A 57671-nucleotide genomic window follows, 5' to 3' on the forward strand; every position below is an offset into this window, starting at 1 on the left:
CATCTGACTCTCCGTGGGTTCGAGTGTGGAAACCCAAACCTATCGGAGAGGCCACGCTCACCGCCCATGGAATCTACAGATCCCCGTCTGCTTCACCGTCATGCCCGGGCTTGTCCCGGGCATCCACGTCTTTACAGTCCCGCGACAACAAGAACGTGGATGGCCGGGACAAGTCCGGCCGTGACGAGGAAATGCACATGACTGACCTCCCCGACGTCCCGCTCCCCGCCTCCATCCGCTCGCGCTATGTCGACGGCATCAACGGCCTCTCCATGCATGTCCTCGAAGCGGGCTTCGAGACTTCGGGGCGGCCTTGTCTCCTGTTGTTGCATGGCTTTCCCGAACTCGCCTTCTCCTGGCGCAAGGTGATGCCGACGCTGGCTGCCGCCGGCTATCACGTGATCGCGCCGGATCAGCGTGGCTATGGGCGCACGACAGGATGGACTGCGGATTACGACGGCGATCTCGCGCCGTTCCGGCTGCCGAACCTGGTGCGCGATGCGCTCGGGTTGGTGGCGGCATTCGGGTACAAAAGCGTCGATGCAGTGATCGGGCACGATTTCGGTTCGTCGGTCGCGGCCTGGTGCGCGCTGATCCGGCCCGACGTGTTCCGCGCGGTCGTGATGATGAGCGCGCCGTTCGCAGGACCGCCGGCGCTGCCGTTCAACACCGCGAACGGGCCGGCGAAGCCCGCGACCGAGGATCCCGTGCATCGCGAACTCGCGGCGCTGCCGCGGCCGCGCAAGCATTACCAATGGTACTATTCGACGCGCCCGGCCAATGCCGACATGCATCGCGCGCCGCAGGGCGTGCATGACTTCCTGCGCGCCTACTATCATCACAAGAGCGCGGACTGGACCGACAACACGCCGTATCCGCTGCAATCATGGTCGGCAGGCGAGCTCGCAAAACTGCCGACCTATTATGTGATGGATCTCGCGGAGGATATGGCGGCGACGGTGGCCAGGGAGATGCCGTCGCGGGAGGCGATCGCTGCCAACACATGGCTGCCGGACGATGAGCTCGCCTATTACAGCGCCGAATACACGCGCACCGGATTCCAGGGCGGGCTGCAATGGTATCGCTGCGGCACCTCTGTAGCCTTCGTGCCGGAGCTGCAGATCTGGTCGGGTCGCAGCATCGATCAGCCCTCCGCCTTCATCTCAGGCAAGCAGGATTGGGGCACCTATCAACGGCCCGGCGTGTTCGAGGCGATGCAGACCAAAGCCTGCACGAAGATGATCGGCTGTCACCTCATCGACGGCGCCGGGCACTGGGTGCAACAGGAGCAGCCGACCGAGGTCAGCCGGCTGCTGCTGAGATTCCTGCGCGACGCACACGAGGTTTGACGCGGCGGGCTGCTTCGAATACAGTTTAGAATAATTCTAAACTAGGAAAGCAGGCGTCTGCCGTGAAGAATTTCGCCGATCTGAGTGAGCGCGAGGTGCTGGCCGTCGCGATCGCCTCCGAGGAGGAGGACAGCCGCATCTACATGACCTTCGCGGAGGACCTCGTCGGCCGCTATCCCGACACGGCGAAGATTTTTGAGGAAATGGCGGAAGAAGAACGCGGCCACCGTCATCGCCTGCTCGAAATGTACGAGCAACGCTTCGGCCAGCACCTGCCGCCGATCCGCCGCGAGGACGTGAAGGGCTTTCTGAAGCGCCGCCCGATCTGGCTGACCAAGAATTTGCCGCTCGACACCATCCGCAAGGAGGTCGAGACCATGGAAACGGAGGCCGAGGCGTTTTACGCCAAGGCCGCCGGGCTTGCCGAGGACGTCGGCGTGCGCCGCCTGCTCGGCGATCTCGCCGAGGAGGAAAAGGGCCACGAGAAACTCGCCGCGAGCCTCACCGACACGATCCTGAAACCCGAGGTGCGCGAAGCCGAGGACGCAACGCGCCGCCGGACCTTCGTGCTGCAATATGTCCAGCCCGGCCTTGCCGGGCTGATGGACGGCTCGGTCTCGACGCTGGCGCCGCTGTTCGCCGCGGCGTTTGCCACGCATCAGAATTGGCAGACTTTTGTGGTCGGCCTTGCCGCATCGATCGGCGCCGGCATCAGCATGGCCTTCGCCGAAGCGCTGTCGGATGACGGATCATTGACGGGTCGCGGCTCGCCGTGGCTGCGCGGTGCGGCCAGCGGCACCATGACTGCGGCCGGCGGGCTTGGCCACTCGCTGCCCTACCTCGTGCCGGACAGCTGGCCGAACGCATTCTGGATCGCGACGTCGATCGCCGGCGTCGTCGTGTTCTTCGAATTGTGGGCGATTGCCTTCATTCGCGCGCGCTACATGGACACGCCGTTCCTGAAGGCGGCGTTCCAGATCGTGCTCGGCGGCGCGATCGTGCTCGGCGTCGGGATTTTGATTGGCGCGTCGTAGTTTCCCTTCTCCCCGCGTGCGGGGAGGAGGTCAGGATGAGGGGGAGTCTCCGCAAAACCGGTGAGAGACGGACTCGCAGAGACTCCCCCTCACCCGGATCGCATCTGCGATGCGATCCGACCTCTCCCCGCAAGCGGGGCGAGGTGAAGAGGAGCTCGTTCCGCCCGCCGCAAGATCGGTCAAGCAGCCCCGCAGCATTGCCGATAGAAGCATGCCGGTCCGCATGATGCGTTGATCGCGCAGCGCTTGCGGGCCGCAGGCAAACTGCGCCATCATCGCCGACAACAACAGACCGGGAGCAAGCCGTGGCCAAATCGCAATGGAGTTTCAAGACTGCCGTCGAACTGTCGGCGGCGCTCAGGGCAAAGCAGGTGTCGGCGGTGGAGCTGGCGCAGGATGCGATCGGCCGGATCGAGCGCCATGACGGCAAGGTCAATGCGATCTGCGTGCGCGATTTCGAGCGTGGCCTTGCCGCAGCACGCGCCGCCGATGAGGCGATTGCGCGCGACGAGCACAGGCCGCTGCTCGGCATCCCCGTGACGGTGAAGGAATCCTACAACATCGCCGGGCTGCCGACGACCTGGGGCCATGTCGTGCACAAGGACTTCACGCCGACGGAAGACTCGCTGCCGGTCACGCGGGTGAAGGACGCCGGCGGCGTCATTCTCGGCAAGACCAACGTGCCCGTCAGCCTCGCCGACTGGCAGAGCTACAACGACTTCTACGGCACCACCAACAACCCCTACGATCTCGGCCGCACGCCGGGCGGTTCCTCCGGCGGATCGTCGGCCGCGCTCGCCGCAGGCTACGGCGCGCTGTCGCTCGGCTCCGACATCGGCGGTTCGCTGCGGGTGCCGGCGTTCCATTGCGGCGTCTATGCGCACAAGCCAACCTTCGACCTGCTGGCCTCGCGCGGCCACACCGCGCCGCCATTGCCGGCGCTGCCGTTCGAGCGCGATCTTGCCGTGATCGGCCCGATGGCCCGCGGCGCCGCCGACCTGTCCCTGTTGCTCGACGTGATGGCCGGCCCGGACCCGCTCGAAAACGGCAAGGCCTACAAGCTCGAGCTGCCGGCGGCGCGTCACACCTCGCTGAAGGATTTCCGCATCCTCGTGATCGATACCGATCCGGTGCTGCCGACCGACAAGGCGATCCGCGGCACCATCGACAAGCTCGCCAGCCATCTCGACAAGGCCGGCGCCAAGGTGTCGCGCGCGAGCCCGCTGCTGCCGGATTTCGCGGCCTCCTCGCGGCTCTATATGCGGATGCTGCTGTCGTTCCTCGGCGCGAACATGCCGCCCGAGGTCTATGCGGGCGCGGTGGCGATGGCCAAGACGCTGCCGGCCGACAATGTCAGCCTGCAGGCCGAGCGGCTGCGCGGCATCGCACTCAGCCATCGCGACTGGGTGCACGCGACCGGCGCGCGCGTTCGCCTGCGCGCGCAGTGGCGCGAACTGTTCAAGTCGTTCGATGCGGTGATCTGCCCGATCATGCCGACGCCGGCCTATCCGCACGATCACGCGCCCGACCAGGAGCAGCGCCGCATCCTGATCGACGGCACGCCGCATGTGTACACCGACCAGCTCGCCTGGCCCGGCATCGCCACCCTGCCCGGCCTGCCGGCAACGGCAATCCCGACCGGCTTCGCGCCGGATGGATTGCCGGTCGGCGTGCAGATCGTGGGGCCAGCGCTGGAGGATCGGACGCCGCTGAAGCTCGCCGAGCTGATCGAGCGTGAATTCGGCGGATTCGTGCCGCCGAAGATGTTTGACGATTAAAGAGAAGCCTCATCCTGAGGAGCGCGCAACGCGCGCGTCTCGAAGGAGGAGACAATAACGGCCTCATGGTTCGAGACGGCGCTAGCGCGCCTCCTCACCATGAGGGTTTGCAGGGAGGAATCAACAATGAGCAACGATCTCGAAGAACTCACAAAGCTCAACAAGGACTATGTCGACTCCGTCCAGAACTGCGACGTCAAGCGCTTCGACGAAATCCTGGCCGCCGACTTCTTTTGCTCGAACCCCGACAAATCGCTGGTCGACCGCGCCGCGTTCCTGCAGCAGACGGCGAAACCGATCGCGATCAAGAACCTGCGCGCGCATGACGTGAAGATCCGCGTGCTTGGCGACTTCGCGATTATTCACGCGGCGACGAGCTACACCATGCCGGACGGGAAGCAGGCCGAGGGCCGCTACACCGACTGCTGGGCGCGGCAGAACGGGACGTGGCTCGCGGTATCAGCCCACGTGTCGCGCTGACGCTTCACCTCTCCCCGCGCTTTTGCGGGGAGAGGTCGACGCCGGAGCGCAGCGGAGGCGGCGGGTGAGGGGCGAGGCAGGTGCCTAACGCGAACTCGCAATTGGCCGACAGGTTATTCGAAGAGTCGGAGGGACTGTCCGTATCGCACGGTCGTGCATGGCCCCTCACCCGGATCGCCCTTTGGGCGATCCGACCTTTCCCCGCTGAAGAGCGGGGAGAGGTGAAGAGAAGCACGGTCAGCTGTCGAACATGATCACGCTGCGCAGCGTCTTGCCGGCTTTCATATTGGCAAAGCCGTCGTTGATCTCGCGGAGCTTCAGCTTGGCGGAGATCCAGTCCTCCAGGTGCAGCTTGCCACGCATGTAGAAGTCGACCAGGCGGGGCATGTCGACGCGGAAATGGTTGGAACCCATCGAGGAGCCCTGGATGCGGCGTTCGCGCAGGAAATCGAAGCCGTGCAGCTCGATCTTCTGGCCGAACGGGATCATGCCGACGATCGTGGCGGTGCCGCCGGGGGCGAGCATGCCGAACGCCTGCTCTGCGGTGTCCTTGCGGCCGAGCACCTCGAAGGAGTGCTGCACGCCGCCGCCGGTGATCTCGCGCACCTGCTGGACGACGTCGCCGCGCGCGGGATCGACGATATCGGTGGCGCCGAGTTTTGTCGCAAGCTGCAGCTTGGCCGGGTTGGTGTCGATCGCGATGATGCGGCCGGCGCCGGCGATCTGCGCGCCGTTGATCGCGGCCATGCCGACGCCGCCGCAGCCGATCACGGCGACGGTCTCGCCGGCGGTGACCTTCGCCGTATTCACGACCGCGCCATATCCGGTGATGACGCCGCAGCCGATCAGGGCGGCGAGATCGAGCGGCATCTCCTTCTTGATCTTCACGATCGCGTTCTCGTGCACCAGCATCTGCTCGGCAAAGGACGAGAGGTTGAGGAACTGGTGCAGTTTCTCCGACCTGGCCCACGACAACCGGTTGGACGCGCCCGGCAGCATCTTCACCGTCGTGTCGGTGCACAGCACGGTGCGGCCGGTGGTGCAATTGTCGCAGGTGCCGCAGAACACCGAGAGACAGGTCACGACATGATCGCCGGGCTTCACATAGTTGACGTCGGAGCCGACCTTCTCGACCACACCGGCCGATTCATGGCCGAGCACGGCCGGCAGCGGATGCGGATACAGCCCTTCCATGAAGTGCAGGTCGGAATGGCAGAGGCCTGCGACCGCGGTGCGGATCAGGACTTCGCGCGGCCCGGGATTGGGCACGCTGACGTCCTCGATCACCAGCGGCTTGTTGACTTCATGCAGGACGGCGGCCTTCATCGGGGTCTCCCTTGGCGTTCTTGATTGTTGTGACGTTGTCTCGATCGGCAGCCTACGCTGCGCCAAGCAATTCGCCAACCTCGGCTAGGCCTACGGCGCGATCGCCGAGCAGATGCGACGTGATGGTACGCTGTGCGGAATTTTCCGTCAGTCGGAACGGATCAGCCGGCATGATGCGATGGTCGACCACCATGCGCGACAGCAAGAGTCGGCGCGCATCGCCGCGCATCTCGTGGATGCGGCCGCCCTCCCAGGCGAGCGCGACGGCGCTTGCGACGTGATAGAGCAGGCTGGTGGCGCGACGCGCATCGGCCTCGTTGTCGGTGCTGCTTGCAACCTCACGCGCGAAGGCAACGGCGCGGTCGCCGAGATCGCGCAGGCGGTTGCGCCAGGCCACGGGCACATTGGGGCTGTCATCGAGACGCGCATGCAGATCGGCCGCGAGCGCGGCGTCCGCACCGTGGCGGCCGATTGCGCGCTTCAGCGCATCGATCGCGACGATGTTGCCGGTGCCTTCCCAGATCGAGCCGAGATGCGCATCGCGCAGCAGCCGCGCGGTGGCGAATTCCTCGATATAGCCGATGCCGCCGCGCATCTCGAGCGCATCGCCGCAGACCTTTCGTGCGTCGCGGGTGGCGCGGTATTTCAACGTCGGCGTCAGGATGCGCAGCAGCGCGGCGGCATTCTGGCTGCCGGCCTCGGCGCGGTCGAGCGCGTCGGCGGTGAGGAAACTCATCGACAGCGCCTGCTCGGTCGCCAGCATGATCTTCATCAATTGCCGCCGCGCCAGCGGCAGGTCGATGATGCGCTGGCCGAACACGACGCGCCCCTTCGCCACCGCCATCGCATCGTGATGCGCGCGGCGCATCAGCGCGGTCGATTTGACGCCGTTGGACAGCCGCGACGAATTCACCATCTCGGCCATCTGGACGAAGCCGCGATCGAGCTTGCCGACCGCATAGGCAATCGCGCCCTCCAGCTTGATCTCGCCGGAGGCCATCGAGCGGGTGCCGAGCTTGTCCTTCAGGCGCACGATCCGGTAGTTGTTCTGCGCGCCGTCATCGAGGAACCGCGGCATCAGGAACAGGCCGACGCCGCGCGTGCCCGGCCCTGCACCTTCAGGACGCGCCAAGAGCATCACCACCTTGGCATCGGCGTTCGAGCAGAACCACTTCTCGCCATAAAGCCGCCAGTGGTCGCCCTCCTGCACGGCGCGCGTGGTGAGCGTGCCGACGTCGGAGCCGCCTTCCTTCTCGGTCATGAACTGGCCGCCCTGGGTCAGCCTGCTCATGTCGGTCGAGGTCAGGCCGTCCAGATATTTTGCCTTCAGCGCCTCGCTGCCGAAATTCGCGAGCAGCTTGGCGCAGCCATCGGTGACGTTGATCGGGCAGCCCATGCCGAATTCGGTCTGGTTGAACAGGAAGGTGAAGGCATGTTTTGCGACCACCGGATATTTGTCCGGCCAGCCCATGATGCCCTTGCGGATCGACAGCGCATGGATGCCGAACTCGCCGAATGCATATGTCTCGAGCTCGCGATAGGCCGGGTGATATTCGATATGCTGGACGTCGCGGCCGAACTTGTCGCGCTGGTGCAGCACAGGCGTATGCCGGTCGGCGAGCCGCGCGCATTCGTCGAGACGGCCGCCGGCAAGTTCGCCAAGGCGATCAAGATGCGGCTCGATGTGGCGGAACAGATTGTCCGGCAGATGCAGCTTCAGCAGATCCGTCAGCGCCGGATCGGCGCGATAGAAGTTCATTCCGGTCGTATCGGGCGCGAGCAGGCCGGGCTGGCTGGTGGCTTGAATCTCGTGATCTTGTTTGAGCGGCTGCATGCTGGCCTCGTTCGTTCCACCCGAGTTGGGCTTACCGATAACGCAGGCAGACCCGACGTCAACAATCATGATGTCGCCCGCCTAATTCCGCGGCAAGGAAACCGCCATTGCACATCTGCATTAATTGTCATATACTTGCATATTGCAATTAATTGCGGTGCGACCATGGAACGTGCCAGGACGGCCTCCCCCGATGCGCTTCGGCTGAGCGCATGGCTGCCCTATCGCCTGTTCATCGTCGCCGCTAGAATCGCGCGGCCGCTGGAGACGTTCTACGGTGAGCGCTTCGGCCTCAGCCAGGCCGCCTGGCGGATCCTCGCGATCATCGCCGAGCGCACCGGCGCGAGCGCGTCCGAGATCGGCCAGGCCTGTGCGCTGGATCCGTTCGCGGTCAGCCGCGGGATCGGCCAGCTCGTCGAACGCGGCTTTGCCCGACGTGCGACCGCAAGGTCCGACCGCCGGTTTGCCGCGGTGTCGATCACCGCGCGCGGTCGCGCGGCGTTCGACGAGATTGCAAGCCTCGGCCGTGTCATCGAGGCCGATCTGCTGGCGTCGCTGTCGAGCGCCGAGCGCGAAGTGATCGATGGTATGCTGCGCAAGCTCGAAGGCGAGAGCGCCCGGATCGAATCCGCCGGCTGGCGCGCGCTGCAGGAACGAGCGGGCCGATGACATCAGTGCTGTTCGGCTTGACCGCGCTGCTGTGGGGCGGCGGCGCGCTCGCCACCGCACTGCAGGCGGGCGTGACGCCCGCACCATGGTCGGTCGCGATCCGCATGGCCGTGGCCGCCATGTGTCTGTTCGGCTACGGCGCCTCGCGTGGGCAATCGCTCGTGATCCCCGGTCGAGACAGGCTGTTCGTCGCGTTGCAAGGCGTGCTGTTCTTTTCGCTGGCCTTCATCAGCTTCTACGAGGCGGCGCATCGGATTCCGAGCGGGCTGGCAGCGCTGGTACTGTCCACCTCGTCGCTGTTCGCGGCCGTGATCGGCTGGGCGCTGCTCGACACGCCGCTGTCGGCGTCGCTGCTTTGGGGCGCGCTGTGCGGCATGGCCGGCGTGGCAATCATCTTCGCACCCGGCATTGCCGGATTGGGACCCGGTGCGGGCGCCGGTGTTGCGTGGGCGCTGCTTGCTGCGGTCGCAACCGGCGGAGGAACGGTCGTCGGCGCGCGCAACCAGCGCGCCGGTTTGCCGACCGTGACCATCCTCGGCTGGAGCGCCGTGGTCGGATCGGCCGGCAGCGCGATCTGGGCCATCGCCACCGGCGCGACCTTCGTGCCGGATCTGTCGGTCCGCTACATCTCGAGCCTGCTTTATCTTGCGATCGCAGCCTCCTGCATCACCTTCGCGCTGTATTTCGAGCTGGTCCGCCGGCTCGGACCGGGCAAGGCGGCCTATACGCTCACCATCGTTCCGGTCGTCGCGCTGCTGCTCTCCGCCGCATTCGAGGACCTGCATCTCGGTGCCAACATCCTGATCGGCGCGGCCATCATCCTCGTCGGCAATTTGATCGTGCTCCGGCGATAGCAAACGTGATCTCCGGCGGGTTTGCCAGGCCGGATCGCGCACCTAGATAGGGTGTTCCACTCACTCCGAGGAGCACGCGCATGGATGTGCCGACCTACAAGACTGCTCTGATCGTTGGCGCCGGCGAAGGCCTCAGCGCGTCGCTGGCAAGGCTATTTTCGCGGGAAGGAATTCGCGTGGCGCTGGCCGCGCGCTCAATCGAAAAACTCGGCGCGCTCTGCACCGAAACGGGTGCCCGCGCCTATGCCTGCAACGCCACCCAGGCCGAGGACGTCGAGCGGCTGTTCGGCCTCGTCGAGCGCGAGATCGCGACGCCCGATCTCGTGGTCTACAATGCCAGCGGCCGTGCGCGCGGCGCCTTTGTCGAGCTGGTGCCTGCTGATGTCGAGCAGGCGATCGCGGTCAGCGCGTTCGGCGGCTTCCTGGTGGCGCAGCAGGCGGCCAGGCGCATGCTGCCGAACAAGCATGGCGCGATCCTGTTCACCGGCGCCTCCGCCAGCGTGAAAGGCTATGTGCAATCGGCGCCGTTCGCGATGGGCAAATTCGCGCTGCGTGGGCTGGCGCAGAGCATGGCGCGTGAATTATCACCGCAGGGAATCCATGTCGCGCATTTCGTGATCGACGGCGGCATCCGCAGCAAGACCCGCACCGAGCCCGCCGACCGCCCGGATTCGATGCTCGATCCCGATGCGATTGCGGCAAGCTACTGGAACGTGCTGCAGCAGCCGCGCAGTGCCTGGACATGGGAGCTGGAATTGCGGCCATGGGTGGAGAAGTTTTGACGAGATGCGGTAGGGTGGGCAAAGCGAAGCGTGCCCACCTTCACGAGCACGGCGGAAATGGTGGGCACGGCGCTTTGCGCCTTTGCCCACCCTACAAAACAACGGGGAGGCGACATGGCCAGCGAGATCAAGATCGAGACCGGCACCGACGAACTGCTCTGCGCGATCCGCGACCGTGTCGCCATCATCACGCTGAACCGGCCCGAGGTGCGCAACGCGCTGTCGGACAATCTGACGCCGGCGCTGCGCACGATGATCCGCACCTGCGGCGAGAACCCGGAGGTCGGCGTGCTCTTGCTCACCGGTGCCGGCAAGGCGTTCTGCGCCGGGGGCAACGTCAAGGGGATGGGCGCGCATCGCGACAAGAAGAAGCTCGAGATGAGCTACGAGGAAAAGGTCGCCGATCTGCAGGAGCGCCAGCGCCTGCTGACCGGCGCGCTGGCCTCGCTGCGCAAGCCGACGATAGCCGCCCTGCCCGGCCCCGCGGTCGGCGCCGGCCTTGCGCTCGCGATGGCCTGCGACATCCGCATCGCCGCGCAATCGGCCTTCGTCTCGACCGGCTATCTGCGGGTGGCGCTGAGCGGCGATTACGGCATCGCCTGGCTGCTGACGCGGCTCGTCGGCAGCGCCCGGGCGCGTGAGTTGATGTTCACGGCTGACAAGGTCGATGCCGCAAGATGCGAGCAGATCGGGCTGGTCAACCGCGTGGTGCCGGATGAGGAGCTGCAGGATGCGGCTTTCGCGCTCGCCAAATCGATGGCCGACGGCCCGACGCTGGCGCTGCGCTACATGAAGGACAATCTCGACGAGGCCCTGCAGTTCGACTTCGCGACCGCACGCGATCATGAGGCCGAGCGGCTGATCCGGCTGACCACGACCGCCGATCACAAGGAGGCCGTGCAGGCGTTCATCGAGAAGCGGAAGCCGGTGTTTCGGGGCGGGTAATGCTCCTTCCCCGCCTTAGCGCAAGTGGGGCGAGGCGAAAACGGCACCTCCTTCACCTCTCCCCGCTCTTTCGCGGGGGGAGGTCGGATCGCCCTCGGGCGATCCGGGTGAGGGGCCGTGCGCGGCGACGCCATGCGATCGGCCGCTCCGACTCCTCAATTGACCAGTCGGCACACTGTGAGCTTGTGGCGACCATCTGCCATGCCCCTCACCCGCCGCCTACGCTGCGCTCCGGCGTCGACCTCTCCCCGCAAAAGCGCGGGGAGAGGTGAAACGTCACCTTGACTCTCCCTGCAAGCGGAGCGAGGCGAAGCAAGAAAAAAGCCCGGTTCTGGAGGGGCCAGAACCGGGCGCAGTCTGTCAAATCGCAAGCGAGGACATCGCGGCCGAGCGGAGGGCGGCAAGCCGCCAGCTGGCACAGGGAATGTCTTGCGGTTCGACGTGGATCTCTTTCTCGAAGCGGACCAGTTTCCAGTCGCCCGGGCTGTGCGTGAAAACGTACTCGGCCTTACAGGCGAGGCCGAGCATGGACTCGTTGGAACGCAGCGTATCGCCGAAGATGCGCGAAGCTCCAAAGGACGCCGCGCGGCATTCGAGATTCCCAAGCAGCGCCCTGCCGATGCCATGGCCCTGCCACCGATCGTCGATCGACAGGCCGAACTCGATTGCATTGGTATCGCCATGGAAGGCGTAGCGAGCCTCGCCGACGATGGTCTCGAAACCATCGACCAGCATCGTCGCGACCACCGTGAACCGGTCGGCCTCGCCGATATGGATGAAGCGCTCGAGCTCCGACTTCGGCAGCTCGCTGATCGCCCCGAGGAAACGGTTGTAGCGGGAGCGCGACGACAGCGAACGGATGTAGTTCTGCAACTCCTCGCGATCGCGCGGCTCGACGAAGCGCACCGTGACCGGCTTGCCACCCCTGGTGCGCAGCTGGTCGGAATATTGCTGGAGATCGTCGAGTTGCAGCGCGGTCATGGCACGCTCCTCAGGATGGAAACTTGCCGGCGCCCCATTCAGGCGGCGCCGGCTGAGGCTGCCTCTTCAGGCCCGCCAGAACGGCTTGTCGGTCTCGTAGACGATGTCGCTGCGGGACACGCCGATGTCGTGGAGGTCGCGGTCCGACCACTGGGCCAGCTCGCGGCGGCGCTCATAGCGATCCCACCAGAGGTGCAGGGTCTCGGTGACCTGGCTCAAAACGCTCTGGGCATGATGATTTGTCATCGATTCATGGGTGAAAACAGACATTTTCGGCTCCTATCGGTCACCTGTTGGCGCTAATATCTGCGCGAGACGGGCGTTCGACAAACGACACTTTGTACCGTTTCGCATGAATTAAAGTCATGAATTGGGAGGGCTGAGGAGATGACCAGCCGACTGCCTTCGCTGAACGGCTTGCGGGCCTTCGAGGCCGCGGCGCGGCATATGAGCTTCACGCTGGCGGCGTCCGAGCTGAACGTCACGCAGACCGCAATCAGCCATCAGATCAAACGGTTGGAGGAGGAGCTCGGCGTCCGCCTGTTCGTCCGGCAGAACCGCTCGCTGAGCCTGACCCCGGAAGCGGTCGAATATCTGCCGGGCGTGCGCGCCGCCTTCAACGACCTCCGCCTCGCCACTGACCGCCTGCTGCGCAAGGACGACGACCATGTGCTGACGGTCTCGACGCTGGCTTCGCTCGCGGCGAAATGGCTGCTGCCGCGGCTGTCCGCGTTCCAGGAGGCGCATCCCGGCATCGACGTGCGCATCACCACCTCGACCAACCTCGTCGACTTCCAGCGCGACAAGGTCGATGCCGCAATCCGCTATGGCCGTGGCCAGTGGGGCGGATTGCGCGCCGACTGGCTGATGGCGGACGAGCTGTTTCCGGTGTGCAGTCCGTCGCTGTTGCAGGGAAACAAGCCGCTCGGTTGTCCCGAGGACCTGAAGCAGCACGTGCTGCTGCACACCAGCAACGCCAACAGCGACGACTGGCGGCTGTGGTTGACCGCGGCGGGGCTGCCGGCCGATCTGTCGAAACAGCCGGGCATCACCTTCGACATGATCTTCATGACCATCCAGGCCGCGATCGACGGCATCGGCGTCGCGATGGGCCGCACCTCCTATGTGCAGGACGACATCACCAAGGGACGCCTGGTGGTTCCCTTCAAGATCACGCTGCCGACGGATGCCGGGTTCTATCTGGTATCGCCGCAGGGACGCGCCGATACGCCGAAGCTCGCGGCGTTCCGCAAATGGCTCGGCACGGTCGCGCATAGCTGACGCGCGCGTTGCAGGGTGCCATGATGGCGGTTGTGGGAGATCGCTACCGTGGTCGACACCGCCGACAATCCAGACCATGTGACGTCACGCGGACCCAAGGTCGCCGTGCATCACAAGGCTGCGGTCGCGAGTGCCCAGCATCCGATCGTGTGCGAGACCATAATCGACGTGCTCAAGCGCGGCGGCAGCGCGGCGGATGCAGCAGTCGCCGGCGCGCTCACCGACGGCGTGGTCGAGAATTTGCTGACCACCTATGGCGGGCTGGTGACGCTGCTCTACTTCGATGCGGCGACGCGCACGACGCATCAGCTGCTGTCGACCGGCGCATTTCCACCTGATTTGCCGGTGTTCCGTCCGATCCCCGACATTGGACTGTCGATCACGCAGCTGCCGCCGTCGGCCTGCATTCCCGGCTTCATGCCCGGCCTCGGCGCGCTGCATGCGCGGTTCGGCACGTTGCCGTGGGCTTCGCTGTGCGAGCCCGCGATCGGCTGGGCCGAGGACGGCTTTCCGATGTCGCCGGATCTCTACCTCGCGCATTTCGGCTATCTGCCGTTCGTCGGCTATTTTCCGGAAGGGCGCGCGCTGTTCGCACCAGACGGATTTGTCACCAAAGCCGGTGAGCGCTTCAGCAATCCAAAGCTCGCCGAGACCCTGCATGGGCTGGCACGCGACGGGCCCGGCTATTTCACCGAAGGTGCATGGGCGGAAGAGTTCATCGCCACCGCCAATCGACTCGGCTGGGCGATCAAGCTGCCGCACATGACGATGGCGCTGCCGCGCTGGGAGCAGCCGCTGAGCTATCGGCATCGCGGCTACGAGGTGCGGCAACTGGCGCCACCGAATGCCGAGGGCGTGCTGTGCCGGCTTGCGCTCGGCATCCTCGATCATCTCGGCGTCAGTGATCTCGCGCCCGACGCAGCGGAGCGGCTGTTCCTGGTCGGTCATGTGCTGCGCTGGGTCAATCGCGAGATCGGCTATCTCAATGATCCCGATTTCTTCACGTTGCCGATCGATGTCTGGATGGATGAGGGCTATCACCGCCGCATCGCCCGCGTGATCGCGGCGACACGGCCGAAGGTCGATCTCAGCGATCACGTGATGCTGACCGCGGGGCCCGTGGCGCTCGGTGCCGTCGGGGCCGACCAGCGCATCAAGACGCCGGTCGGCAGCAGCGAGCTCTCCGTGATCGATCGCGCCGGCAATTGGTGCCAGATCATGACCACGCTGCAGTCCGGCGGCATTCCCGGCCAGGTGGTCGGCGGCGTCGCGATGTTCGGCTCGCATGCGACATTTGGGTTGCCCGGCAGCGGGTTCGATCAATGGCTCGCGCCTGGCATGCGGATGCGCTCGATCCTCGGCAATACGCAGATCTTCCGCCACCACAAGCCCGTCCTGCAGTTCGGCTCATCCGGCGCAGTCCATGCCAATGTGCTGCAGGTGTTGTCAGGCGTGCTCGATCACGGCTTGAGCGTGGAGGCCGCGATCGGACTGCCGCGGATGATGCCGCTCGGCGAGGACGGCACGCTGTCGATCGAGGGCCGCGTCGCGCCTGAGCAGGTGGCCGATCTCGTCGCGCGCGGCATCAAGGTAAAATTCCTCGGTGCATGGGACAGCTACATGGGCTCGTTCCACGCCACCTGGCGCGAGCCGCGCGGCGCAGGCTATGGCGGCTGCGCCGACCCGCGCTACACGGGCGTGGCGATGGGCCTCGACTAGCGCGGCGAACGCTTCTGCGCTCCTTCTCCCGCTTGCGGGGGAAGGTTGGGATGGGGGTGTTTCCGCAGTGGGATTCTCTGTGTGGTGCGAGCCCCCACCCGCCGCGCTCTACGAGCGAGGCGACCTCCCCCGCAAGCGGGAGAGGTGCAGCGAGTTCGCGGAGAGACAACTACGCCAGCCCAATCGCCTGCACAGTGGCGAGATCGCTGCGGGTCGGCGCGCTCGGCGGGATGTACAACGTCGAGATCGCGCTGACGCCGGCCTGCGGCAGCATGTACAACGGCACCTTGCGGATCACAGGCTCGACGCCGGGGAAGATCGGCGCCTCGTAGACGTAAACGTCGTGATACGGACTGTAGTAGCGATAAAGCTTCTGCAACAGCTGCGGCATGCCCTTGATGTCGTAGGCCCTGGCCTTGAAGGTGGTGTCGCCGAGCACGCCGATCTGCCACAGGATCACGTTCGACGTGTTGTCGATCTGCCTTCCGTTGACCAGGAAATCGGTCGCCTCATAGGATTGGCAACCCGCCATCGCCGGATCGAAATTGAGATCGGCGAACATGCAATCCTCGGCCGAGACGCCGGGCAGCATGCGCGCCTTGAAGCCTTCGGCGCGGGCGCGGCGGACCGACTCGTGGGTTGGATAGGCGAACACGCCGGGGTGGCCGTAAGCTGCCATGCAGACGCGCTTGCCGCCGCGGACATAGCCGAGCGCGAGCTCGATCATCTCGTGATAGGTCTGGATGCGCGGCTTGTTCTCGCCATAGAGGTGGAACAGCGATTCCGCGCCATCGGGATTGAGCGACTTGATCAGCTCCTCGGCGATGGGATCGCTGACGATGTAGAGCACCTTGTCGGCGCGCTTGATCCAGCCGACTGATTCCATGGTCATTTGGCCCACGGTGCGGATGCCGGTGCCGATGACAATCAATTGCTCGTCGAACATGTGATGTCCTCTAATTCTTGACGCGGTTACTCAGGGATTCACTGCTGCGGCCAGCTCGGCCACTGCACGAGGTAGTAGATCGGCTGATAGCCATAGACCTGCTGCGCGTGCTGGGCCTGCTGCGCCGGCTGCATTTGCGATGGCTGCAGCACGTAGTACGGCGGCAGTTGCTGGCCGGCTTGCGGCTGCGGTGTGGCTGACACTGCTGCGGCCGCACCGGCCATCGCAGCACCTGCGGCAGGTCCAGCACCAGAAGCGGGCGCGGCACCGGGGATCGTCTGCCCCTGATAGTGCATCGCCGCGACCACGGTCGGCATTTGCGCCGGCGGTTGCGCGGCGGCCGGCGGCGGCAGTGGCAGATCCTTCAGCGCGGCATAGATCCGCGACTGGTCGCCCGACAGCAGGAGATCCTGCTGCTCCTGGGTGAGGCCGGCGTCCTCGAACGCCTTCTTCTGGTCGTACATGAAGGCGGTGAGCTTGCCGACGTCGCTCGCGAGCCCGACCAGAAATTTCTTCAGGCCATCGCTGAGCTTCGGACCGTCGGTCGCACCGTTGGAATTGTCGTGTTGGTGATTGTGCTGATGGTGATGTGATTCAGTCATGAACTCTACTCTGTAGGTTGTTCGCCAAAGTTCGATGGGAAATGACATTGCGCGATGGAGTGCGGGCGCGGACCGACGGCCCGCGCCCGCATTGGGGTTCAGCGTTGCTGCGGCGTGAACACGGTCTGCGCCACCAGCATGACGAAGCTTGGCGGCGTGACCGGCTGCACCAGCGGTACCGTCAGGTTCTGGAAGATCGGGTGCACCAGCGGCGGCTGGAGGTTCGGCGGCGTCACCAGATTCACCGTGACGGGATGAATCGTCGGCGGCGTGAACACCGGGAATGTCGGCGGGAAGATCGGGTGCACCGTCACCGGATGAACCGTCGGTGGCGGAAACACCAGAGGATGCACGTTCAGCGGCGAGATCAACGGATGGATGTTGGGCGGCAACACCAGCGGTTGGATGTTCGGCGGCGTCACCAAGGGCTGAACGTTGGGCGGCAGCACCAGCGGCTGGATGTTGAGCGGCGGAATCTGCGCCGCTCCCGCCTGCGGTGCCGCGGCCCCGAACGGGCTGACGCTGACCGCCGGTGCGACCGGGAAGACGATCTGCGGCGCCACGATCTGCGGGAATACCGTAACCTGCGGATGCACCGTGACTTGCGGATGCACGGTGACCTGAGGATGCACAGTCACTTGCGGATGCACCGTCACCTGCGGGTGGATGGTCACCTGCGGATGAATCGTCACTTGCGGGTGAATCGTGACGTTGAGGTTCGGGAAGCCAAAGGCCGCCTCAGGCTGCGGGACCTGCGGGACCTGGGCTCCGCCCGGCGCGGCGGCGCCGAACAGGCTGACATTCACGGTCGGCACGATCTGTGGCAGCACGATCTGCGGCGTCACTTGCGGCAATACGATCTGCGGCGTGACCTGCGGGATCACGATTTGCGGCGTGACCTGAGGCAACACGACCTGTGGCGTGATTTGCGGCGTGATCTGAGGAACCGTGATCTGTGGCGTGATCTGCGGCGCGACGATGTGCGGCACCACGATTTGTGGTCCGACGATCTGCGGCGGCACAGTAATATGCAGCGGCACCGTGACGTGCGGTGGAGGCGGTGGCGGCGGCACCGTGATATGCAACGGCACCGTGATGTGGGGCGCGGCGATCTGCGGCACCGTGATCTGCGGCGCGTGCACCGTCAGGTTCGGCAGGCCGAACGCGGCATCAGGCTGCGGCGCCTGGAACACCAGTTGCGGCGTGATCGTCGGTGCGATCTGCGGCTGGACCACGGGAAAGATCAGTTGCGGAAAAACCGTCGGCGCGATCTGCGGCTGCACCACCGGGAAGGTGATCTGCGGATGCACCACGGGGAACGTGATTTGCGGATGCACCACAGGGAACGTGACTTGAGGGAACGTGACCTGCGGATGAATCTGCGGTGCGATCGGTGGCGTGAACACCGGGAACGTCACCTGCGGCGGTGGCGTGAGATTTGGAAAGCCGCCGGTGAACATCACCATCGGCGGGTTGACCAACATGATCGGCGCATTCGGGGAAGTGCCGTTCGACATCGCCGGGTCTCCTTCTTGGTTTGGTTCAGAAACTTGGGCTCGGAAACCTGAGCCAAGAAACTTGAGCCAAGAAACTTGGGTTTCGAGAAAACAGTCGGCACCGCGCATTGTGCAGGCAACTAGAGATTGTATATTAATCCAAGCGACGAACAGCGTCCACAAGTTGCATCGTGCAAATTGTGCCACGCTGTCTTCAAATTGAAAAAAGACTGACGCAATTGCTGCTGGACGTTTTGATCAGGCTTGCTGCCCCATCCCGCGCTGTGATCACGGAGGCCCGCAATGAACGCGACCGATGACACACTCTCCGCATCAGCTCCGAACGAAACCACGCTGTCGCTCGCATCGGATAGCGCGGTGCTGCTCGCCACGCGCCTCGGCGGCTTGAACCTGCTCGGCGAAGGAAATGCGATGGTGCCGTGGGGCACGTCACCGTCGATCGTTGCGTTCAAGTCAGCTATTTCTACAGGCGAAGCGCTGCTGCCCTGGGCGTATCAACGCGCCTATGTGCGCGCGCTGCACGACAACATGGAGCGACTGCTGGCCGCGACCACGATCTCCGGCAATACCGATCCGGCCGAGACGCTGCTCGGCGCGATCTATCAGCACGCGATCGACAGTCCGCTCGGTGCGCAGCTGCGGCGCTTCAATGTCGTGATCTCGCATTTCTTCCGCGCCTTCCTCGCCAATCACAAGCGTCAGCGCCTCGGCCTCTCGACAGTGCAGCGTCTGCCGCCGCTTGCGACATTCAGCCACAGCGGGCTGCGCGGTCCCTTCACCTTCCCGTCCGATGCCGTCACCAATCTCGTCGGGTCCAATGTCGGCATCGTCAGCCTGCCTTCGACCTACAGCAATCATCCGGTGATCTGGGCCGCGCTCGCGCACGAGACCGGTGGCCACGACATCGTGCATGCGGTGCCGGGCCTGCTCGCCGATCTCACCGCCTTGCCGCTCACGCTGGTGCCGAGTTTCATGGCCGCGCTCGGCGTCGACGCATCGACCGCGCAGATGCTCGGCCTGCTCTGGCGCTACTGGATCGAGGAGGCCTCGGCGGATGCCTGCGCGACGCTCAACATGGGGCCGTCCTTTGCGCTGAACTTCATTGCGCTGCTCGCCGCCTTCCACGGCGAGACCGGACCGGCACCGGCGCCGGGATTGTGGACCTCGGCGGTGGCGCAACCCGGCGAATCCCTCGACACACATCCCGTCGACGCGCTGCGCGTCGGACTTGCGATCGGGGCGATCGGCTCGCTGCACGGTCTCAATGTCGCGGCGAAGCAGTCCTACATCACGCTGCTATCCGAGGTCGCAGCAAAGCTCAGTGGCAGCGCCACCACGGCGAGCGTGCGGGGCGAAGTTCCGGTGCCGGGTTCCGGCAGCATCCGCCTCCACCTCACGCTGCCGATCGCGCTGATGCAATATGCCGCCGCGATCGTGGGATCAGCGATCGTCAAGACGCCGTTCGCATCGCTGAACGGCTTCTCGCTGCAGCAGGTCGAGACCTGGGATTCCTTCGACGAGCAGGCCGCCTGGCGTTTCGCCCGCGCCCTGAAGGACGGCGCTGCCGTGCTGCCCGCGGTTTACTCGGCCCATGTGCTCGCAGGCGCCACGCTCGTGCTCTATCACGATCCGGACCGGTACGATGATGTGACGGCCCAGGTGATGGGGGCGCTGGACGAGCAGGTGCAGCGCGACCGGTTCTGGTCGGTCGCCCAGCGCGCCCGGACGCGCAGTTACACCGTGCCGGTGATGCCCGCCGCCTGAGATTGCGCCTTTGGTCGATAGACATCCCTGTTGGCCTGGTCTCCCCGATGTGCCAAATTGTCGCAGAAGGCAGGTAACTGCCTCGGCTGGCGCGGCTTTTTCTCGCCGGTTTGGTCACGGGGAGGAAGGGCGTTATGTCGCAGACCGGCTCAACACAGACACCGCAAATCAAGTCACGCCTCGGCGCCATCCTGCGCGCCACCAGCGGCAATTTCCTCGAGCAGTTCGACTTCTTCCTGTTCGGCTTCTATGCGCCGCTGATCGCCAAGGCGTTCTTCCCGTCGGAGAACGAGACGGCGGCGCTGCTCAACGCCTTCGGTGTGTTCTGGCTCGGTGCGCTGATGCGCCCGGTCGGCGCAATCGTGCTTGGCGCCTATATCGATCGCATCGGCCGCCGCCAGGGCCTGATCGTGACGCTTGCGATCATGGCTGTCGGCACCGTGGTGATCGCGGTGTGCCCGACCTATGCGACCATCGGCATCGCGGCGCCGATCATCGTGCTGATCGCGCGCCTGCTGCAGGGTTTCTCCGCCGGCGTCGAGCTTGGCGGCGTCTCGGTCTATCTTGCCGAGATCGCAACGCCCGGCAATCGCGGCTTCTACACCTCGTTCCAGTCCTCCAGCCAACAGGTCGCGATCTTCGTCGCCTCGATCCTTGGCTATATCCTGAGCGAGAGCATGCCGGCTGCGACTGTCGCGGACTGGGGCTGGCGGATTCCGTTCTTCGTCGGCTGCATGATCATTCCCGTGATCTTTATCCTCCGCCGGACGCTGGAGGAAACCCCGGCGTTCCTGGCGATGAAGAAGCATCCGACCGCCAGCGAAGTGTTCGCCTCGGCAATCGCAAACTGGCGCATCGTCGTGCTCGGCATGATGATCGCGGTGCTGACCACCACGACGTTCTATTTCGTCACGGTCTACACCCCCACGTTTGGCAAGACGGTGCTGAAGCTGTCGACGCAGGACGCGCTGCTGGTGACGCTGCTGGTCGCGGTGACCAACTTCATCTGGAATCCCGTCGGCGGCGCCCTCTCCGACCGGATCGGCCGCAAGCCGGTGCTGGTCGGGATCGCGGTGCTGTCGCTGCTGACCGCCTATCCGGCGCTGCACTGGCTCGTCACTGCGCCGACCTTCGGCAAGCTGTTGGCGGTCGAGATGATGTTCTCGTTCTATTTCGGCGTCTACAGCGGCACCATGCTGGGCGCGCTGGTCGAGATCGTGCCGGCGCATGTCCGCACCACCTGCTTCTCGCTGGCCTTTGCGTTGGCCGCCGGCCTGTTCGGCACCTTCACGCCGTTCGTCTCGACCTGGCTGATCGACAAGACCGGCGACAAGGCTTCGCCCTGCTACTGGCTGATGTTCGGCGCCGCGCTCGGCATCATCGCAGCCCTGACCGTCTATCGCGGCGGCCGGACCATCGAGCAGCAGGAAGCAGTCACCGCCTGATCGTCCGCATTGCATCTGGGGCAGGCCGACCGCCTGCCCCGGCATGTTGCTTTCCATGCCAACAACATTAACAAGAACGCATGGTGGATTTGACGCGCAGGTTTGACGTGCTGGTGATCGGCGGTGGCAATGCCGCCTTGTGCGCTGCGATCAGCGCGCGGCGCGCCGGCGCTTCGGTGCTGGTGCTGGAGGGCGCGCCAAAGTTCTACCGCGGCGGCAACACCCGCCATACGCGCAACATGCGCTGCGCCCATGACGCGGCGACCGAGATCCTGACCGGGCCCTACACCGAGGAGGAGTTCTGGCAGGATCTGCTGCTGGTGACGGGCGGGCAGACCGACGAAGAGCTCGCCCGCTTCATGATCCACGAGTCCAAGGACATCCTGAACTGGATCGTCGAGCAGGGCGTGCGCTGGCAGCCCTCGCTCGGCGGCACTTTGAGCCTCGGCCGTACCAACTCGTTCTTCCTCGGCGGCGGGCGGGCGATGCTGAATGCGCTGTATCGGACGGCCGAAGAGCTCGGCGTCGACATCCTCTATGACGCTGCGGTGATCGACCTCAAGATCGAGGACGGCATGTTCCTGTCGGCGGAATTGCTGAAGCCGGTGCACGGCAAGACCGAAGTGCGGGCGTCCGCGCTGGTCGCCGCCGCCGGCGGCTTCGAGGCCAACATCGAATGGCTCAAGGAATATTGGGGCGAGGCCGCCGACAATTTCCTGATCCGCGGCACGCCCTATAATCGCGGCTCGATCCTGAAGATGCTGCTCGCCAAGGGCGTGCAGGCGATCGGCGATCCCACCCAGTGCCATGCAGTGGCGATCGACGCGCGCGCGCCGAAATTCGACGGCGGCATCATCACGCGCCATGACTCCGTGGTGTTCGGCATCGTCATCAACAAGCACGCCGCGCGCTTCTACGACGAAGGCGAGGACATCTGGCCGAAGCGCTACGCGATCTGGGGCCGCCTGGTCGCGGCGCAGCCTGACCAGATCGCCTACATCATCTTCGACTCCACCGTCGTGACCAGCTTCATGCCGACGCTGTTTCCGCCGATCGCCGGCGGGACGATCGCCGAGCTTGCCGGCAAGCTCGAACTCGATCCGGCCGCGCTGGAACAGACCATCACCGAGTTCAACGCCGCGGTGCGGCCGGGCACGTTCGACCACACCATCCTCGATGATTGCGCTACCCAAGGCATCACGCCGCCGAAGACGCATTGGGCGCGCAAGATCGACACGCCGCCCTACCTCGCCTACCCCGTGCGGCCCGGCATCACCTTCACCTATCTCGGGACCCGCGTGAACAAGCAGGCGCGCATGCTGATGAAGGACGGCAAGCCGGCCGCCAACATGTTCGCCGCCGGCGAGATCATGGCCGGCAACGTGCTGGGCCGAGGCTACGCCGCCGGCATGGGCATGACCATCGGCAGCGTGTTCGGCCGCGTCGCCGGGCGGGAGGCGGCGAAGAATGCGCGGAACTAGAGTCGTCTCCTCCGGGAGAGCCACGTCACAATTTGTCGTCGCTGCCATCGCCGCCAGTCTGATGAGCGTCATCCCCGCCAGCGCAGAGGAGCCGATCTCGCTGCGCGAGTTGGCCTCGCTCCATGTCAGTGTGGCGGATATTTCCGGCAAACTCGACAAACAGATCCCCGTCACGGGCGGCGTTTCGATCCGGGTCGATCAACGCGCGGGCTACTGGTTTGAGCAGATGTACATCTTGCCCGGGGCTGAAAACCAGGGCCGCAACATCGTCGTTCTCAGGGCCGGTGGGCACCAAGTCTTCAACGTCTGCTCCTGGAGCGGAACGTCCTTTTGAAAAGGCCTAGAGCGATGCACGGCACGCCAATCCTTACCGAAACCGACCGTCTGATGACGGTGTGCAATTCCTGCCGTTATTGCGAGGGGCTGTGCGCGGTATTTCCCGCCATGGAGATGCGCCGCGCCTTCTCCGACGGCGACCTCAACTACCTCGCCAACCTCTGCCATTCCTGTGGCGCCTGCTACACCGACTGCCAGTTCTCGCCGCCGCATGAATTCAACGTCAACGTTCCGCAGACGCTGGCGGTGGCGCGTGCCGAATCCTACGCGGCCTATGCCTGGCCGCGCGCCTTCGCCGGCGCATTCGCAAGCAACGGCCTCGTCATCAGCCTGGTCGCGGCGCTGAGCGTTGCCGTCTTCATCTTCGGTTTCGCCGCGGTCAACGATCGCAGCGCGCTCCTTGGCATCCACACCGGCCCAGGCGCGTTCTACAAACTGATGCCGCACAATGCGATGGCGCTGCTGTTCGGCCTCGCCTTCCTCTACGCCATCGTCGCGCTGGCGATGGGTATCCGCGCGTTCTGGCGCGACATTGGCGAGCCCGTCGGCATGACGACGGATGCAAAATCGCTGCTGCAGGCGATCCGTGACGCCGCGAGCTTGCGCTATCTCGACGGCGGCGGCGTCGGCTGCTTCAACGAGGACGACCAGCCGACCGACCGCCGCAAGCTCTACCACCACTTCACCTTCTATGGCTTTGCGCTGTGCTTCGCCGCGACCTGCGTCGGCACACTCTACCACTACCTGCTGGCACGCGAGGCGCCCTATGCGTGGTGGGATCTGCCCGTCGTGCTGGGCACGCTCGGCGGCATCGGGCTCGTGGTCGGCCCGCTCGGCCTGCTCGCGGAGAAGTGGAAGCGCGACCGCGTGCTGATGGATGCGGCGAGCCTCGGCATGGACACCGCGTTCATCGTGATGCTGTTCCTGACCAGCGTCACGGGGCTGGCGCTCTTGCTGTGGCGCGCGACCGGCGCGATGGGCCCGCTGCTGGCGCTGCATCTCGGCGTCGTGTTCGCGCTGTTCGTCACGATGCCGTACGGAAAATTCGTGCACGGCATCTACCGCTTCGTGGCACTGGTGCGGTATGCGCGGGAACGGCAAGAGATGTGAAGTCGTAGGGTGGGCAAAGCGTAGCGTGCCCACCATCCCGAGCACGCCGAGAATGGTGGGCACGGCGCAAGTGCGCCTTTGCCCACCCTACGAAACGTTCACAAATCCACCACCACGTAATCGCTCTCGACGGAGACGGCGATCGTTTCCGCGACATACGGCCCCTTCACGACGTTCGTGCCCGGCTCGACATTCACCGGATAGGCCTTCACGCGAAACCGCCTTGGGTCGCAATAGGACTGGCCGGTGCGGATGTCGAACTCCCAGCCATGCCAGGGGCAGCGGATGATCTCGCCGAGCTTTGTGTACTCGATCTCGCCGGGATCGGATGACGATGCGAGACCGATCAAGGGGCCCTCGCACAGCGCGGCGCCCTGATGCGGGCAACGGTTCAGGAGGCCGAAGAACTCGCCCTTGACGTTGAACACCGCGATCGGCCGGCCGTCGATCTCGAGGAATTTTCGCGTGCCCGGCGGCAGCTCATCCACCGGGGCGATCACGTGACGCGCCATCTACGAGATACCGTACAGCTTCTTCGCGTTGTCGAGATAGAACGCCTGCCTGTTGGCGTCGCTGACGCCGGCCGGCAGCACGCGTGACGGCTCGTCGTAGTCCCAATGCGGGTAGTCGGTTGCGAACAACAGCTTGTCCCAGCCGATCCATTCGATGGTCTGGAACAGATGATCGCGGCTCTCCGGATCCTCCATCGGCTGCGTGGTCCACCAGATATGGTCGCGGATGTATTCCGACGGCTTGCGCGTCAGATGCGGCACCTCGGCGTGCAGGCGATCGAACACCTTGTCGAGCCGCCAGGCCAGCGACGGCGCCCAGCCGAAGCCGGCCTCGACCATCACCATCTTCAGACTGGGAAAGCGCGCGAACACGCCTTCGAGCACGAGGCTCGCCAGCGCGGTCTGCTGGCACTGCGAATGGCCGACCATCTCCTCGATGTAATAGCTCGGCCAGCCCGACGCCGTGATCGGATTGCCGCCGAAGCCGAAGGCGTGCACGCCGACCGGAAGGCCTGCCTCCTGCGCCGCCTCATAGATCGGCCAGTAGCGGCGCTGGCCGAGCGGCTCGACATTGCGGGAGAGCAGCAGGACCTGCACAAAGTTCTTGTCGCCGGCGCGCTTGCGGATTTCCGCGGCGGCCGAGACGCCGTCCTCATTGGCGACGACGATCGAGCCCTTCAGGCGGGAGTCCTTGCTGGTCCATTTCTCGATCTGCCAGTCGTTGATCGCGCTGCAGATCGCGCCGGCCAGATCCTGATTGCGGATGCCCTGCCCGGTGTCGAGCGGATTGAGCACGCCGAGCACGACATTGTTCGGATCGAGCAACTGCTTCTGCATGAAGGACAGCGAGGAGCCCTGCTTGCCGCCTTCCGGCGGGTAGGCGTCGCGGCGCGAGGCGTTCGGCTGCGCCTTCGGATAGGGCGGGCCGCCCATCATGCCCTGATAGGGATGGACGCCGAAAGTCTCGAGATGCGCGTGCCAGCGCTTGGCCAGATAAGGATACAGCTCATCCTTGGTGGCGCGCGCGGGATGAATGTCGCAGTCGGCGATCCCGGTCTTGATGCCGGTCGACGCTGACGCCTCGGGACGATCACGAAGCTGGATGTTCATGGCGTCGTCTCCCTCACCTTCAATCGCCCGTAGGTCGCGAGCGGATTGTCGATCATGATCTTGCGCACCAGATCCGGCGACAGTCCCTTGGGCAGCACGTCGTCGCCGTCGAACTGCCAGTGCGGATAGTCGGTCGAGAATAGGATCAATTCGTCCGACTGCATATGGTCGAACAGGCGGTTCAGCGTGTCCGGTTCCGGCGGCGCGTCGACCGGCTGCAGCGAGAAACGGATGTTGCTGCGCACAATCTCCAGCGGCGCGCGGTCGACCCAGGGCGTTTCCATGCGCACGCCGCGCCAGAACTTGTGCAGCCGCCACAGGAACGGCGGCAGCCAGGTGAAGCCCGACTCCAGCATCACCATCTTCAGGTTCGGATGGCGCGCGAACACGCCCTCGACGATCAGGCTGGTCAGCTGCGTCTGGAACGCCTGCGCCTGCGCGACATAGTCCTCGATGTGATAGGAGCCCCAGCCGACCGAGGTCGGCGGATTGTGATAGGCGCTACCGGCATGGATGCCGATCGGCAAGCCATGACGCTCGGCCGCGGCATAGATCGGCCAGTAATGCCGCTTGCCCAAGGGCATGTCGCCCATGACGAGCATCAGCACCTGGACGAAACGCTTGTCGGCCGCGCAACGCTCGATCTCGGCGACGGCCTTCGCGATGCTCTGCACGGGGATCACGATCGAACCACGCAGCCGATCGTCCTTGTCGAGCCACTCCTTCACCAGCCAGTCGTTCAGCGCGCGGCAGAACGCATCAGCCATGTCTTCGGAAAACACCATCTGCACGCCGTACAGCGGATTGCAGATGCCATAGGCGGTGCCGAATGTGTCGAGCGCCTGCCGCTGCATGTCGGCGATATCGGAGCCGGGCTTGCCCTGCGCCGGCCGCCAATCCGGCCGCGACGAGATCGGCGAGTTCAGCGGATAGGATTGCGAGATCAGGTCCGTCATGCCGCGCGTCGTCACCTGATCGCGCCAGTAGTCGTTCATGTACGGCAGCAGGCTGGTCAGATGCGGCACGGCGGGATGCAGGTCGCAATCCACGCCACCTGCGATCGGCGACGTCATGGTGTTTCCTCCGCGAGACGACGGTTCTCCGAACCGTCCTCCCGCTCCGGCTTTTTGTTTGAGCATGATCTGATCGGAAAACCGGTACCCACTTTTCCGGATCATGCTCGTGGTCACGGCATATTGTCAGGCGTGCCGCTTGGTTCTTGTCCGATATTCAAGCAGGCTCGTCCCGAGCCCGCAACTTGCGCAAACGGCGTGGCCGTGTGCTAGGAAAACATGGGCCGTTCCTGGCGGAGATGGTTCATGGGAGCCAAAACCAGATGAGAGAGCTTTACGCTATAGCCGAGCAGGTCGCCGCAAGACTGATGGAACGCAAGCAGACCATTGCAGTCGCGGAATCATCGACCGGCGGATTGATCTCGGCCGCGCTGTTGTCGGTGCCCGGGGCGTCCGCCTATTTCCTCGGCGGCGGCGTGATCTATACGCGCGATGCGCGGCGCGCCCTGATGGATATCTCCGACGAGGCCATGAAAGGCCTGCGCTCGGCGTCGGAGCCTTACGCAAAACTGCTGGCCAATCAGGTCCGCGAGCGCCTGGCGACCGATTGGGGCCTGTCGGAGACCGGCGCGACCGGGCCCAAGGGAAATCGTTACGGCGATGCCGCCGGGCACAGCTGCATGGCCGTGGCCGGCCCGCAGCACGAGGTGATTACGCTGGAGACCGGCAGCGATGACCGGCAAGCCAACATGCAGGTGTTCGCGAAGACCGCGCTGGAGCTGTTGTTGAAGAATTTGTCCCGGTGAACGCTGCGCACTGGACTTCACCTCTCCCCGCTCTTCCGCGGGGAGAGGTCGGATCGCATCGTCAGATGCGATCCGGGTGAGGGGCCGTGCACGATCGTGCCATACAACCAGCCCCTCCGGTTCCTCAACTGACCTGTCGGCGGTACCGAACTCGCCGCTGGCCGCGTGCCATGCCCCTCACCCGCCGCCTGCGCTACGCTACGGCGTCGACCTCTCCCCGCAAGAGCGCGGGGAGAGGTGAAACGGAGTTTGCCGCACGATTGATCGTCGATCAGCGCAAAAACTCACTTCTCCCGGAACGAGCGCATCAGCTGATCGCTCAGCGGCTTCATCAGATACGACATCATGGTGCGGTCGCCGGTCTGGACGAAGGCTTCCACGGGCATGCCGGGGATGATCTTGACCTCGCTGCCGAGGCGGGCGACCTCCTCTGATGGCATCGAGACGCGGATGGTGTAGTAGCTCTGACCGGTACGCTGGTCGGTAGTCACGTCGGCGGAGACGCGGGTCACGACACCGTTCAGTTCCGGCGTGGTGCGCTGGTTGAAGGCGGAGAGCCGCAGCAACGTCTTCTGGCCGATCTGCAGCTTGTCGATGTCCTGCGGATTGACCTTGGCCTCGACCGAGAGATCGTCGGCCTTCGGCACGATCATCATGATCGCATCGCCCGCGGTGATGACGCCGCCAACCGTGTGCACGGTCGATTGCAGCACCACGCCGTCCTGCGGCGCGCGGATATCGATGCGGCGGAGCTGGTCCTCGGCGGTGACCTTGCGCTCGACGAACTCGCCGATCTTGTCGTTGGTCTCGCGCAGATCCTTGGAGACCTCGGCCAGCATGTCCTTGTCGACCTGGATGATCTGCAGCTCGGTCTCGGTGATCTTGCCCTTGGCCTGGGCGCGCGAGGCGATGTATTGTGCGCGCTCGCCGGTCAGCCGCGCGGCATCGCGCTCCAGCGTGGTCAGGCGGGTGATCTGCACCAGGTGCTGGTCGTAGAGCTGGCGGACGCCGACCAGCTCTTTCTGCACCAGGTCGATTTCCTTGTCCTTGGCCTTTTCCTGCGCCTGCAGGCCGGCGATTTCCTCGTTCAGCTGCGTGACGCGTTCGCGCAGCTGTGCCTTCTGGCCGGTGCGGCCGTTGACGCGAACCTCGAACAGCTTGCTCTCGCTCGCCATCACGTCGCGGACATCGGGGTCGTCGGCGCGATCGGTGAGCTGCGGCGGAAACACGATCTTGTCGCGGTTCTGCTGCTCGGACTCGAGCCGCGCGGCGCGCGCATAGAGCCCGTTCAGCGTCTTCACGACGATGGCAAGGCTCGCCTTGACCACGGTCTCGTCGAGCCGCACCACGATGTCGCCGGCCTTGACGACGTCGCCGTCGCGCACGCGCACCTCGCCGACCACGCCGCCGGTCGGGTGCTGCACCTTCTTGACGTTGGAATCGACCACCACCGAGCCCGGCGCGATCAACGCGCCCGAGATCGGCACGGATGACGCCCAACCACCGAAACCGCCAGCGAGCACGATGACCACGACAAACCCGAACAGCAGATGCTTGCGGATCGACTGACGCGTCTTCATGATTTGGCTCCCGCGTCGGAGACGATGCGGACCGGCGCCGGCGGCGCGACGCGCTGCAGCACCTGCCCGAGAACCTGTTCCTTCGGGCCGAAGGTCTGCATGCGACCGTCCTTCAGCACCAGCAGCTGGTCGACGCCCTCGATGCCGATCGGCCGGTGCGCAACCACGATCACGATCGCACCGCGCTCGCGGGCGGCGCGCACCGCGCGGGTCAGTGCCTCGTCGCCTTCGCTGTCGAGATTGGAGTTCGGCTCATCGAGCACGATCAGGAACGGATTGCCGTACAGCGCGCGCGCCAGCGCCACGCGCTGGGCCTGGCCGGCGGACAGGGCAGCGCCCTGCTCACCGACCGACGTATCGTAGCCCTCGCGCATCTTGATGATCATCTCATGCACGCCGGCTTCCTTGGCGGCGGCGATGATGCCGTCGGACTTCGCCTCCGGATCGAAGCGGCAGATGTTCTGGGCGATGGTGCCGCTGAACAGCTCGACGTCCTGCGGCAGATAGCCGACGTAGCGGCCGAGCACATCCGACGACCATTGGTCGAGCGCGGCGCCGTCGAGCCGCACCTTGCCGCGCACGGGATTCCAGACGCCGACCAGGGCGCGGATCAGCGACGATTTGCCGGAGCCGCTCGGGCCGATCACGCCGACGCCGCTGCCGGCTTCGACCGCAAAGGAGACGTCCTGCACGATGACGCGCTGATCGCCGGGTGCGACCATGCTGACGCTCTCGACGGACAGCTTCTTCGTCGGCGCCTGCAGCAAGGTCTGCTCGGCCCGCGCCGGCATCTGCTGCAACAGGCGGGTCAGCCGCTGCCAGCTGGTGCGCGCGGCGACAAAGCCCTTCCAGTGCGCGATCGCGAGATCGACCGGCGCCAGCGCCCGCGCGCTCAGGATCGAGCCGGCGATGATGATGCCGCCGGTCGCCTCCTGATGGATCACGAGATAGGCGCCGACCGCGAGCACCGAGGACTGCAGCATCATGCGCAGCACCTTGGCGACTGCGCCGAGCCCGCCGGTGACGTCGCTGGCGTGCTGGTTGCCGGCGAGATAATTCTCGTTCGCCTCGTTCCAGCGCGCGTTCATGCGCCCGGCCATGCCCATCGCGACCAGCACCTCGGCATTGCGGCGGCTGGAGGCGGCCAGATCATTGCGCCGCGCAGCGAGCGTCATCGCTTCCTTGGCGGGCGCGCGCGACATGAATTCGGTGACCAGCGTCAGCGCGACCAGGATGATGGCGCCGACCAGCGCGGTGAGGCCGAGCAGCCAGTGGAACGCGAAGCAGATCGCGAGATAGAACGGCAGCCAGGGCAGATCGAAGAACGCACCCGGCCCCATGCTGCCGAGGAAGGAGCGGACATTGTCGAGGTCGCGCAGCGGCTGCAGGCCCTCGTTGCGGTTCCCGGCCAGCAGCGGCAGGCGCACCACGGTGTCGAACACCCGTGCATTCAGTGCTTCGTCGAGCGAGGTTCCAATCCGGCCGAGGATGCGACCGCGCAGGAGGTCGAGCAGGCCCTGCGCCATGTAGAGACCGGCGGCGATGACGACGAGGCCGACCAGGGTCGGAACACTGCGGCTCGGCAACACGCGATCGTAGACTTCGAGCATGAACACCGAACCTGTCAGATACAGGAGGTTGATCATGCAGCTCATGAGACCGACGCCGATGAAGGCGCTGCGGCACGCCCGCAGGGCCTCGCTGAGTTCGGAGCGCCGGACAGCGGGAGCAGCTGCCATGAAATCAGGTCTCGACAAAAAGAGTTACGTGATGACCACGTTGTACTGATCTTTGTGGCCAGCGTCTATTGAAGTCGCGTTAACCTGAATGCGGTTCGCCGCATAATATTCGTTAGATGACAAGCTCTTGAAGGAATAAAGCTGTTCCACGGCCAGCGGTCTCGGAACCGATCTGCAACCTTGAGCTGAATTTTGTGAAATGGTTCACAGGATTACGGCCTTCGTAGCCGGCACGCCTCCCGGCTCGCCCCATGGCGGCCCCGAGGAGGCTCCAGCCCCCCATCCGCAGGGCCGGGCCGCCGGCCCGACCCCTGGGCCTCGGCAGCCGATGCCTAGCGCCTGACCAGCCGCACGACCAGCAGCAGGATCACCGCGCCGATTGCCGAATAGATGATCTCCGAGATCAGACCGCCGCCGAGATGGAAGCCGAGGCGCGGGAAGATCAGCGTGGAAATGAACGCGCCGGCGATGCCGACCACGATGTCGCCGATGATGCCGAAGCCCGAGCCGCGGACGATCTTGCCGGCCAGCCAGCCGGCGACGAGGCCGACAAAGAGGATGACAATGATGCTTTCACCCGACAGATACATGGATACTCCCCCAAGTTCACGCGCCCCTGTTGCACGCGGAGGGAACCTAGCCGCAATCGGCTGATGTGGCCATGGTATTCCGGTGACGTTATGTAATTGCCGTGGATGCTGACTCCGCCAGGACACACCGCGCGGCATGGTCGGGCGCGATCTGCACATTGGGCGGCAGTTTCTCGGCGCAACCCGGCTGCGCAACGCTGCATCGCGGGGCGAAGGAGCAACTGGCCGGGGCGTGATCGAGCGACGGCGGCGTGCCCGGAATGGTCTCCAGCCGGGCGCCGCGCTTGGCGCCGTGGATGGTCGAGGCCAATAGCCCCTTGGCGTAGGGATGGACGGGCGCGCGGACGATGCCGCGGAGCGTGCCCTGCTCCACGATCTGGCCGGCATACATCACCGCGACGCGGTCGCAGATCTCGATCGCGACGCCGATGTCGTGGGTCACGAAGATCACGGACATGCCGAACTCGCGCTGCAGCTCGCGCAGCAGCAGCAGGATCTGGATTTGCACGGTGGCGTCCAGCGCCGTGGTCGGCTCGTCCGCGAGCAGGATCTTCGGCTTGCAGGCCAGCGCCAGCGCGATCATCGCGCGCTGCCGCATGCCGCCGGACATTTCGTGCGGATACGACTCGAGCCGGCGTTTGGCCGAGGGGATACGCACCACCTCCAGCATTTCGAGCGCGCGCGCCATCGCCTCGCGTTCGCTCTTGCCCTCGTGGCGGATCACGGTCTCGGCGATCTGCCGGCCGATGGTGTAGACGGGATCGAGCGCCAGCGCCGGCTCCTGGAAGATCATCGAGACGGTCTGGCCGCGAAAGGCGGACAGCGCCTCGTCGTCCATCGCCAGCACGTCCTGCCCGAGCACCTTCACGCTGCCGGCGATCTGCGTGCGCTTCCGCGGCAACAGCCGCATCAGCGCGCGCAAGGTCACGCTCTTGCCCGAGCCGGACTCGCCGAGCAGCCCCAGCACCTCGCCTTCGCCGAGCCTCAGGCTGAGATCGTTGACGGCATGAACCGTGCGATCTCCGGTGAAGCGGATGTTGAGGTTATCGATCTCGACGAGGTCGGTCATGCGAGTTTCGGCACCCTTGCGTGGTAGTCGGTGGCGCGCTGGAACGCCGCGCCGATCCGCAACAGCACGGCCTCCTCGAAGGACCGGCCGATCAGCTGCATGCCGACCGGCAGGCCCGCCCTGGTGAAGCCGGATGGAATCGACAGCGACGGCACGCCGAGATAGTTGACCGGACGGGTGAAGCGCGTGAGCCGCTGGATCACGGCTTCCGCGCCCGGACCGTTGCCGACGTCGCTCTCGGCGATCGTCGGCGCCGGCACTGGAGCCGATGGCGCGATCACGGCATCGATGCCGCTGACCGCCGCATTGTGTGCGGCAAGCGCGGGACCGCGCCAGCGCATCGCTTCAAGATAGGAGACGGCGGGAATGGTGAGGCCGTTCTGCAGCCGCATCAGCACCTGCGCGCCGTAGTCTTGCGGACGTTCGATCATCCAGCGCTTGTGGAAGGCCGCCGCCTCCGCCGCGAGCACCAACTGCGAGGCGGCGCTGAGCTGGCGGTGATCGGGCAACTCGACCTTCACGATCTCGGCGCCCTCGCTCTTCAGCGTCCGGATGGTGTTGTCGAGAATGGTCGCAACTTCGGGATCGAGGTCGTCGACATAGAACGCCGTGGGCACGCCGATCTTGAGGCCTTTCAGCGATCTCCCGGTCGCCTCCAGATAGTCCGGCACCGATAATGTCGACGTCGTGGCATCTTCCGGATCGGCGCCGGCCATCAAGCCGAGCAGCAGCGCGCAATCCTCTGCGGTCTGCGCCAGCGGACCGACGGTGTCGAGCGATTGCGACAGCGGCATCGCGCCGGCGCGGCTGACGCGGCCGACGGTGGTCTTCAATCCCGTGACCCCGCAGAAATGCGCGGGCATGCGGATCGAGCCGCCGGTGTCGGAGCCGAGCGCCGCAAAGGTCAGACGCGCGGCGACCGCCGAGCCCGAGCCGGACGACGAGCCGCCGGTGATATGCGCCACGTTCCAGGGATTGCGCACCGCGCCGTAATGCACGTTGTGGCCGGTCGGGCCGAAGGCGAACTCGACCATCTGCAGCGAGCCGAGCCGGATCTGGCCGGCGTCTTTCAGCCGCTGCAGCGCCGTCGACGTCGTCTTCGGCACGAAGTCGCGGCGGATCAGCGAGCCGCAGGTCACGACCTTGCCGGCGTCGTAATACATGTCCTTGTGCGCCAGCGGCACGCCGTGCAGCGCGCCGCGACTGTTGTCCTTGGCGAGCTCGGCGTCAGCCGCGTCGGCGGCGGCGAGCGCCTCTTCGGACTCGATCGCCATGTAGGCGTTGAGGCGCGGCTGCCACTCGGCGATCCGGTGCAGCACGGCGCGCGTCACCTCGCGCGAGGAGACCTTTTTCTCGGCAATCGCTTTCGCGACCGCCACGAGCGACATCAAGGCGGGCTCGCTCATTTCGTCACCGTCGCGGTCTGCGCCAGCAGGAAGCTCGCGGGCTCGAGATCGAACGGCAGCGTGCCGGCGATCGCGGCAAAGCCGTCGAAGGCCGGGCCGATCGAGGTGGCGATGCGGGTGGCCGTCTCGTCATCCGCGGGCACGTCGGCGACATGCGCCACCACCTTGACTTCCTTGGGACTGGGTCTGGTCATGCCGCGTTGTCTCCCGTTGTTTTTGCCGGCGCGCGGCTGTGCCCCGAGCCGGGAATGGCCATGTAGCACGCCGCCTGATGGCCCATTGTATCGAGGTCGGTGAGCTTTGGTGTGTGCTGCGCGCAGAGCGGCTCCGCAAACGGACAGCGGGTGTGAAACCGGCAGCCTGGCGGCGGATCGATCGGGTTGGGCGGATCGCCCGAGATCGGCGGCACTTCGGTACGCTTGTCCGGATCGGATGACGGCATCGCCGCGAGCAGCGCGCTCGTATAGGGATGCGCCGGCGCGTCCCAGACCGCGTCGACCGGGCCGAGCTCGACGACCTCGCCGAGATACATCACCAGCACGCGATCGCTGATGTAGCGCACGACGTTGAGATCGTGGCTGATGAAAAGATAAGTCAGGCCGAACTCGCGCTTCAGATCTGCGAGCAGATTGAGCACCTGCGCCTCGACCGATTTGTCGAGCGCGGACACCGCCTCATCCAGGATCACCAGCCGCGGCGACAGCGCCAAGGCACGGGCGATGTTGACGCGCTGGCGCTGGCCGCCGGAGATTTCGTGCGGATAACGATTGGCGAAATTCTCCGGACGCAGGCCGACCTTGCCGAGCAGCTCGCGCGCCAGCGTTCGTGCCGCGCCATCGGCCATGCCGTGAACCTTGGGACCGAAGGCGATCGATTCCTCGATGGTGAGGCGCGGATTGAGCGAGGCGTAACTGTCCTGGAACACCATCTGCATGCCGCGGCGCAAGTCGCGCAAGGACAACGACCGGCCGACCTGCATTCCGTCATAGATGATCGCGCCGGAATCGCACGGCATCAGATGCATCAAGAGGCGCGCGGTGGTCGACTTGCCGCAGCCGGACTCGCCGACGATGCCGACGGTCTCGCCCTTCATCACCGCAAACGAGACATTGTCGACCGCGCGCACCGTCTTGCGGGCGCTGAAGAGATCGCCGCGCACCGGAAAATGCTTGGTCAGGCCCGTAACCTGCAGCAGCGGCTGGGCCGCGCCGCCGACATCGGCGACCGGCTCCAGCATACCTTGCGGGGTATCGACGTCGGTCATCGCTAGTTCCTGATGTCCATGGCGCTGCGCATGCCGTCGCTGAGCAGGTTGAAGCAGATCGAGACCGCAAAAATCATCGCGCCCGGCAGCGCGGCGACCCAGGGATTGACGTAGATCGCGGTGCGCAACGTGTTGAGCATCAGGCCCCACTCCGGCTCCGGCGGCTTTGTGCCGAGACCAAGGAACGAGAGGCCGGCGGCGAGGATCATCGATACCGAGATCAGGCCGGTGGCGTAAACGAAGATCGGTCCGAGCACATTGCCGAGCATGTGCACGCGCATGATGGTGAAGGGCCCTGCACCCGAAGCGCGCGCGGCTTCGACGAAATCCATGTTGCGGACGCCGGTGGTGACGCTTTCGGCGACGCGGGTGATCTGCGGCACAAACACGATGGTCAGCGACACGATCGAGTTGACGATACCAGCGCCAAGCGCGCCGGAGATCGCGATCGCCAGCAGCACGGAAGGGAACGCGTAAAACACGTCGACCGTCCGCATGATCGCGGTGTTGAGCTTGCCGCCGACATAGCCGGCGATGAGGCCGAGCGAGGTGCCGACCACGAAGGCGAAGATCACGGGCAGGATGCCGATGATCAGCGACAGCCGCCCGCCATAGATCAGCCGCGCCAGCATGTCGCGGCCGAGCTCGTCGGTACCGAGCGGATAGTTCGGTGTGCCGATGTGGCGGAGGCGGCGGATCATCGAGCCCTGGTAGGGATCGGCGAGATGCAGCCATGGCGCAAGCAGCGCCGAGGCAAAGATCAGGATCAGGATCAGGGCGCAGACCATGCTGACCTTGTCGCGCGTGATCCGCCGCGCCACGGTCGCCCAATAGCCGCGCGCCTTGGTGGTGGGTGCAGCCTGCAATGCAGTGTCGGACATCGCGCTCATTTACTCAGCCCCGCTTGATGCGCGGATCGATCGCGGCCTGCGCGATATCGACGAGGAGGTTGAGCGCGACGAAGAACAGCGCCAGCACCAGGATCGTGCCCTGCAGCAGCGGCAGGTCGCGCTGGAAGATCGCGGAGTTCAACAGCAGGCCCGAGCCGGGCCAGGAGAACACCGTCTCGATCAGGATCGAGCCGCCGAGCATGTAGCCGAGCTGCAGCCCCATCACGGCGAGCGCGGTCGGCGCGGCATTCTTGACGACGTGGCGGAACACCCCTCGCTCGCGCAGGCCCTTGGCACGCAGCGCTTCGACGAAATCCTGGCTCAGAATATCGCCCGTCAGGGCGCGCACGGTGCGGGTGACGATGCCCATGGGAATGACGGAGGTCGTGATCGCCGGCAGCACCAGATAGCGCAGATGCTCCCAGTCCCATGCCCAGGCGCCGGAGCCGCCGGGTCCGGCGCCGACCGCGGGCAGCCAGTTGAGCTGCACCGAGAAGATGATCACCAGCACCATGCCAAGCCAGTAATGCGGCAGCGAGACGCCGGCGATGGCAAAGGACGTCGCCAGCTTGTCGACCCAGGTGTCGCGGAAATAGCCGGCGATCAGGCCGAACAGCAGGCCGAGCGTGAAGCCGATGATGGCGGCCGCGACCGCCAGCATCACGGTGTTGCCGACCGCGCGCATCACCTCCGACAGCACCGGGCGACCGGTCGCAATCGAGCTGCCGAGATCGCCATGCAGCGCGCGCCACAGCCACAGCCCGAACTGCACCGGCAGCGGACGATCGAAACCATAGGCCGTGCGCAATTGCGCAGCGAGCTCCTGCGAGGCATCCGCCGGCAGCACGGCGACCAGGGGGTCGCCCGGCGTGATGTGCACGAGCAGGAAGCACACCAGCGCTACGCTGATCACGATCGGAATGACGTAGACGATACGTCGGGCGGTATAGGCGAACACGAGGCCGTTCTTTCTTCCCTTCTCCCCTTACGGGAGAAGGTGGCGCGAAGCGCCGGATGAGGGGTATCTCTCCGCGAAAATAGTCGTATCGAACGAGAGAGGAGCATCCGCGGAAAGATACCCCTCACCCGGCTTCGCTTTCGCGAAGCCACCCTCTCCCACAGGGGGAGAGGGTGCACTGAGCAAGCCGCGAGAGTTACGGCACGATCGAGACTGGCGAGAAGTCGACGAACCAGCTCTTCGGCTGCACGAAGCCCTTGATCTTCGGGCTCATCGCGCGCGGTGCGACGTCGTGGGCGACGTAGAGGAAGGCTGCGTCGTCGACGGAGGCCGCGTGCAACTCGGCGAGTGCCGCATCGCGTGCGGCGGGATCGAAGGTCTGGCGCGCCTTGGTCACGAGCTCGTCGAACTTGGGATTGTTGATGAAGCCCCAATTGTTGGAGACCGGCGGCGCCATGCCGGACTGCAGGAAGCGCACCAGCGCAAAGAACGGGTCCATCGCCGCATAGGTGACGTTGGTCGCGTTCGCGCCGTTGGCGGATGCGTCCTTGGCGCCACGGCGCCAGTTGGTGAACAGCGTATTCCACTCGATGACGTCGAGCTGCACATCGAAGTAGCATTCGGCCAGTGCCTGCTGCAGATACTCGTTCATCGGCAACGGCAGCATCTGGCCGGAGCCGGACGCGGAGGTCTGGATCTTCACCGTCAGCTTCTTAGCTGGGCCGTAGCCGGCCTCCTGCATCAGCTTCTGCGCCGCCGGCTTGTCGTACTTGATCTGGAAGGTCGGCTTTCCCCGCCAGGGATGGCCGGGCTCGAACGTGCCGGTTGCCGGCACCATCAGGCCGGCGAGCAGGCCGTCGCGCAGACCTTCACGGTCGATGCAGAGGTTGGCGGCCTTGCGGACGCGGATGTCGTTCCAGGGCGAGCCCTCGACGCGCGAGAACTGCCACGGCCAGACATGCGGCTCCTCATTGCTGTAGAGCACGAAGCCGCGCTGCTTGATCTCCGGCAGCGCGTCAGGCGCCGGCGCCTCGACCCAGTTGACTTGGCCCGACAGCAATGCCGCGGTACGCGCATTGGCCTCCGGCATCGGCAAGAGCACCATCTTGTCGACCTTCGGCACCCGCGCCTTGTCCCAGTAATTGTCATTCTTGACGAGCTCCAGCCGTTCGCGCGGCGTGAAGCTCGACATCTTCCAGGGACCGGTGCCCGAGGCATCCTTGGCGAACGCGGCCCATGCGGCCTGCGACTTCGCCTTGGCGTCGGCGCCCTCGGCCTTGTCGTAGAACGCCTGCCACTTCGCCGGGCTCGCCATGAACAGATTGGTCAGGTTGATCGGCAGGAAGCTGTCCGGCTCCTTGGTCGTCAGCTCCACCGTCATATCGTCGATCTTGCGCGCCGACACCAGCGTCGGCATGCGCGAGGCGGTGACGCCAACCTGGCTCGGATCGAACTGCGGCGCATCCTGCTTCAGCACCTTCTCGACATTCCAGACCACGGCATCGGCATTGAACGCCGAGCCGTCATGGAAGGTCACGCCGGGGCGCAGCTTGAAGGTCCACTTCTTCTTGTCGGCGTCATCCACCTTCCACTCGGTGGCGAGGCCGGGAATCAAGGCGCTGGCCTTGTCCGCCGACGACAGGTCCCACATCGTCAGCGCGTCATACATGGTGAGGCCGGTGAAGCGATTGCCCTCAAAGCCCTGGTCGGGCTGGCCAAGCGTGCGCGGAATATCCGCGGCGGTCATACCGATGCGCAGCACGGTCTCGGCGCGCGCAAGCGCGGGGAGACCCGCGGCAATCGCAAACGCCAGCAGCGCGGCCGTCGTTTTCTTATTGGTCTTGTAGTGACGCATCGAACAGTCCCTTCTTCAACTAGATGGGTGATTATTTCTTGGGCAATCGTATGCAATGCGTGTGCCAAGGGGAATAGTTCTCCACGTCATAACCGCCTGCCGCGTCATTTCTTCCCAGCCCCATAAGCACAAAGGATAAGGCTGCCTATTCTGGCATCAAGCTTGCAAGTTTTGGCTCCGAGTTTTCAGCCGAACGGAGTCCACCATGCACGCGCGCAAATCGATCCTGATGGCGGCGATCGCCGTTATCCTCGCTGCGGGTTGGCCGGCCACATCCGCATTCGCCGAATCCGTCGTGCGCTACGGCATCTCGATGGCTGACATTCCCCTGACCACCGGCCAACCGGATCGCGGCGCCGGCGCCTACCAGTTCACGGCCTACACGATCTACGATCCGCTGGTGGCGTGGGAGATGGACGTCGCCGACCGGCCCGGCAAGCTCGTGCCCGGGCTCGCCACCGAATGGAAGGTCGACGAAACAGACAAGACCAAGTGGCGCTTCACACTTCGCAAGGGCGTGAAATTCCACGACGGCAGCGACTTCAACGCCGACGCCGTGATCTGGAATCTCGACAAGGTCTTGAACGACAAGGCGCCGCAATTCGACAAGCGGCAGAGCGCGCAGGTGAAGACCCGCCTGCCCTCGGTTGCGAGCTATGCCAAGATCGACGATTTCACGGTGGAGATCACGACCAAGACGGTCGACTCCTTCTTCCCCTATCAGATGCTCTGGTTCCTGGTCTCGAGCCCGGCACAATATGACAAGCTCGGCAAGGACTGGGACAAGTTCGCCAGCCAGCCCTCCGGCACCGGCCCGTTCAAGCTGACAAAACTGGTACCGCGCGAGCTCGCTGAACTCACGAAGAATCCGGACTATTGGGACAAGAAGCGGATTCCGAAGGTCGACAGACTGATCCTGATCCCGATGCCGGAAGCGCTGACACGCACCAACGCGCTGCTCGCCGGACAGGTCGATCTGATCGAGACGCCGGCGCCGGACGCCGTGCCGCAGTTGAAGGCGGCCGGCATGAAGATCGTCGACAACGTCACGCCGCATGTCTGGAATTATCATTTGAGCGTGCTGCCGGGCTCGCCCTGGACCGACATCCGCCTGCGCAAGGCGCTGAACCTTGCGATCGATCGTGACGCGGTGGTCGGGTTGATGAACGGTCTCGCCAAGCCGGCCAAAGGCCAGGTCGACCCGTCGAGCCCATGGTTCGGCAAGCCGAGCTTTGAATTGAAATACGATCCCGCCGCCGCGAAGAAGCTGGTGGAAGAGGCCGGCTACTCCAAGGACAAGCCGCTGAAGGCCACCTTCATCATCGCGCAGGGCGGCACCGGGCAGATGCTGTCGCTGCCGATGAACGAATTCCTGCAGCAGAGCTTCAAGGAGATCGGCATCGATATCGAGTTCAAGGTGGTCGAGCTCGAGACCTTATATACGCATTGGCGCAAGGGTGCGGCGGACGAGATGAATGCCGGCATCACCGCCAACAACATCGCCTATGTCACATCAGACCCGCTCTATGCCATCGTGCGATTCTTCCACTCCGGCCAGATCGCGCCGGTCGGCGTCAACTGGGGCGGCTACAAGAATCCGAAGGTCGACGCGCTGATCGACGAGGCCAAGCAGACCTTCGACACCGCCAAGCAGGATGAGTTGCTGGCGAAGGCGCATGCGCTGATCGTCGACGACGCTGTGCTGGTCTGGGTGGTGCACGACACCAACCCGCATGCGCTGTCGCCGAAGGTGAAGAAGTTCGTGCAAGCGCAGCACTGGTTCCAGGATCTGACGCAGATCGGGCTGGAGTGAAGATTCGTAGGGTAGGTTAGCCGTAGGCGTAACCCACCGACGGTCTCTCATCGCACGATGACGCGAATTGGTGGAAAGATGGTGGGTTACGCCGCGCCGATGCGCTTGCGCATCCGCACAGCTAACCCACCCTACCCATCCATGCTCTACTTCGTCAGCAGCGCAAACGCGCCGTTCCAGTCGTCCGGCGGCGGGCTCTGCTGGAAATCGCGGATGCGCGCTTCATAGAGATTGTAGAGATATTGCAGCGTGCGGGCCTCGTCGCTCTTGCGGCCGCGCTCGATTGCGGCGAGCGCGCCGTCCCAGTCGCGGCTGCGATAGCAGGCGAGCATCTCGATGGTGAGGTTGCGCAGGCGCTGGAAGCGGCCGGACTGCGCGACGTCCTCGCGGCCGGCGATCGCGTAGATCACCTCGGGCTCCTTCTTGCCCTTCACCATGATGAAGTCGAGCTCGAGGATCGCGAACTTCTCCTTCACGGCGAGCGCGGTCTTCGATCCGATGATGATCGGGAAGCCGTATTCCTTCGACTGGCCCTCGAGACGCGAGGCGAGATTGACGCTGTCGCCGAACACCGAGTAATCGAAGCGAATGTCCGATCCCATGTTGCCGACGACGCAGGTGCCGGTATTGAGGCCGACGCCGATGTTGAGCGGCACATAGACGCGGCCCTCTTCCGCGGCTTCCTCCTCGCGCTCCAGGTTCAGCTCGTCCATGCGCTCCAGCATGTCGAGCGCGGCCTCGCAGGCATTGAGCTGATGCCGCCTGTCGTCCAGCGGCGCGTTCCAGAACGCCATGATGGCGTCGCCCATGTATTTGTCGATCGTGCCCTTGTGATTGAGGATCGCGTTCGACAACGGCGTCAGGAAGCGGTTCATCAGCGCGGTGAGACCCTGCGGATCGCTCTTGTAGGTTTCCGAGATCGCGGTGAAGCCGCGCATGTCCGAGAACATGATGGTCATCTCGCGCTCCTCGCCACCTAGCACCAGCCGCTCCGGCGCCTGTGCGAGTTGCTCGACCAGCGCCGGCGACACGTATCGCTCCATTCGGAAACGGATCTGCCGGCGCTGCTGCTGCTCGCGCACGAAGGCCGCGAAGATCAGCGTCAGGTAGATCGCCGTGGTCGACATCAAGGGGTAGGTGAAATCGATCAGCAGGCGCCGCTCCGCATAGAAGTACCATGAGGTGCCGATCAGGATCGAGGCGAACAGCGCGCCGACCGCGACGAGCGTCACGGGGCCAAATCGCGGCGCGAACGCGATCACCAGGATGCCCATGATCAGCGCGCCGAAGAATTCCATGCCAACGGCAAAATTCGGTTGCCACAGCACCGCACCGGTCAGCGCACTCTCCAGCACCTGGGCATGGATCTCGACACCAGGCATGGCGGGGGAGACCGGTGTGGTCTTGATGTCGTTGAGACCGATCGACGAGCTTCCGATCACGACCAGCTTGCCGTTGATCTTGTCGGGATCGACCTTGCCGTCCAGCACGTCGACCGCCGAGACATAGATCGAAGGATCACGCCTTGCGTAATGGACCCAGAGCTGGCCGTTCTGATCGGTCGGAATCTGAAAGACCTTGACCCCGAGGCTCAGGATCCCGGCCTTGTCGGCCTTGATCAGGATGGTGTCGGATCCGCTGGCGACCCGCAACATCTCGAAGGTCAGGGACGGCATAATGATGCCTTGCGCCACCATGATCATCGGCACGCGGCGCACGATGCCGTCGCGCTCCGGCCGGATCGTGAACAGGCCACGGCCCGCGGCCGCCTCTTCCAGCACGGGCACATTGCGCAGCAAGCCCGGAAACTCATACATGAATTGCTGCGGCTCCTCACCGAGCATCGCAAGCCCCGTGACCGGAAGTTTCTCGTTGAGGTCGGCACGAACGTTAGAACCGCCGGACTCACCGACCACGACCCGGGAGTTGCGGATCGCATCCGCCAGAATCTTGTCATTGCTCGGCAGCTGGCGCAAACGCGCCCGCATCTCCTCGTCGAGATTGCCGAAGGTGTCGGCTGCGATATCCGGATTGAGCCGATCGGGCTCGGAGAACACGACGTCGAACGCGATCACGACGGCGCCGAGCCGGGTCAGGTTGTTGATGATGTCGGCGATACGCGTCCGCGGCCACGGCCATTGGCCGAGCCTGGGATCAGCCAGGCTCTTTTCGTCGATATCGACGATCGTGACGGGCCGCATGTTCGCGGGCTTCTTGCGGGGGTCAAACCGCTGGAAATAGTCGAACGTCCTGACCCGCAACTCCTCGACCGGGATGGGATCGACGGCACGCAGCATCGCGATCCCGATCAGCAGCGCGACGCAGGCGAGCCGCGCGTAGCCGAAGCGCCGCGTAAACCAGCGTCGAAGGACCCTTAGCCGTTTCATGCCGTCTGGATATCACGGCCCGCCGGCGGTTCCAATCAGCCGGCTCACACCGGAAGGCCCGTTCGACGACCGGCCTTCGCAGCCGGCCCGGCACGCCAGGGTTGGATCAGAGTGGGCCGTCAAGCCCGGAACGTGGTCTCGTTCTCGCTGTTCAAGTCGTCAGGCTACCGTGCACGACGAAGTCGCTGGCCTGCAAATTGCCGACATAGACGTTCTTCAGCAGGACGGTGTTGGCGTGGGCGTTCGATCCGATCGGATCGAGGTCGATCAGCGTATCATTGCCGACGGTGGTCGCGACCGAATTGAGCCAGTTGTTGAACACGGCCGTGTTTGTCGGATCCGATGGCACGGAATAGCCGAGATCGATCTTGTCCTCGCTGGTATTGAAGTCGCCGATCGTGTCATGGCCGTTGTTGGCAGAGAACACGAAGGTGTCGTTGCCGCCACCGCCGAAGAACACATTGTCGTGGATATCGCCGATCAGCACGTCGTTGAAATGCGAGCCGGTGACATTGGCAATGTTGGCGAGCGTATCGAAGCCGGCGCCGTGGGTGTTCTGGCTGGCGCCGGATTGATCGTTCAGATCGACCGTGACGCCGGAGCTCGCATGCTCGTAGCTGGCGGTGTCGTGGCCACCGGCAAGACCGACCAGATGGTCGTCGCCGTCGCCGCCCTCCAGCACGCTGTTGCCGTTGCCATAGAGCGTGTCGTTGAAGCTCGACCCGCGCAGGCCACCGATGTTATCAGGCAAGGTGTCGACGCCGGCCCCGCCGGTGTCCTGCGGCTGATCGGGCTCGTTCAGGCTCACCGTCACGCCGGCCGGAGCGTTTTCGTAGCTCGCGACGGTGATGCCTCCATCATCGACGGTCTGGTGGCCGAGGCCGCTCGGCGAGGCATCGTCGCTTGGCGCCGGCGAATTAACCATCGCGAACGACACCTGATTTCCCGCCTCGGTCAACGTCACCGACACCGACTGGGTCAGCGTACCGCCATGGCCGTCGCTGATGACGACGTCGAACGTCTCGACCTTGCTGTGGGAGTCCGTGGCATCGAGCGCGTTGCGCGCGACGGTCGTATTGGCGGTATAGGTCCAGTCGAACTCACCGCCGGTGCCGCTGCCTGTCGTATCGGAGACCTTGACCAGCGACAGCGAGCCCAGCGCGCTGCCCTCGCCGGTATAGGTGACGCTCTGAACCGAGTGCGTGTCGGTCAGATCCGGATCGGAGAAATCGATCTTGCCCGTCGTGGTCAGCGACGACGGCCCGACCTCGCCATTGCGCACCTCGAAATAGTCGACGCCGGCGATGCCGGTATTGCCGGTGGTATTTTCCAGATCGAGCAGCGCGTTCTGGTTGCCGGATTGCGGCAGCTCGAAATAGTGCACGCCGTCACCGGCGGAATAGCCGACCCGCGCCGGCGTGCCGCCAAGGCCATTGGAGCCGCCACTGGCACTGCCGGTGGTCCACTCGATATCGCCGAAGCGATACTCGATGTCGAAATTGCCGTCGCCTTCGTTGATCAGAACGAGCTGGAACGAATTCAGCTTGTTGGTGCCATAGGAGTAGTAGCCGACCTCATCCCAGGTGATCGTCATCACGCCGTCGGCGGTATCGAGGTCGTAATAGACGTGGCCATGTCCGCGGGTGTCGACGTCGGCCCAGAACGGCGCGATGATCGGAAAGTTAATACCCTGGCCGATCTGGCTCGGCGTGTACTGGCTGATCGACGAACCGAAGCTGATGTTGCCGTTGTTGTTGATATAGAGCGAGGTGTAGTCGTGGCCGAAGAAATTGATCCCGTCGGCGCCGAACACCGACGTGATGTCGATCGGGCCGGATGAATTGTCGTCACCGGCGGACAGCGCCAGAGTGCCAAAGCCCGTGCCGATCTGGTTGGCACCCTCGCCACCCGAGCCCGCCTGCGAGCCATTCGGCAGGTTGCTGATCAGGCCGGACTGCGAAAGCTCCGCGGCAAGCGTGGGGCTGACGGTGTTCTCCGATGCGGAGCCGGCCGGAACGTTGATCGAGCCGCTTGCGACCGTCCCGTCAGCAATGATGGGCGCGTCGTTGCTGCCGGTCACCGTCACGTCGATGACCTGGCTCGCGGTCCCGTCGGCCGACGTCACCGTCAGCGTGTCGTGCTCCGTCTGACCATCGGCGAGCCCGTTCGCCTTGGCGTGGTCGAGCTTGTAGGTCCAGTGGCCGCTGTCGGAATCGAAGGTGAAATTTCCGTAAGTGCCGACCAGCGCCGCGGAATCCACCGTCGCGAAATGGCCCTCGCCGCTGTCGACGTCGTGCACCGTCAGCGTGCCGCTGTCGGAGTCCAGAGCGATCACCTGGCCGTCGTTCGAGATGGTGCCGTCCTCGACCACGCTGCCGGTCGACTTGCCGTCGATCGTCGCCGGCTCATTGATGCCTGTCACGGTCCACGACACCGATCCCTGCACGGTGTCGTGTCCATCGGACACCCCGTATTCGACCGTGACCGCCGTGGTCGCCCCGGCGGCCAGATACTGGTAGGCGGGATCGCTCGGATCGAGCGTGAAGCTATGTGTGTCGGCATTGTAGCTGACACCGGCCGGCAGCTGGTCCGGGAGGTTCACCACCGTCAGCGTGTCGTTGTCGACGTCGGAGGCGTTGGCGAGCGCATCGAGCGCGCTCGGCGTGCCATGCTCCGTCGCAGTGCCGGTCACCGGGCCGGAAACGGTGGGCGAGTGATTCACGTCGGCCAGTGTCAGGCTCGCCGTCGAATTCGCCGTCAAGACCCCGTCCGACACCGTATAGCCAAAGCTGACGGCGCCGGAGTAATGAAACGCCGGCGTGTAGGTCCAGGTGCCGTCGTGATTGTCGACGACGCTGCCGCCGCCACTGACGACACCGACCGCGCTGATCGAAAGTGCCGCGCCGGTCGCATCGCTGGCCCCGGCGAGGAGATCAGCATCATGGATGATGTAAGGCGTATCTTCGGTGCCGGCGGACAGCGTGACGGGCGTTGCGACCGGATAGACGGGATCGACGGTCACGACCTGCGTCTGCACAGCCGTCGTCGCGGACGTGTTGCTGCCATGGACGACGCTGGTCGCCGTGACGCTCAACGAGAAGGTCCCGAAATAGCCTTCCGGCGTCGTGATGGTGAGGTTGCCGCCGAGATCGGCTGCATCGATCTTCCACGTATGGTCCACGCTATTGTAGACGCCGTGATTGAACACGGAGCCCTCAGGCGCGCCCGATATCGTGACATAGGTCTCGTCGGGATGCGTATTGCCGGCGACCGACACGGTAATCGGAACGATGATCGGGCTGTGTTCCGGGCCTTCCGCCTGGCCGAGATCGGCAAGACGGCCGGCCGTCAAGCCGAGGAAGCTCTCGATATCGTACTCCATGCTCGGATAGGAGCTGAGGAACGCCTCCATGCTGCCGTCGGTCGGCAGGATCGGGGTTGGGTTGGCCTGACTGTGGGCGCTCGCAACGACCTGCACGTTGCCGAGGATCTGGCTGCCGGCGAGCCCTTTCTCGAAACTTTGAACGACGGTGCCGTTGACCTCGAGATTGTCGAGGGCAAGGTACGACGTGACCATCTGGTCCTTGTCGTTCATCACGCCGGCACCGATGTCGTAGGTACCGTCCGCCGTCACGGTGTAGCTGAACGTGTGCCAGCCGGTCGATCCGTAGCTTCCCGTCGACTGGATGTCGGACAACAGGAACGCCGAACCATTGACGGAGGCGAAGGCAAAGTCGTGATAGGGCAAGTAGTCGTCGGTGGTGAAATTCCACTGGAAGGTGACGACGTCGCCCGCGTGCAGATAGAGCGTGGTCTTGAGCGCCGATCCGTCGGTCGGGACGAAGTTGATGTTCGCGCCAACCGTGAGCGTCGGAGCGACGGCTGCCTCATAGGCGAGCTTCAGACTGGCCGTCGAGCTTGCGCTGTATGTGCCGTCGGATGCCGTATAGTTGAAGCTGACCTGACCGGCGTAGCCGGCCGCCGGCACATAGGTGAAGGTCCCATCATGGTTGTCGGTGAGGCTGCCGCCGCCGCTGGCGATGCTGAGACTGGTGATCGAAAGCGACGGGCCGTCGGGATCGGTCACGCCGGCGAGCAAATCTGCCACGTTGATCTTGTAGACGGCGTCTTCAACGCCATCCGCCAGCGTCACCGGCGTCGCAACCGGAGGATCGTCTTTCAACGTGAGACTGGCCGTCGACGTCGCGGTCAGCGTTCCGTCGGAAGCCGTGTAGTTGAACACGACCTGGCCGAGATATCCCTCCGCCGGCGTGTAGGTCCAGGTGCCGTTCTCATTGTGGACGATGGTGCCGCCGCCGCTCTTGACCGTGACATTCGTGATCGAGAGCGACGGGCCGTCGATATCGCCGACCGCCGTCAGCAGCACCGCCGGATCGATCACATAGGAGCCGGCGCCGTGCGCGTCCCCGAGGGTCACCGGACTTGCCACCGGTGCCACGTCGGCCGGCGTCACCCCCGGCTGCACCGCGTCATGGACTGTCACAAGGACCGGGATCGTGGTTTGACCGGCGCTGTTGGTCAGCACGATCTTGAACTGCTGGGTCAGATCGTCGCCATAGTTCAGCGCGGCGAAATCCGACTTGGCTTCCGAGAAATTCCAGATCACCGACTTGCCGTCGCCGCTCAGCGTCGCCGTAACGCGGCCGGTCGGCTGGTTGTTGGCGTCGAGGACGGTGATCGTCACATCATCGGTGGCCGTCGCGAGCTGGATGGTGCCGCCGGTGGTCAGGTGATCCGGCGAATGCGAGGTCTCCTGAATGATCGCGCTGCGGCCCGACGTCGGATCGGAAACGAAGATATTGTTGCCGGTGCTGCCGGTCGAGAACGCGGCGGCGCTGCCGAAAGCCACGAACAGGCCACCGGCACTGATCGCGACACCGGCATCGGACGGCGCATTGCCGCCTTGCGAGATCAGCGTGTAGATCGGCGACGCCGGATCGGTGATGTCGACCACATAGGTGTCGGCAAAAGTGTTGGTGTCGCCGACGACGAGCTCGGCCGTGCTGGTGAAGATGATGTAATGGCCGTCCGGGCTGATCACCGGATTCTTGCTGTCACCGGCCAGGATCTCGTTCGCATTTGCCGTCGTGTACACGACGTGACCGGTGGAGGTGTCGTACAGGCTGATCTCGATGTGCCCGGTTTCGCCGGTGCTCTGATAGACCACATAGTGGCCATCGGCGCTGATCGAGGCCGCCAGCGTGCCGGCGCCGCTCGTGGTGCTCGCGATCTCCGTCACCGCGCCGGTCGAGACATTGTAGGTGTAGAGATGGCCGGCGCCATCAGATCCGTCCGTGCTCCAGAACGCGATCAGGTGACCGTCGGCGCTGATCGAAGGTTTTGCCAGCTCGCCGCCGCTGATGCCGATCGAGGCCGGCGTGATCGTGCCCTTTGAAGTGCCGTTCAGATCATAGATGCCGATGCTGCCATTGGGCTTCTCGACCAGGATCGTGCTGCCGTCGCCGCTGATCGCGGGCGAGGTGCCCTCCACCAGCTTGGTCTGCACATGATAGTGCGCCGCGTCCGACGGGTCGGTGCCCCAGATATAGACGTAGGTGTGCGTGCCGTCGGTGCCCTGATAGGCGACGAAGCGGCCATCGGAGCTGATGGTCTGGCCGCCATAGGTGATGCCGTCGCCATTGGGCGTGACCTGCGTCGTCGTGGCGGTCGCGCGGTCGTAATAATAGATGACACCGTCGGGATCGTAGACCACGTCGCCCGAGGCGCTCATCACCGGGTTGGAGTGGTTGGCGGGACCGGACGTGATCGGCGACACCGATGGCGGCACCACCGGCGGCGCCGGTGGAGAAGAAGGTGGAGGCGTCCCCACATTGTTGCTCGCGACAATGTAGGTTGGGCCCGAATTCGTGTTTGGCGGCGCTAGGGGCGCAATCCCGCCATTCGCTGTGTTGTCCGCGATTTTTTCGACTGTGTACCCGTTGTTCGCGCTTGGATTGGTATTGATTGTCGGATGCAGTGAGTCACTGAAAGGCGAAGGGCTTCCAACATTCGCAGTTCTGGTCTGCGGGTTGGCATTGCCGCTACCATTATCGGTGTGCTGCGGTAGACTTGGATCGATGTCCTTCTGAAGTTTGTAAGTCTCCAAGGCAGCGCCTAACGCTGCCCACTCCTGCGCAATCTGCGCCGGCGTCTTGCCGCTCTCCTGGGCGATGACATCGAAGGTCGCGGTCGGGGTCAGCGATAGCGAGTTGCCGTTGCTGGTCACCGTGCCGATCAGATTGCCGCGGGAATCGAACACCTGAACCGCGTGGATCAACCCATCGCGCTGGTCGATCACCGAGATCGACACTTTGCCGTCGTTCGCATCGATATCGAGGATGACAGCCGTGCCACGGATACCCATGGTCGCCACGGGCGTGCCGACCTTCATGTCGCCGGTCTTGGCGACCTGGCCGGCGACGAATGTCGCGGCGCCCTGCACCAGCGTGAACAGCGAGGTGTTCGAGGTGCTGGTGGCATCATAGGTCAGATCGTTCAGCATCAGCCGCGCATTGGCCGAAAGGTTGAACGTCGTGCCGTCGATCAAAACGAGGCCGAGCGTCGAGGCGCTGCCGGTCTGCACCAAATCGGTCTGGTAGACGGCGTCGCCGTTCTGCAGCTCGACGGTGACGCCGTTGCGCACCACGCTGGCGCTGCCGGTCAGCTTGGCGACATGGCCGATCATCTTGGCCGCCGGCGCACCACCCGCCTGGGCATAGGCGGTGTGGCCGGTCAGCGCGTCCACCACCTTGGGATCGAGCGGCGCGCCCTGCGGCGAGACCAGGGTCGGATGCTTCTCGCCGCGGAAATAGTCCGGCACCACGACGCGGTGCAGCGCGTCGGAGATGATCAGGTCGTTGCCGGATTTGTGAAAGTCGCCGGAGAACAGCAGATGGGCGTCGGGAACCGTGATGGCGTTCCCATGACCGCCATTCCCATGACCATTGTGCGACAATGAATCGAGGTCGATCGCTTTCGAGAGCGAAGTAAATCCACTCGAGCCAAATTTGTCCGCGTAATTCAACGCGTCACCATAAATGGTTAATAAATAATGAGTATTACCTACGACTCCCTCATATCATCGAAGGGCCCAAGACGAAAGCACGCAAACCGTGTGCCTGCAATATGAGCAGCGTATTCGCAAAGTCTTCGTTGTCCATGGCCTTCAGTATTCCCAGACGAGCGGACAAATATGTCCAAATGTACATTGTTCATCTTGGCCGAAAAAAAAATAAAACGAGACGACATCTATGAATTTAGACGAATGGTCTAGGCGCTATACTTAATCCCAAAAGTCCAACGGCGCAGCCTACGCCCTCCAGCACACAGTGGCTGTGAACTGGATTACGGATTCACTCAAATTTAACGCTGTTCGCCCCGTCAATCGATTCAACCGCGCAGCGAATCTTCACAACCCTGGATTGGCTATCAGAACAAATGGAAGTTGGAGGCTTGCAACTGGGCAACAGTCACGCCGGTCAGGGTGATCGAGTCGTGGGCGGCATCCGTGATCACGGTGTCGTGTCCGGAATTGGCAGGCTGTGCAGCCGCGAGGACGTCGGCGACGCTGCCGAACAGGGCCTGGCTGATCTCGATCGTGTCGTTGGCGACGTTGAAATCGCCGATCTTCGCACTGCCAAAACCGGCGTTGAACACAAAGCTGTCGGAGCCCCCACCGCCATAGATCGTGACGCCGTTGCCGACATCCTGGAAGGTCTCGCTGGCCGAGGTGCCGTTGACGACGCTGAAGGTCGACATGTCCTGGCGGGTATCGGCACCGACCAGGGTGATGGTCAGCGCCTGGCTGCCGGTACTGGCGGTACCATCAGACACCGCGGCTTCATAGGTGATGGTCAGGGTATCGCCGGACTGCAGGAAGTCGAGATCGGGGCTGGACGGGTTGTAGGTCCAGTGCAGGGTCTGGGTGCCGCCGTCGGAGGTGACGCTGTCAAAACTGATCGCGCCGGACGAGATCAGCGAACTGACGTCGACGCCATTGGGCAAAGTGCTCGAGCCGTTATATTCGACCGTCGCATCCGCGCTCACCAGGCCCGTCAAGGTATCGCCGAGATCGGCGTCGCTGACATCGAGCGTGCCCGAGACCGGTGCGACGACTTGGGCGTGGTGATCGGGATCGGCGGCGATGATCGTTTGCGTCGCCGGGTCGGCTTCGTTCAGGATCACAGGCGTGTCGTTGGCGCCGGTCACATCGACCGTGAAGGTCGCGGTTGCGGTCGCGCCATGGATGTCGGATGTCTGCACCGTGAACGTATCGGCATAAGTGCCTTCGCCGAGCGCGTTGATCGCCGCAGCGTCCGGCACATAGGTGTAAGTGCCGTCGTCGTTCACCGTCAGTGAACCGTAGAAGCCGGTCACCGAGCTGGCCGTCAGATGGTTCGACGGATCCACCACCGCGTAAGTCAGCGAGGCGGTCTCGCCGGTGTCGCGATCGGCGCCGGAGAGCTGTCCAGTGAGATCGTCGAACGTGTCGTCAATCGCGGTGTCGGTCAGCGTGCCCGCATTCGCGTCGGCCAATGTCGGTGTGTCGTTGGCCCCCATGACGTTGAAGGCCAGGGTTGCCGTCCCGGTCGCGCCATGCACGTCCGATGTCTGGACTGTAAAGGTGTCGACATAGGCCCCCTCGGACAGCGCGTTGATGATGCCGGCGTCGGGCACATAGGTATAGGTGCCGTCGGCATTGACCGTCAGCGAACCGTAGTGGCCTGTGACCGCCGAATTCACGGCATGGTCGGTGGAATCGAACGCGGCATAGGTCAGCGTCGCGGTTTCGCCGGTGTCGACGTCATGTCCGGTGAGATGACCGGTCAACGAATCAAAGCTGTCGTCGGCGTCGGTATCCACCACCGTGCCGCCCTTGCCGGCGTCGACCGTCGGAGCGTCGTTGGTGCCGGTGATGTCGATCGTCAGCGTTGTCGTCGACGTTCCGCCATGGCCATCCGACTCGGTGTAGCTGAACACGTCGGACGCATGCTGGCCCTCGACCAGCGCGTCGGTCGCGGGATTGGCGTTGTCGAGCGTGTAGGTCCAGCTGCCGTCGCCGTTCAGAACCAGCGAGCCATAGGTGCCGGTGACCGACGTGTCGACATCATCGCTGAGCACACCGCTCACCGTTCCCGAGACGACACCGATGACATGATGCGTGTCGGTGATGTCGACGTCGGTGTCGTTGGCAAGCACGTTGCCGGTCGTCGTTGAGACACCATCCAGGATGTTGTCATTGGCGTCGGTGCCGGCCTCGATGATGTGGCCGATATCGCTGTCGGCCACCGCGACCGGCGCATCGTTGCTGCCCGTGATGGTGACCGTCACCGTTCGGGTCGACGTCGCGTGATTGTTGTCCTCGACAGTGACGTCGTAGCTCACGGTCAGGGTTTCGCCGTCGGCCAGGAAATCGAAGCTGGAATCGGCTGCGGTGTAGGTGAAATCGACCGTGCCCGCGCCGCTGCCGGTGCTGTCATGCAGCGTCAGCGCCAGATGGCTTGCCGCCGCCAGCGCATCCTGCTGGCCCGAGGTCAGTGTCAGCGGATCACCGTCACGGTCGGTCCATACAAAGCTCGGTGCCGAGTGATCCACGGTGTGGACGTCGCTGAGGTCGACATCGGTGAACGCCAGATGGCCGCCAGCGCTGTCGATCGTCGATGCGCCGGTCGTGTCCGGGAGTTCGCCGATCGTGTGCAGGCCGGCATTGCCGGTTCCGGACACATCGGCAGCGAGCTGCGGCGTGTCGTTGCTGCCGGTGATGGTGATCGTGACGGGCTGGCTGACCACACCGCCATGGTGGTCGTCGACCTCGATCGTGTAGGTCAAGGTCAGCGTCTCGCCATTGGCGAGATAGTCGAAATTATTGTCGGTGGCCGAGAAGGTCCAGGCGCGCGAGCCCGTCACGCCATCGGTGGCGTCCGTCAGCGTGCCCAGCGTCAGCCAGCCTGCGATGGTCGCATGGTCGGCGAGCCCGGTCGTCACGCCCGATGCCGTGACGCCGGTGATGGTCACGCTGTGGGTGTCGGTGAGATCAGGATCGGTGAAGGTGATCGTGCCGATGGCGAGATCCGGCGTCGCCGAATTGGTGGTGCCGAGCGCTTCGGTGATCGCAGGGGTCGGCGCCGGCGATGAGATGACGGGCGCGTCGTTGGTGCCCGTGATCGTGACGGTGAAGGTCTTGAACCCGGTCTCGTTGCTGGGCGCGTAATTGTTGTCGACCCGCGCCATATAGGTCAGCGTCAGGGTTTCGCCGGCCGCCAGGAAGTCGAAGGCGCCATCGGCAAGGCTGTAAGTCCAGGTCGCGGAGCCGTGATTGGTGTTGCCGAAATCCTGTACCACCGTGAGCGGAATCTCGACCGCCTTGATCGCCGCGATCTGCACTGCCGTCAGCGACGAAGTGACGTCGTTATTGGCAGCGTCGCGGTAGCTGAACGAATCGAACGACGCGCTTCCGCTCGGCCGGTCGAAGATGTTGGGGTCGGCCCACCGGATCTGGTTCGACACCGTGTCGGCCGAGGTCGAATGGCTTTGCCCGGCCTGTTCGGTGAAGGCCGCATTGAAGGTCGCGACCGTCGGCGGCCCGGGAATGTGGGTCTCCGTGGTGCCGCCGCCGCCTTGCGTCGTGCCCTGGCTGGGCACGTTCGCGACCGTGATCGTCACCGGGATGGTATCGCCATTGGCGAGCTTGAGGCCGACCGAGAACGGGACGACGGAGTCGGTGAAGTTCGTCGTCAGCTTGGTGTTGGTATTGCTGTTGTCGGTGAACTTCAGCGCAAAGACGTCGGTGACGATCTTCTGCGCGTCCGGCGACAGTTGCACCGACGACAGGAAGCTGACCGTGCCCTGGCCGTTGACGATGGTCTGCGTGCCCGCCTGGTTGACGGTCGCGATCGGGTTCAGCGTGGTCTTGTCGAACAGGATGTAGGAGCCGGTGGTGCCGTCGGGCTCGACCAGCACCTGGAATTTGGCCGGCGGCGCGCCGCCCGTGCCGGGCACATCGAAATCGATCTCGACCAGAACCGCGGTGCCGCGAATGCCCATGGTCGCAACCGGCGTATCGACCTTCATGTCGCCGTGCTTGGCGGTCGCGCCGGCAACGAAGGAGATGGTGCCCTGGACGAGGCTGAGCAGCGACGAATTGTTCGACCCGTTGGGGTCGTAGATCATTTCGTTCAGCACCATCTTGGCGTTGGCGCCGAGGCCGAACACAGTGCCGTCGATGAAGGTGATGCCGAGCGTCGAATCCGAGCCGGCCTGGACGACGTCACCCTTGTAGACGTTGTCGCCATTGTTCAGCACGATCGCCACGCCGTTGCGGATCGCGGTCGCATTGCCGATCAGCTTGGTGACGTGGCCGATCATCTTGGGCGCATCGGCAGCGCCACCGGCCTGCGCATACTGGGTGTGGCCGGTCAGCGCGCTGACGATGTCGCCGGTTAGATGGGCGCCGTCGGGCGAGGCCAGCGCGGCGCGCTTCTCGCCCTTGAAGTAATCGTGCAGCACCAGTTCGCGGTCGTCCTTGGTCAGGACGAGGTCGACACCGGAGCGCTTGAAGTCGCCGGTGAACAGCAGCTGGGCATCCGGCACGACGATGGCGCCGAGCGGCACCTTGGTCGAAACGGTCTCGACATGGGCCGCCCCATGCAAAGGGGTGCCGTCAGGGGTCGGCAGGAGGCCGTCGAATTTGTCGGCGAGGCTCACCTTGGGATCACTGCACTTAAGGTTAATATTTATGGAATTTTACGGTGGCTAAGCTTGCATATCATCGGATGGAACAGGACGAAACCCATCCGTTGCTTGCACGTCTCAGCACATCTGCGGCCGAGTCACAGATGGAAACAGCTCGACACCCCTCGATTTAGAGTAATTCGAACCTATTTTTCTGTAATGAGAGCGATGCTCGGGAACAGAAAACGTATTCATCCACGTATTCGTGGTATTTCTTGTCATATTTCCACTTACCTCTGCTTCCCCTCTTATCCCAGGCAGGATGAGAGCCCCAATTCCCAGTTAAATCTGTGATTTGGCTGACAAATCACGCGATCCTGAGCAGATCGCCGCATTAACCAGGAAACAAGGATAAGGCTTGGTTACTTGCCAAAAGGTTCGCTGGCCCGGTTCACAAAACCGATAAACTTTTCGGGAATCCACCCATGCCCTTTTGAGCGTCTTTGCTGGCTTTTTGCCCGATTCGAGCAGTTTTAAGCCAATTAAAACCACCTGGAGCCACCCTGACGCCACGAAATGATCCGGTCACGTGCGGGGATATTCCCACCGATGCCCGGACAAGGGGTGTCAGATGGGGATCTCGCTTCATTCGCGCGCGCTGCGCGCAGTCGTTCTTGCCTGCGGTCTGGCCTGGCTGCTGCCCGTCGCCGACGGTCGTGCGGCTTCGCTGCTGTCGCCGGCGGCTGCCGTCATGATCAGGAAATCGATCGAGCCGTTCGGGCAGCCGACCGCGTTCCTGGCCCAGGGGGCCTTGCGTGACAAATGGCTCGGCGTGCAGCGCCGGATCGACGACGAGATGGTGCAGCTTGCGATCTGCGAGGGCGACCGCGAGGGCTGCGTCTCGCCGGAGGCGCTGAAGCTGCTCGCCATCGTCGACACCGCGAAGGCGCGCGACGGCCGCGCCCGGCTCGGCGAAGTCAATCGCGCCATCAATCTCGCCATCAAGCCGGCCAGCGATCTCGCGCTCTACGGCCAGATCGACGTCTGGAGCTCGCCGCTCGCGACGCTCGCCAGGGGCGCCGGCGATTGCGAGGACTATGCGATCGCAAAGCTGGTCGCGCTGCGGCTCGCCGGCGTCGCACAAGAGGATCTGCGCATCGTCATCATGCATGATACGCTCAGCGGTGAGGACCACGCCGTCACCGCCGCGCGGCTCGACGGCCACTGGCTGACGCTCGATAACCGCCGCATGGCGATGGTCGAGGACGGCGATGTCAGGAATGTGCGGCCGACCTTCATGATCGACCAATATGGCGTCAACAAATACAGCGACGCGCCTATCGTTGCGGCCGTGGCGCTGCAGTCGGTGGCGCAGGCGGATTGAGACCGAAACGAGCCACAAACTCCTGTCATTGCGAGCGCAGCGAAGCAATCCATCCCTCCGCATGTGCGGAAAGATGGATTGCTTCGTCGCTTCGCTCCTCGCAATGACGGAAGGTCTCAGAACATCAGATTGTCCTTCACCAGCACCCAGCGGCCGTTCTTGACCTGCTGCACCTGGGTGATGGTGGTGGCGAGATGGTTGGTCTTCGAGAAGACGGTCGGCGGCGAACTGAAGATATCCTGGAACTTGTCGCCGGACTCCAGCGCGTCGAGCATCTTCTGGCCGGTGAGATCCTTGCCGGCCTTGTTGGCATAATGCGCGAAGGTCATCACCGCATTGTAGCCGATGATCGCCTGGGTGTTGGCGTCGGCGCTGAACATCTTCTTGTAGTTGACCAGCCAGTCCTTCACCTTCCCCTTCGCGGTGTCTTCGTAGGGAATTTCGAAGCCCGAAGCGGAATACAAGCCTTCCACCACGTCCTTGCCGAGCGCCGGCACTTCGAGCACGTTCACGGGCGTGGCGCCGAGGAAGGTGACGTCCCATCCGAGCTTCTTCGCCTCAGCCATCGTGCCGATCGGCTCGCGGAGCACCGCGCCGAGCACGACCAGGTCGCAGCCGTCGGACTTCATCTTGGCGACCTGCGCCGAGAAGTCGGAGGCACCGCGCTTGTAGCTGGTGATTGAGGCCGGCTGAATCTTCATCGCAGTGAGCTGCTGGTTGAAGCCGTCGAGCACGTTTTTGCCGTACTCGTCATCCTGATGCATGATGCACGGCTTCTTGAAGTTCTTCGTCTCCATCATGTATTTGAGCGCGGCGCGCGTGCTCTCGACATAAGGCAGGAGATTGTTGAACTTCAGCCGTTCCTGCGGCTTGGCCGGATCGAACTTGAAGGTGAATTCGGCTGCCGTCAGCGGAAACAGCTGCAGCACTCCGGCATCGAGCAAGATGTCCTGCGCGGCGAGCACCGTCGGCGATCCCATCGGACCAACCATCGCAAAGATCTTGTCGCGCTCGACCATTTTCTGCGACGCCAGCACCGCCTTCTTCGGATCGTAGCCGGAGTCCTCGATGACCAGCTTGATCTTGCGGCCCTGGACACCGCCCGCCGCGTTGATCTCGTCGACCGCCATCTTCATGCCGTTCGACACCGGCACGCCCCAGCCCTTGATCGGGCCCGACAGGTCCTGGTGGGTGCCGATCACGATCTCGGACGCCGAGATGCCTTCATTGGTGACCTTGGTCTGGGCTGCGGCCGGCAGACAGGTCAGCGCCAGGGCGCTTACCGCAAGGCTCAGCGCCTTCAGCGATTTCGACATTGCAGTCTCCTCCTTCAATGGCCCGTGTTGAGCGAAGGATCGGGCCTCGCAAACC

42 protein-coding genes are annotated in these 57671 nt (G+C 64.4%); 18 read left to right on the forward strand and 24 right to left on the reverse strand.

What is annotated here, in order from left to right; all coding sequences use genetic code 11:
- The first annotated feature begins 197 nt into the window (after positions 1 to 197).
- The 4 genes from JQ604_RS37845 to JQ604_RS37860 all read left to right on the forward strand — a co-directional run bounded on the left by JQ604_RS37845 (position 198) and on the right by JQ604_RS37860 (position 4641).
- Entirely contained in the window at positions 198 to 1349 is a 1152-nt protein-coding gene (locus JQ604_RS37845) for an alpha/beta hydrolase (protein WP_212365842.1), read from the forward strand.
- Positions 1350 to 1411: 62 nt separating this feature from the next.
- Positions 1412 to 2383, forward strand: a complete 972-nt coding sequence (gene mbfA, locus JQ604_RS37850) for an iron exporter MbfA (RefSeq protein ID WP_212365843.1) — start codon at positions 1412 to 1414, stop codon at positions 2381 to 2383.
- 305 nt (positions 2384 to 2688) lie between these two features.
- Positions 2689 to 4161, forward strand: coding sequence for an amidase (locus tag JQ604_RS37855; protein WP_212365844.1), 1473 nt, complete (start codon positions 2689 to 2691; stop codon positions 4159 to 4161).
- Positions 4162 to 4287: 126 nt separating this feature from the next.
- The gene (locus JQ604_RS37860; RefSeq protein ID WP_212365845.1) at positions 4288 to 4641 is read left to right on the forward strand and encodes a nuclear transport factor 2 family protein; all 354 of its coding nucleotides are present in this window, start codon (positions 4288 to 4290) and stop codon (positions 4639 to 4641) included.
- Positions 4642 to 4878: 237 nt separating this feature from the next.
- Here the strand turns inward: JQ604_RS37860 and JQ604_RS37865 are convergent, their stop codons facing one another.
- Positions 4879 to 5967, reverse strand: coding sequence for a Zn-dependent alcohol dehydrogenase (locus JQ604_RS37865; RefSeq protein ID WP_212365846.1), 1089 nt, complete (start codon positions 5965 to 5967; stop codon positions 4879 to 4881).
- Between the two features lie 52 nt (positions 5968 to 6019).
- Positions 6020 to 7801, reverse strand: a complete 1782-nt coding sequence (locus tag JQ604_RS37870; RefSeq protein ID WP_212365847.1) for an acyl-CoA dehydrogenase family protein — start codon at positions 7799 to 7801, stop codon at positions 6020 to 6022.
- Between the two features lie 165 nt (positions 7802 to 7966).
- Between JQ604_RS37870 and JQ604_RS37875 the strand changes: the two genes are divergently transcribed.
- The 4 genes from JQ604_RS37875 to JQ604_RS37890 all read left to right on the forward strand — a co-directional run bounded on the left by JQ604_RS37875 (position 7967) and on the right by JQ604_RS37890 (position 11051).
- Entirely contained in the window at positions 7967 to 8470 is a 504-nt protein-coding gene (locus JQ604_RS37875; protein WP_212365848.1) for a MarR family winged helix-turn-helix transcriptional regulator, read from the forward strand.
- Positions 8467 to 9324, forward strand: a complete 858-nt coding sequence (locus tag JQ604_RS37880) for a DMT family transporter (RefSeq protein WP_212365849.1) — start codon at positions 8467 to 8469, stop codon at positions 9322 to 9324. Before JQ604_RS37875 ends, JQ604_RS37880 begins: the two co-directional genes overlap by 4 nt.
- Before the next feature lie 80 nt (positions 9325 to 9404).
- On the forward strand, positions 9405 to 10106 hold the full coding sequence (locus JQ604_RS37885) for an SDR family NAD(P)-dependent oxidoreductase (RefSeq protein ID WP_212365850.1): 702 nt from the start codon (positions 9405 to 9407) through the stop codon (positions 10104 to 10106).
- 114 nt (positions 10107 to 10220) lie between these two features.
- Positions 10221 to 11051, forward strand: coding sequence for an enoyl-CoA hydratase (locus JQ604_RS37890; RefSeq protein ID WP_212365851.1), 831 nt, complete (start codon positions 10221 to 10223; stop codon positions 11049 to 11051).
- 360 nt (positions 11052 to 11411) lie between these two features.
- On the opposite strand, the gene JQ604_RS37895 is transcribed toward JQ604_RS37890, so the two are convergent.
- Together JQ604_RS37895 and JQ604_RS37900 are read right to left on the reverse strand one after the other, a co-directional pair.
- A complete protein-coding gene (locus JQ604_RS37895; RefSeq protein WP_212365852.1) occupies positions 11412 to 12032 on the reverse strand; it encodes a GNAT family N-acetyltransferase in 621 nt (206 codons plus the stop codon).
- 66 nt (positions 12033 to 12098) lie between these two features.
- Positions 12099 to 12302 (reverse strand): DUF1127 domain-containing protein, encoded by a 204-nt coding sequence (locus JQ604_RS37900; RefSeq protein ID WP_212365853.1) that lies wholly within the window; start codon positions 12300 to 12302, stop codon positions 12099 to 12101.
- Between the two features lie 117 nt (positions 12303 to 12419).
- On the opposite strand from JQ604_RS37900, the gene JQ604_RS37905 reads away from it, so the two are divergent.
- Together JQ604_RS37905 and JQ604_RS37910 are read left to right on the forward strand one after the other, a co-directional pair.
- Positions 12420 to 13313: a transcriptional regulator GcvA gene (locus tag JQ604_RS37905; RefSeq protein ID WP_212365854.1), complete on the forward strand. Its 894-nt coding sequence runs from the start codon at positions 12420 to 12422 to the stop codon at positions 13311 to 13313.
- A 48-nt stretch (positions 13314 to 13361) separates the two neighbouring features.
- On the forward strand, positions 13362 to 15032 hold the full coding sequence (locus JQ604_RS37910; RefSeq protein WP_212365855.1) for a gamma-glutamyltransferase: 1671 nt from the start codon (positions 13362 to 13364) through the stop codon (positions 15030 to 15032).
- Between the two features lie 169 nt (positions 15033 to 15201).
- On the opposite strand, the gene JQ604_RS37915 is transcribed toward JQ604_RS37910, so the two are convergent.
- From JQ604_RS37915 to JQ604_RS37925, 3 genes are all read right to left on the reverse strand, one after another.
- Complete coding sequence (locus JQ604_RS37915; protein ID WP_212365856.1) at positions 15202 to 15978, reverse strand: SAM-dependent methyltransferase; 777 nt, start codon at positions 15976 to 15978, stop codon at positions 15202 to 15204.
- 38 nt (positions 15979 to 16016) lie between these two features.
- The gene (locus JQ604_RS37920) at positions 16017 to 16580 is read right to left on the reverse strand and encodes a hypothetical protein (protein ID WP_212365857.1); all 564 of its coding nucleotides are present in this window, start codon (positions 16578 to 16580) and stop codon (positions 16017 to 16019) included.
- A gap of 98 nt (positions 16581 to 16678) precedes the next feature.
- Positions 16679 to 18259: a hypothetical protein gene (locus JQ604_RS37925; protein WP_212365858.1), complete on the reverse strand. Its 1581-nt coding sequence runs from the start codon at positions 18257 to 18259 to the stop codon at positions 16679 to 16681.
- A 120-nt stretch (positions 18260 to 18379) separates the two neighbouring features.
- On the opposite strand from JQ604_RS37925, the gene JQ604_RS37930 reads away from it, so the two are divergent.
- The 5 genes from JQ604_RS37930 (at position 18380) to tcuB (ending at position 24233) form a co-directional block, all read left to right on the forward strand.
- The gene (locus tag JQ604_RS37930; protein ID WP_212365859.1) at positions 18380 to 19861 is read left to right on the forward strand and encodes a hypothetical protein; all 1482 of its coding nucleotides are present in this window, start codon (positions 18380 to 18382) and stop codon (positions 19859 to 19861) included.
- 134 nt (positions 19862 to 19995) lie between these two features.
- Positions 19996 to 21306 (forward strand): MFS transporter, encoded by a 1311-nt coding sequence (locus JQ604_RS37935; RefSeq protein ID WP_212365860.1) that lies wholly within the window; start codon positions 19996 to 19998, stop codon positions 21304 to 21306.
- A gap of 80 nt (positions 21307 to 21386) precedes the next feature.
- Positions 21387 to 22787 carry an FAD-dependent tricarballylate dehydrogenase TcuA gene (gene tcuA, locus JQ604_RS37940; protein ID WP_212365861.1) on the forward strand — a complete coding sequence of 467 codons (1401 nt, stop codon included), beginning with the start codon at positions 21387 to 21389 and terminating at the stop codon, positions 22785 to 22787.
- A gap of 61 nt (positions 22788 to 22848) precedes the next feature.
- Positions 22849 to 23121 (forward strand): hypothetical protein, encoded by a 273-nt coding sequence (locus JQ604_RS37945; protein WP_212365862.1) that lies wholly within the window; start codon positions 22849 to 22851, stop codon positions 23119 to 23121.
- A 14-nt stretch (positions 23122 to 23135) separates the two neighbouring features.
- On the forward strand, positions 23136 to 24233 hold the full coding sequence (tcuB, locus tag JQ604_RS37950; RefSeq protein ID WP_212365863.1) for a tricarballylate utilization 4Fe-4S protein TcuB: 1098 nt from the start codon (positions 23136 to 23138) through the stop codon (positions 24231 to 24233).
- A 98-nt stretch (positions 24234 to 24331) separates the two neighbouring features.
- Here tcuB and JQ604_RS37955 read toward each other — a convergent pair whose 3' ends face one another.
- Genes JQ604_RS37955 through JQ604_RS37965 form a run of 3 tightly spaced genes read right to left on the reverse strand, consistent with a single transcriptional unit; the run spans position 24332 to position 26928 of the window.
- Positions 24332 to 24745, reverse strand: coding sequence for a Rieske (2Fe-2S) protein (locus JQ604_RS37955; RefSeq protein ID WP_212365864.1), 414 nt, complete (start codon positions 24743 to 24745; stop codon positions 24332 to 24334).
- Complete coding sequence (locus JQ604_RS37960; protein WP_212365865.1) at positions 24746 to 25855, reverse strand: amidohydrolase family protein; 1110 nt, start codon at positions 25853 to 25855, stop codon at positions 24746 to 24748.
- On the reverse strand, positions 25852 to 26928 hold the full coding sequence (locus tag JQ604_RS37965; RefSeq protein WP_212365866.1) for an amidohydrolase family protein: 1077 nt from the start codon (positions 26926 to 26928) through the stop codon (positions 25852 to 25854). The genes JQ604_RS37960 and JQ604_RS37965 overlap by 4 nt, the downstream gene beginning before the upstream one ends.
- Positions 26929 to 27191: 263 nt before the next feature.
- On the opposite strand from JQ604_RS37965, the gene JQ604_RS37970 reads away from it, so the two are divergent.
- The gene (locus tag JQ604_RS37970; protein WP_212365867.1) at positions 27192 to 27674 is read left to right on the forward strand and encodes a CinA family protein; all 483 of its coding nucleotides are present in this window, start codon (positions 27192 to 27194) and stop codon (positions 27672 to 27674) included.
- A 284-nt stretch (positions 27675 to 27958) separates the two neighbouring features.
- Here the strand turns inward: JQ604_RS37970 and JQ604_RS37975 are convergent, their stop codons facing one another.
- From JQ604_RS37975 to JQ604_RS38020, 10 genes are all read right to left on the reverse strand, one after another.
- Positions 27959 to 29254 (reverse strand): HlyD family type I secretion periplasmic adaptor subunit, encoded by a 1296-nt coding sequence (locus tag JQ604_RS37975; protein WP_212365868.1) that lies wholly within the window; start codon positions 29252 to 29254, stop codon positions 27959 to 27961.
- Positions 29251 to 30993 carry a type I secretion system permease/ATPase gene (locus JQ604_RS37980; protein WP_212365869.1) on the reverse strand — a complete coding sequence of 581 codons (1743 nt, stop codon included), beginning with the start codon at positions 30991 to 30993 and terminating at the stop codon, positions 29251 to 29253. The genes JQ604_RS37975 and JQ604_RS37980 overlap by 4 nt, the downstream gene beginning before the upstream one ends.
- Positions 30994 to 31325: 332 nt before the next feature.
- Positions 31326 to 31583 (reverse strand): GlsB/YeaQ/YmgE family stress response membrane protein, encoded by a 258-nt coding sequence (locus JQ604_RS37985; RefSeq protein ID WP_212365870.1) that lies wholly within the window; start codon positions 31581 to 31583, stop codon positions 31326 to 31328.
- Between the two features lie 88 nt (positions 31584 to 31671).
- The gene (locus JQ604_RS37990) at positions 31672 to 32652 is read right to left on the reverse strand and encodes an ABC transporter ATP-binding protein (RefSeq protein WP_212365871.1); all 981 of its coding nucleotides are present in this window, start codon (positions 32650 to 32652) and stop codon (positions 31672 to 31674) included.
- Positions 32649 to 34058 (reverse strand): amidase, encoded by a 1410-nt coding sequence (locus JQ604_RS37995; RefSeq protein WP_212365872.1) that lies wholly within the window; start codon positions 34056 to 34058, stop codon positions 32649 to 32651. Before JQ604_RS37995 ends, JQ604_RS37990 begins: the two co-directional genes overlap by 4 nt.
- Positions 34055 to 34252, reverse strand: coding sequence for a hypothetical protein (locus JQ604_RS38000; protein WP_212365873.1), 198 nt, complete (start codon positions 34250 to 34252; stop codon positions 34055 to 34057). The genes JQ604_RS37995 and JQ604_RS38000 overlap by 4 nt, the downstream gene beginning before the upstream one ends.
- Positions 34249 to 35322, reverse strand: coding sequence for an ABC transporter ATP-binding protein (locus JQ604_RS38005; RefSeq protein ID WP_249159258.1), 1074 nt, complete (start codon positions 35320 to 35322; stop codon positions 34249 to 34251). Before JQ604_RS38005 ends, JQ604_RS38000 begins: the two co-directional genes overlap by 4 nt.
- Before the next feature lie 2 nt (positions 35323 to 35324).
- A complete protein-coding gene (locus JQ604_RS38010; protein ID WP_212365874.1) occupies positions 35325 to 36212 on the reverse strand; it encodes an ABC transporter permease in 888 nt (295 codons plus the stop codon).
- Between the two features lie 4 nt (positions 36213 to 36216).
- Positions 36217 to 37170 carry an ABC transporter permease gene (locus JQ604_RS38015; protein ID WP_212365875.1) on the reverse strand — a complete coding sequence of 318 codons (954 nt, stop codon included), beginning with the start codon at positions 37168 to 37170 and terminating at the stop codon, positions 36217 to 36219.
- A 196-nt stretch (positions 37171 to 37366) separates the two neighbouring features.
- Positions 37367 to 39025: an ABC transporter substrate-binding protein gene (locus tag JQ604_RS38020; protein WP_212365876.1), complete on the reverse strand. Its 1659-nt coding sequence runs from the start codon at positions 39023 to 39025 to the stop codon at positions 37367 to 37369.
- 205 nt (positions 39026 to 39230) lie between these two features.
- Between JQ604_RS38020 and JQ604_RS38025 the strand changes: the two genes are divergently transcribed.
- Positions 39231 to 40838: an ABC transporter substrate-binding protein gene (locus JQ604_RS38025; protein ID WP_433996329.1), complete on the forward strand. Its 1608-nt coding sequence runs from the start codon at positions 39231 to 39233 to the stop codon at positions 40836 to 40838.
- A 146-nt stretch (positions 40839 to 40984) separates the two neighbouring features.
- On the opposite strand, the gene JQ604_RS38030 is transcribed toward JQ604_RS38025, so the two are convergent.
- The 3 genes from JQ604_RS38030 to JQ604_RS38040 form a co-directional block, all read right to left on the reverse strand.
- A complete protein-coding gene (locus JQ604_RS38030) occupies positions 40985 to 43225 on the reverse strand; it encodes a CHASE2 domain-containing protein (protein ID WP_212365877.1) in 2241 nt (746 codons plus the stop codon).
- 151 nt (positions 43226 to 43376) lie between these two features.
- On the reverse strand, positions 43377 to 50201 hold the full coding sequence (locus tag JQ604_RS38035) for a cadherin-like domain-containing protein (RefSeq protein WP_212365878.1): 6825 nt from the start codon (positions 50199 to 50201) through the stop codon (positions 43377 to 43379).
- Positions 50202 to 50674: 473 nt separating this feature from the next.
- Entirely contained in the window at positions 50675 to 54949 is a 4275-nt protein-coding gene (locus tag JQ604_RS38040) for a VCBS domain-containing protein (RefSeq protein WP_212365879.1), read from the reverse strand.
- A gap of 598 nt (positions 54950 to 55547) precedes the next feature.
- Here JQ604_RS38040 and JQ604_RS38045 point away from each other — a divergent pair.
- Positions 55548 to 56300, forward strand: coding sequence for a transglutaminase-like cysteine peptidase (locus JQ604_RS38045; protein WP_212365880.1), 753 nt, complete (start codon positions 55548 to 55550; stop codon positions 56298 to 56300).
- A 116-nt stretch (positions 56301 to 56416) separates the two neighbouring features.
- Here the strand turns inward: JQ604_RS38045 and JQ604_RS38050 are convergent, their stop codons facing one another.
- Positions 56417 to 57616 (reverse strand): ABC transporter substrate-binding protein, encoded by a 1200-nt coding sequence (locus tag JQ604_RS38050; protein ID WP_212365881.1) that lies wholly within the window; start codon positions 57614 to 57616, stop codon positions 56417 to 56419.
- Positions 57617 to 57671: the final 55 nt, after the last annotated feature.

The organism is Bradyrhizobium jicamae (genome assembly GCF_018130695.1).
GTDB lineage: Bacteria > Pseudomonadota > Alphaproteobacteria > Rhizobiales > Xanthobacteraceae > Bradyrhizobium > Bradyrhizobium jicamae_B.

Coding starts and splice junctions, on each gene's coding strand:
- JQ604_RS37845 (WP_212365842.1), top strand. CDS start 198: ATGACTGACCTCCCCGACGTCCCGCTCCCCGCCTCCATCCGCTCGCGC.
- JQ604_RS37860 (WP_212365845.1), top strand. CDS start 4,288: ATGAGCAACGATCTCGAAGAACTCACAAAGCTCAACAAGGACTATGTC.
- JQ604_RS37865 (WP_212365846.1), bottom strand. CDS start 5,967: ATGAAGGCCGCCGTCCTGCATGAAGTCAACAAGCCGCTGGTGATCGAG.
- JQ604_RS37870 (WP_212365847.1), bottom strand. CDS start 7,801: ATGCAGCCGCTCAAACAAGATCACGAGATTCAAGCCACCAGCCAGCCC.
- JQ604_RS37875 (WP_212365848.1), top strand. CDS start 7,967: ATGGAACGTGCCAGGACGGCCTCCCCCGATGCGCTTCGGCTGAGCGCA.
- JQ604_RS37880 (WP_212365849.1), top strand. CDS start 8,467: ATGACATCAGTGCTGTTCGGCTTGACCGCGCTGCTGTGGGGCGGCGGC.
- JQ604_RS37885 (WP_212365850.1), top strand. CDS start 9,405: ATGGATGTGCCGACCTACAAGACTGCTCTGATCGTTGGCGCCGGCGAA.
- JQ604_RS37890 (WP_212365851.1), top strand. CDS start 10,221: ATGGCCAGCGAGATCAAGATCGAGACCGGCACCGACGAACTGCTCTGC.
- JQ604_RS37895 (WP_212365852.1), bottom strand. CDS start 12,032: ATGACCGCGCTGCAACTCGACGATCTCCAGCAATATTCCGACCAGCTG.
- JQ604_RS37900 (WP_212365853.1), bottom strand. CDS start 12,302: ATGTCTGTTTTCACCCATGAATCGATGACAAATCATCATGCCCAGAGC.
- JQ604_RS37905 (WP_212365854.1), top strand. CDS start 12,420: ATGACCAGCCGACTGCCTTCGCTGAACGGCTTGCGGGCCTTCGAGGCC.
- JQ604_RS37915 (WP_212365856.1), bottom strand. CDS start 15,978: ATGTTCGACGAGCAATTGATTGTCATCGGCACCGGCATCCGCACCGTG.
- JQ604_RS37920 (WP_212365857.1), bottom strand. CDS start 16,580: ATGACTGAATCACATCACCATCAGCACAATCACCAACACGACAATTCC.
- JQ604_RS37930 (WP_212365859.1), top strand. CDS start 18,380: ATGAACGCGACCGATGACACACTCTCCGCATCAGCTCCGAACGAAACC.
- JQ604_RS37935 (WP_212365860.1), top strand. CDS start 19,996: ATGTCGCAGACCGGCTCAACACAGACACCGCAAATCAAGTCACGCCTC.
- tcuA (WP_212365861.1), top strand. CDS start 21,387: ATGGTGGATTTGACGCGCAGGTTTGACGTGCTGGTGATCGGCGGTGGC.
- JQ604_RS37945 (WP_212365862.1), top strand. CDS start 22,849: ATGAGCGTCATCCCCGCCAGCGCAGAGGAGCCGATCTCGCTGCGCGAG.
- tcuB (WP_212365863.1), top strand. CDS start 23,136: ATGCACGGCACGCCAATCCTTACCGAAACCGACCGTCTGATGACGGTG.
- JQ604_RS37955 (WP_212365864.1), bottom strand. CDS start 24,745: ATGGCGCGTCACGTGATCGCCCCGGTGGATGAGCTGCCGCCGGGCACG.
- JQ604_RS37960 (WP_212365865.1), bottom strand. CDS start 25,855: ATGAACATCCAGCTTCGTGATCGTCCCGAGGCGTCAGCGTCGACCGGC.
- JQ604_RS37965 (WP_212365866.1), bottom strand. CDS start 26,928: ATGACGTCGCCGATCGCAGGTGGCGTGGATTGCGACCTGCATCCCGCC.
- JQ604_RS37970 (WP_212365867.1), top strand. CDS start 27,192: ATGAGAGAGCTTTACGCTATAGCCGAGCAGGTCGCCGCAAGACTGATG.
- JQ604_RS37975 (WP_212365868.1), bottom strand. CDS start 29,254: ATGAAGACGCGTCAGTCGATCCGCAAGCATCTGCTGTTCGGGTTTGTC.
- JQ604_RS37980 (WP_212365869.1), bottom strand. CDS start 30,993: ATGGCAGCTGCTCCCGCTGTCCGGCGCTCCGAACTCAGCGAGGCCCTG.
- JQ604_RS37985 (WP_212365870.1), bottom strand. CDS start 31,583: ATGTATCTGTCGGGTGAAAGCATCATTGTCATCCTCTTTGTCGGCCTC.
- JQ604_RS37990 (WP_212365871.1), bottom strand. CDS start 32,652: ATGACCGACCTCGTCGAGATCGATAACCTCAACATCCGCTTCACCGGA.
- JQ604_RS37995 (WP_212365872.1), bottom strand. CDS start 34,058: ATGAGCGAGCCCGCCTTGATGTCGCTCGTGGCGGTCGCGAAAGCGATT.
- JQ604_RS38000 (WP_212365873.1), bottom strand. CDS start 34,252: ATGACCAGACCCAGTCCCAAGGAAGTCAAGGTGGTGGCGCATGTCGCC.
- JQ604_RS38005 (WP_249159258.1), bottom strand. CDS start 35,322: ATGACCGACGTCGATACCCCGCAAGGTATGCTGGAGCCGGTCGCCGAT.
- JQ604_RS38010 (WP_212365874.1), bottom strand. CDS start 36,212: ATGAGCGCGATGTCCGACACTGCATTGCAGGCTGCACCCACCACCAAG.
- JQ604_RS38020 (WP_212365876.1), bottom strand. CDS start 39,025: ATGCGTCACTACAAGACCAATAAGAAAACGACGGCCGCGCTGCTGGCG.
- JQ604_RS38025 (WP_433996329.1), top strand. CDS start 39,231: ATGCACGCGCGCAAATCGATCCTGATGGCGGCGATCGCCGTTATCCTC.
- JQ604_RS38030 (WP_212365877.1), bottom strand. CDS start 43,225: ATGAAACGGCTAAGGGTCCTTCGACGCTGGTTTACGCGGCGCTTCGGC.
- JQ604_RS38045 (WP_212365880.1), top strand. CDS start 55,548: ATGGGGATCTCGCTTCATTCGCGCGCGCTGCGCGCAGTCGTTCTTGCC.
- JQ604_RS38050 (WP_212365881.1), bottom strand. CDS start 57,616: ATGTCGAAATCGCTGAAGGCGCTGAGCCTTGCGGTAAGCGCCCTGGCG.